Here is a 40,724-nt window from a genome sequence, read left to right on the forward strand (position 1 = left end):
ACCCTCTCAGGTCGGCTACGCATCGTCGCCTTGGTGAGCCGTTACCTCACCAACTAGCTAATGCGCCGCGGGCCCATCCTGTAGCGGCAGCTTGCGCCGCCTTTCAACGAAACGTCATGCGACATTTCGTGTTATCCGGTATTAGCACCGATTTCTCGGTGTTATCCCCGTCTACAGGGCAGGTTGCCCACGTGTTACTCACCCGTCCGCCGCTAACGATTCAAAAGCAAGCTTTTGAATCGTCCGCTCGACTTGCATGTATTAGGCACGCCGCCAGCGTTCGTCCTGAGCCAGGATCAAACTCTCCATAGAAAGTTTATCTCTAGCTTTTACGCTGCTGTTTTGTTCAGTTTTCAAGGAACATCAAGCACAAAATATATCATACAAGAGCCCTTTGTTATTGTCAACACTTTTTCTCATGTTTTTTATAAAAAATAAAATGACAACAGCGATGACTGCTGTCATTTTATAATTTCTTCGATAAATACATCTTTTTCTTCTTTTAGTGAAACAATTTGATTTGTCCCACTTATTTTAATCATCGGATGAGACGGTGAATCTTGCTCGAAAAAGACAATTTCCCCGACCTGCTCGTTTGATAATTTCACTTTTGCTCCAATCGAAAGGGTCATTAAAAGCGATGCTAACGCTTGAACAACGGAAAGATCAAACTTCCCAAAACAATCTTTATGAATTTGTTCGAACACTTTAAAAAGAGATTGCTTGTTACGGTAAGGACGTTCAGAAATCATCGCATGGTATACATCAGCAACAGCAACAATTTTACTGTAAGGGTGTATTTTCTCTTCTTTCACATTAAGCAAATACCCGCTTCCATCATTTCTCTCATGATGTTGCAAAATTGCAAGCTTTACCCCTTCTTGTAGCGCTGTAACTTTTTGAACCATTTTATACCCATAAACAGTATGTTGACGCATATCTTTATATTCGGCTGGGGTGAGGGCTGTACTTTTAGTCAGTATTTTCGGATCAACCTTTGCCATGCCACAATCGCTTAGTAAACCAGCGATGGCTACTTGACAATAGTCACCTTTTGTATATTGTAACTTTTTAGCCAATACACCTGAGAAAAGGCCGACCGTTACCGCATGATGAAATAGATATTCTGACTTTGTACAGTAATGGTGAAGAAAGAGCAATTCTTTTTCCGCTTCTAGTACTTTTTCGAATAAAGGCATAAACATTTTCCGGACTTTTCCGATATCAATAGGTAATCCTGACTGCCAACTTTGAAACATCTGTTTGTATTGCTGAACAGCTTCCAAATATAGCTTCAATACGTCTTTATTCTCTGTTGCTTTTGGTTTTGGTACATCCTCTTGAATAATTTCACTCGGACGAAATGTACTCCCGTCGACAAGGACGGATTGCACACGCACTTGGGTAACAAGAAATTTTTGTAATACGGTTAACATTTTTTTGTTCAACACCGTATTTTTCGGAATGATCACACGATTTGACTTTCCAATGACATCTTCCGCTAAAATGCATCCCTCTTGCAATTGGGGTGTTTTTACTAACAACACATCTCCCCACCACCTTTGTAGAACCGTAGAGGGGAACCCCCTCTACTCTTCTTGCAATAGTTCTTTTTCTTCTTCTTTCGGCACTTTGGCTACTGTTGCCACGTACTCTTGCTCATTGTCTTCATCTAGACGAATAAGTTTCACACCTTGTGTATTCCGTCCCATAACAGAAATATCTCCAACTGCTATGCGAATCATTACACCACTTGCAGTCATTAACATGAGATCTTCTTCGCCTGTGACTGTTTTCACGGCCACGACATCACCATTCTTTTCAGTAATATTGCACGTTTTTATTCCTTTTCCTCCCCGGCCTTGAATGCGATATTCGGAAGCTGGAGTTCGTTTTCCGTACCCTTTTTTCGTTACAATTAAAATTTCCTCATTACCGTTTAAACTTTCCATTCCAACAACTTCGTCACCCGGACATAGCGTAATCGCCTTCACACCTGCAGCTGTTCGTCCCATCGAGCGAACATCCGTTTCAGGAAAACGGATCAACATTCCATTTTTCGTTCCGACGATGATATGTTTATGGCCGTCTGTAAGTTTTACGGATATTAACTCATCACCTTCATGCAAATGAATTGCAATTAAACCGTGGTTCCGGATGTTAGCAAATGAAGATAACGGTGATCGTTTAGCAATACCCTGCTTTGTTGTGAAAAATAAAAACGCATCTTCATGAAATTGTTCGATAGCAATAACTGTATTAATGACTTCATCTTTTTCAATGTTTAATAAGTTAACGATTGGAAGACCTTTTGCTGTACGACTAAATTCTGGGATTTCATATCCTTTTGCCTTATATACTTTTCCTTTGTTTGTAAAAAATAAAACGATATCATGTGTAGATGTAATGACTAGGTGTTCAACGAAATCGTCCTCGTTCGTATTCATTCCTTGAATACCTCGCCCACCTCGTCTCTGGCTCCGATATGTTGAGACAGGGAGTCTCTTAATGTATCCTCGATGAGTTAGCGTAACAACAATATTTTCACGAGTAATTAAATCTTCGTCATCAATCGTTTCTAAACTACCACTTACAATTTCCGTGCGACGATGATCATTGAACTTTTCTTTAATTTCAAGCAACTCATCACGAATAATTTGTAACACTTTTTGTTCATCAGCTAAAATAGCCTTTAAACGTGCGATAAGTCCTAATAACTCAGCATACTCTTGCTCGATTTTTTCACGCTCTAATCCAGTTAAACGTTGCAGGCGCATATCTAAAATAGCTTGCGCTTGTTTCTCACTTAACTGAAACCTCGTCATTAACCCTTCTTTTGCTACGTCTACTGTGGCAGATTGACGAATAAGCTCAATCACTTCATCTAAATGATCGAGGGCAATACGTAATCCTTCTAAAATGTGCGCGCGAGCTTCTGCTTTGTTTAATTCAAACTGCGTGCGACGACGGATGACAACTTTTTGATGATTTAAGTAATGTTGTAAACATTGCTTTAAATTCAACACTTTCGGCTGCCCATCGACGAGCGCAAGCATGTTAATACCAAAGCTCGTTTGTAAAGCGGTTTGTTTATATAAATTGTTAAGTACGACATGAGCGCTCACATCTCTTCTCACTTCAATGACGATACGCATGCCGTTTCGATCCGATTCATCACGCAAATCTGTAATGCCATCAATTTTCTTTTCGCGTACAAGCTCAGCAATTTTTTCAATCAACTTAGCTTTATTTACTTGATAAGGCAATTCACGGACAATAATCATTTCTTTTCCGTTTTCTTTTTGTTCAATCTCCGCTTTTGCACGTAACGTAATTGAACCTCGACCTGTTTCATACGCTTTCCGAATGCCGCTTCTTCCAATAATTTGAGCACCTGTCGGAAAATCTGGACCCGGCAAGTACTCCATCAGTTCAGCAACAGTCATGTCCGGGTCTTTCATAAGCTCTAATAAAGCGTCAATAACCTCCCCAAGTTGGTGAGGTGGAATGTTTGTCGCCATTCCAACTGCAATGCCCGAAGACCCATTTACAAGTAAATTTGGAAAGCGAGCTGGCAAAACGATTGGTTCACGTTCTGAACCGTCGTAGTTATCTTGATAGTCGATCGTCTCCTTGTTAATATCACGCAACAACTCCATCGAAATCTTCGACATTCTCGCCTCTGTATAACGCATAGCTGCTGCGGCATCCCCATCGATCGACCCGAAGTTTCCATGGCCATCAACGAGCATATATCGATAGTTAAAATCTTGAGCCATCCGCACCATCGTATCGTATACTGCTGCATCACCGTGCGGATGATACTTTCCGATAACTTCACCAACAATGCGTGCTGACTTTTTATAAGGCTTGTCTGCCGTCATCCCTAAATCGTGCATCGCATATAAAATGCGACGATGTACCGGCTTGAGCCCATCACGCACATCTGGAAGTGCGCGCGATACGATGACGCTCATAGCATAGTCAAGAAACGATGCACGCATTTCTTGACTAATGCTTATTTCTTTTACCCGTTCAGACATATAGCAACAAACCTCCCTTACTTAACAAATAAAGAAAACAGGGGAGGGTGAATAAACACTCTCCAACATGTTTAAATGTCAAGATTTTTTACGTATTTTGCATTTTCCTCAATAAACTGTCTACGTGGTTCAACTTTATCTCCCATTAAGATTTCAAACGTCTCATCCGCTTCCATCGCATCTTGCAAACTTACTTTTAGCAATGTTCGCGTCTCAGGGTTCATCGTTGTTTCCCAAAGTTGTTCTGGATTCATTTCACCAAGACCTTTGTAACGTTGAATGATCGGTTTTGGCTGCTCAGGCAAACGGGCGAGTATTTCTTCAAGTTGTCGATCGCTATACGCATACTCAATTCGTTTTCCTTGTTGAATTTTATATAACGGTGGCTGAGCAATATACACGTAACCGTGTTCGATTACATCTCGCATATAGCGGTAGAAAAATGTAAGCAACAATGTTCGAATGTGAGCACCATCCACATCCGCATCCGTCATAATAATAATTTTATGGTAACGGGCTTTTGTAATATCAAAATCTTCCCCAATTCCCGTACCGAGAGCTGTAATAATTGCACGTACTTCATTGTTTGATAAAATTTTATCCAATCTCGACTTTTCAACGTTAATAATTTTACCTCGTAGCGGTAAAATCGCTTGAAAATGACGATCACGTCCTTGTTTAGCAGAACCACCCGCTGAATCTCCCTCGACGACATACAACTCGCATATTGATGGATCTTTCGAAGAACAATCCGCTAATTTCCCAGGCAAACTCGATACTTCAAGGGCATTTTTTCTTCTCGTTAGCTCTCTTGCGCGCTTAGCTGCTAGACGTGCGCGCGAAGCTAAAATTCCTTTTTCAACGATTTTTTTTGCAACAGACGGGTTTTCTAGCAAAAACTTCTCGAATTGTTCAGCAAAAATAGACTCTGTCGCTGTACGAGCATCGCTATTTCCAAGCTTCGTCTTCGTTTGTCCTTCAAACTGAGGTGACGGATGTTTCACTGAAATGATTGCAGTAAGCCCTTCACGTACATCTTCCCCCGTCAAATTCGCATCTTGCTCTTTGAACATATTATTTTTCCGACCATAATCATTAATAATTCGCGTTAAAGCGGTCTTAAAACCAAGTTCATGAGTACCGCCTTCATGCGTATGAATGTTGTTCGCAAAGGAGTAAATATTACTTGTATATCCGTCATTATATTGTAAAGCGATTTCCACCTGGATACCGTCTTTTTCACCCTCAATGTAAATCGGCTCCTCGTGGAGCGTCTCTTTTGTTCGATTTAAATGTTTGACATATGAGGAGATTCCACCCTCGTAGTAATATTCATTAGCACGCTTCTCTTCACGACGATCCTCGAGCGTAATGCGGATACCTTTGTTTAAAAAGGCGAGCTCTCTCAATCGATGTGCGAGCGTATCGTAATCATATTCAGTTGTTTCTTTAAAAATCTCCGGGTCTGGTTTAAAGTGGATTATCGTCCCGGTTCGATCTGTCTCTCCTACCACTTGCAAATCCGAACAAGGCACTCCCCGCTTATATTTTTGATAGTGAATTTTCCCGTCGCGATGTACATACACTTCTAATTCTTCTGACAAAGCGTTGACGACAGATGCACCGACCCCGTGCAAACCACCGGATACTTTATAACCGCCCCCGCCGAACTTTCCACCAGCATGCAGCACGGTCATAATGACTTCAACAGCTGGTTTTCCCATCTTTTCGTGAATACCAACTGGAATCCCGCGCCCGTTATCAATTACTGTAATACTGTTATCTTCTTCAACAATGACGTTAATTTCTGTGCAAAATCCAGCTAATGCTTCATCGATACTGTTATCAACAATTTCCCACACGAGATGGTGCAGTCCTTTTGCCCCGGTTGATCCGATATACATTCCAGGTCTCTTTCGTACCGCTTCCAATCCTTCGAGAACTTGAATTTGACTTTCATCATAAACGGTTTGCTCTCTTTGTTCCATCGTCATTATTGATCACCTACGCTTTCCTTTTCGAACAATATGTTCGAGTTTTATGAACGACTAGCGTTTTATCATTTGCCCTGATATGACTTCATACACATCCGCATCTTGAATAACGCGGTGCTCAATTCCATCGATGCTCGTTGTTGTGACAAATGTTTGAACTTTCCCTTGTATAGCATCTAGCAAATGCGTTTGGCGGAAATCATCGAGCTCCGATAGTACATCATCGAGCAAAAGAATTGGATACTCACCGATCTCCGAAAAAATTAAATCAATTTCAGCTAACTTTAATGAAAGAGCTGCCGTTCGTTGTTGACCTTGTGAACCAAACGTCTGCACATCTTTTTCGTTGATTGTAAACGATAAATCATCCCGATGTGGTCCGATAAGTGTTGTGCCTCGTTCTATTTCTTTTGTTTTTATTTTTGTGAATTTGTCGTTATACGCTTCTACTATTCTCGACAATTGTTGTTTATCTAATACATCAATGGACGGACGATAATGAATGGCTAACTGTTCGTTCCCTCGACTAATTTCGGCATGAATCGGTTTTGCCCATGTTTGTAGTAATTCGATAAATTCATATCTTTTCAGAGTAATTTTAGCAGCGAGCTGAACAAGCTGTTCTGTAAGCACATCGAGGAATGTTTCGTCCGTCTGCTTTTTTGACTGAAGTAGCTTTAAATATTGATTTCTTTGTTGTAACACTTTTTGATATTGTGCAAGCTCGTGCATATACATAGGCGATACTTGACCGATTTCCATGTCGATAAAGCGCCTTCGAATTTGTGGGCTTCCTTTTACAAGATTTAAATCTTCCGGAGCAAACATAACAACATTCATATGTCCAACATAACTGCTCAACTTTGCTTGTTCAATATAATTTAGTCTCGCCTTTTTCCCTTTTTTTGATAGTATCAACTGTAAAAAAGTTGAACCGTTTTTCTTTCCTACTCTACCTTCTATTTTAGCATAATCTTCGTCCCAACGAATTAAATCTTTATCGTTCGTCGTCCGATGCGATTTCGCCATCGCTAACACATAAATAGACTCCATAACGTTTGTTTTTCCTTGGGCATTCTCCCCCAAAATGACATTTACTTTATTTTTAAATTGCCAATCACCTTGCTCATAGTTTCGGTAATTTCTTAAAGTTAACTGTTCTAAAAACAAAGGTGCCCCCACCTTTATGAACGAATCGTAAATGTACCGATTGTTTCAATATCAACAACGTCCCCGACTTTCAACTTGCGACCGCGACGTTGTTCCCGTTCACCGTTAACAAATACATCGTTTGTTTGTAAAAACCATTTCGCCATGCCACCTGTTGAAATGACATTCGCTAATTTCAAAAATTGTCCAAGCGTAATTGTTTCTGTTGCAATTTTTATTTCTTTCATTCATCATCCGCTCACTTTCCATAAAAAGTGTCCATTCCTTCATTGTACTAAAAAATAGGGATTAAGAAAAGGAAAGCTGCTAGTCTGTCTAGCAGCTTTAGTATGTGCGCACAGGCAAAATTAACTGAAGCATCGAATCATCATGGAGCGGGCGAATCAAAAATGGTCGCATCGCACCAGTAAAACTAATTTTAATCTCTGTTTCTTCTAACGCTTTTAATGAGTCCATCATATATTTAGCACTGAAAGAGATTTTTAGATCTTCACCTTCTAGTTGTTCACATTGTACTTCCTCTACCACTTTTCCGATTTCCGGTGAGTTCGAAGAAATTTCAACGACTTTTCCAGGTAACGTTGCTAAACGGACGACATTGTTTCTTCCTTCACGCGCTAGTAGCGACGCCCGGTCGATCGCTTGTAAAAACTCTTTTGTTTTTACAATCATATCCGTTTGGCTGTCTGTAGGAATAAGCCGCGATGTGTCCGGATAGTTTCCGTCTAGTAACCGTGAGAAAAATAGTAAATGTTTCGTTTTGAATAATACTTGATTTTCAGTTACAACGATGTGAACAAGTTCATTTGTTTCCTCGAGAATTTTATTTAATTCATTTAAGCTTTTTCCAGGAATAACGATGTTGTAATGTGCTTCGGTCTCGGTTTCCACTTTCGCTTTTCGCATAGCTAGCCGGTGACTATCTGTTGCAATACACGTTAACTCATTGTTTTCGATCCGCCAGTTTACACCTGTTAAGATTGGTCGTGTTTCTGAGGTGGACACAGCAAAGACCGTTTGACGAATGACATGTTTCAACAAATCAGCTGGTATTTTAAACATATTTTCCTCTTGAATTTGCGGCAAGCGTGGATATTCTTCTGGATCTAATCCATTCAAATGAAACTCTGTTTTTCCTGAACGAATTGTTGTAACAAATTGATCTTTTACTTCAATTTCTACTGCTTCTTTTGGTAATTTGCGAACAATCTCGCTAAAAAAACGGGCTTGTAATACGACACTTCCTTGTTTAATGACATCGACAATCATTCGATCTTCTTCCTCTGCAGGGATAAATGACTCAATAGAAATGTCTGAATCACTTCCTGTCAATGTGACACCATGTTGGGAAGCAACAACTTTAATTCCAGTTAAAATAGGAATTGTTGTTCGAGATGATACGGCTTTCATAACATCTTGTACACTTCTCACTAAATGATCGCGATCGATAATAACTTTCACAAGGAAAACCTCCCTAAAATTTATTTATTATTTTTTTAAAAAACTATTAATCGTAGTACTAGGCGCTGTGATTATGTGGATAAGTGAATAAAACAAAGGAAGCACAGGCTATCCACATGTGGACAGTCTGTGCACAAATGAAACAAAGTTATTCACATTATTTCAGTTTCTCCATAATTTCCTTCAACTGTTTTTGTAGTTGAACGTCTGTTTGAATGAGAGATGAGATTTTTTCATGTGCATGAATGACAGTTGTATGGTCGCGTCCACCAAATTCTTCACCAATTTTCGGAAGTGAACAGTCCGTCAGTTCACGTGAAAGATACATCGCAATTTGGCGCGGAAAAGCAACAGATTTTGTTCGTTTTTTTGCCTTAAAATCCTCAAGTTTCACGTTAAAATGTTCGCCAACGACACGCTGAATGTCTTGAATGGTAATCACTTTTGGCTTAGAACTTGGAATAATGTCTTTTAACGCCTCTGCTGCTAAGTCAGCGTTAATTTCTTTGTTGATTAAGGAAGAGTAAGCAACAACGCGAATGAGCGCTCCTTCTAATTCACGAATGTTTGAATCAATTTGATTAGCAATATACAACATCACCTCGTTCGGTATATCGAATCCTTCCGCTTTTGCTTTCTTGCGCAAAATAGCAATTCTCGTTTCCAAGTCGGGAGGAGTGATGTCTGTAATCAAGCCCCATTCAAAACGAGAACGAAGGCGATCTTCTAACGTCGGAATTTCTTTTGGAGGTCGGTCGCTTGATATGACAATTTGCTTACTTTCTTCATGTAGTGTATTGAACGTATGGAAAAATTCTTCTTGCGTTTGTTCTTTTCCAGCTAGAAATTGAATATCATCTATTAACAGCACGTCCACGTTGCGATATTTGTTGCGAAAATCATCTGGTCGGTTATCGCGAATGGCGTTAATAAATTCGTTTGTGAACTTTTCAGAAGATAAATATACAACTTTCGCTGACGGATTATGTTCAAGAACGTAATGACCGATCGCATGCATGAGGTGCGTCTTGCCTAGGCCTACACCACCGTAAATGAAAAGGGGGTTGTATGCTTTGGCCGGAGCTTCCGCTACTGCTAGAGAGGCAGCATGGGCAAAGCGGTTTCCGGATCCAATGACAAATGTATCAAACGTATATTTTGGATTGAGCATACTTTGTGGGAATTCTGTTTGTTCATCATCGTGTTTTCGCGGTTTACTTGTTGGTTTTACATCAAATTCTTCCGATGTTTGATCGTTAGGAATCGTGCATTTGATTTTTAATTCTTCCCCGATAATATCATAGAGCGTTTGTTCAATAAGCCGAGTGTAGCGCGATTCGAGCCAGTCCTTCGTGAATTCGTTTGGAACGGTAATAATAAGTATGTCGCCTTTTAGCGAATGAGCCGTTGTCGATTTCAGCCATGTCTCGAAACTAGGCTTGCTAATTTTTTTCTCAATTTCTGCTAACGCTTTATTCCATAAATCTGAAATGTTTTCCACGCCGCTCTCCCTCCTTCTCCGCGCGGGTGTATAACTTTTGTACAATGTTGTCTATAAAAAAACTTTTTTCGACAGTTTTCACCGATTGTGGACAAATATTTACACATAATGTGGACGAAACTGTCCACACATTATCCACATTTTGTGGATAATGAAAAATGATTATTGAACTATCCAGAGTAAAAACAAAAATATAATAGCAAATAAATTCTTATGTTGCAATGGTTTTGAAAAATTATCCACAAAACAAAAAAGATGTGAAAATTTTTTATCCACAAAGTTATAAGATGTGAAAAACTTGTCGATAAATGTTGTGGATACAAAAAAACGACAAAAATTTTATCCACAGTAATAATCACAGGATCGTCAAAAAAAGATACTCCCGGAGTAGTTGACATTTCTCTTAATTTCTCACTATAATTAGAAAGACTGTCTTTTAACAGTTATTCCTCAGGGAGGTGTCATATATGAAAAGAACGTATCAACCAAACAATCGGAAACGTAGCAAAGTACACGGTTTCCGCGCGCGTATGAGCACAAAGAACGGCCGTAAAGTTCTTGCTCGCCGTCGTCGTAAAGGAAGAAAAGTATTATCTGCATAGGCCACTGAACGATCAGTGGTCTTTTTTCTAACGGGAGTTACGATCGAGGTGTTATTGGAGCACATGAAAAAAAAATATCGCATTAAAAAAAATGACGAATTTCAAGAAGTGTTTAAAAAAGGTAAATCGGTAGCGAACCGACAGTTTGTCATATACGTTCTAGATAGGCCTGAACAATCGTATTTCCGCATCGGCTTATCCGTTAGCAAAAAAATTGGGAAAGCGGTCGTGCGAAATCGGGTGAAGCGCTATATTCGCCAAGTATTTCAGGAAGAACGTGATCGAATTCAAGTTGGAAAAGATTATGTGATCATCGCGCGAGTGCCGGTAGCTACAATGGAGTATGAAGAGGTGAGAAAAAGCTTATTGCACGTCTTGAGACGGGCGAACGCTTTTTATTAAACGTTGAGTTGATTATATGTTAAAATGTTGTGAGGAATGCATTTACAGAGTAGGGAGGAAGAACGAGTGAAAAAAAGGCAAGTCGCATGGCTATTTTTACTTCTTGCTGTTGTGTTAGCAGGATGTACAGAAATCAATCAGCCAATTACTGCAGAAAGCAAAGGGTTTTGGAACGAGTATATCGTTTACCCACTATCTTGGTTAATTACATATACATCTGAAATGTTTGGCTCTAATTATGGACTAGGTATTATCATCGTTACAATTCTCATTCGCTTAGCTATTTTGCCGCTAATGATTCAACAAACGAAGAGTTCAAAAGCAATGCAAGCGTTACAGCCTGAGCTACAGAAACTTCGAGAAAAATATAGCTCTAAGGATGCACAAACGCAGCAAAAACTTCAACAAGAGACAATGTTGCTTTTCCAAAAGCATGGCGTCAATCCGCTAGCCGGTTGTCTTCCAATACTCATTCAGATGCCGATTTTAATCGGTTTTTACCATGCAATTGTGCGTACAGAGGAAATTGCACGTCATAACTTTTTATGGTTTGATTTAGGTGAGAAAGATCCGTTTTTTATTTTACCGCTTGTGGCGGGAATAACGACGTTTATTCAGCAAAAAATGATGATGGCCGGCATCGAGCAACAAAATCCACAGATGGTTATGCTCCTTTGGTTAATGCCAATCATGGTCGTTATATTTGCGATTAACTTCCCAGCAGCACTTTCACTTTATTGGGTAGTCGGTAACTTATTTATGATTGCACAAACGTACTTTATTAAAGGGCCGGAATTAAAAGCAACGAATCAAGCTGGGGGAACGGGAAAGTGAAACGAATAACGATGGGTGGCCAAACGGTAGAAGAGGCAGTGGAAAAGGTGTTAGCGCAATTACATGTGCCGAAAGAAGCGGTCGATATTGTCGTTTTGCAACAGGAAAAAAGACCGTTTCTTGGTTTGTTCGGCGGAAAAGAAGCAATTGTTGAAGTGACGATCAGCAACCCATTTTATTGTGTTGAATCGTTTTTAAAGCAAGTGATCGAACAGATGAACGTGCGTGTTCATCTGTCGTGCCACAGTGAAAAAGATCGCTTAGTTGTTTTGCTGTCAGGTCCAGATGTTGCACGAGTCATCGGAAAGCACGGTCAGACGTTGAATGCATTGCAATTGTTGGCGCAAGGCGTTTTAAATCGTTGTGCCGATCGTTCGCTTTATGTTGTCGTTGATGCCGAAGGTTATCGAAAACGGAGAGAAGAAACGCTCGTTCGTTTAGCGAAAAGCATGGCGAAAAAAGTAGTGCAAACTGGAAAAGATATGTCGTTAGAGCCGATGAGTGCATGGGAACGAAAAGTCATTCATGCGGCGTTGAGCGACGATGAAAAAGTACAAACGTTTTCGGCTGGAACGGAGCCGCATCGCCACGTCGTTATTTCATTAAAACGGTAAACATTCTCTAGGGGAAGTCGTTCCTAGAGAATTTTTTTTGTAAATTCAAACAAGGTGTGTATGTTGTTATTCACATGTGGATAAGTTAAAATTTATTTGATTAACATTGTGAGTAACATATGTGTGACATAGATGTGGATGATTTTTTTTATGGAAGAAGGTGAGTAACATGGAGTTTGATACAATTGCAGCAATCTCAACCCCGATGGGTGAAGGGGCAATTGCAATTGTCCGCCTAAGCGGGGATAAGGCGATACAAATTGTCGATCAACTGTTTGTCGGAGTTGCCGGGAAGAGGCTTAAAGACGTCCCATCTCATACAATTCATTATGGGCATATCGTTCATCCGGAGACGAAAGAAACAGTTGAAGAAGTGATGGTAACCGTTATGAGAGCGCCAAAAACGTTCACACGCGAGGATGTCGTTGAAATTAATTGCCATGGCGGTCTTATTTCTGTTAACCGCGTGCTTCAACTCGTGTTAGAGTACGGCGCTCGTTTAGCAGAACCGGGTGAATTTACGAAGAGAGCTTTTTTAAACGGTCGCATTGATTTATCACAAGCGGAAGCGGTGATGGACTTAATCCGTGCTAAAACGGATCGTGCGATGGCCGTTGCATTGAACCAAATGGAAGGAAGGTTATCAAAACTTATTCGTCGTCTACGTCAAACGATTTTAGAGACGTTGGCACACGTTGAAGTGAATATTGACTATCCAGAGTATGATGATGTCGAAGAAATGACGCATCGTTTGTTGCTTGAGAAAGCGACAGAAGTGAAAAATGAAATTGGACGATTGTTGCAGACAGCACAACAAGGAAAAGTGTTACGAGATGGATTAGCGACCGTCATTGTCGGACGTCCAAATGTCGGAAAATCATCGCTATTAAACAGCTTGGCCCACGAAAATCGAGCGATCGTCACCGATATTCCCGGTACGACGCGTGATGTGATCGAGGAGTATGTCAATGTCCGGGGTGTACCACTCCGCTTGTTAGATACGGCAGGCATTCGCGAAACAGAGGATATCGTTGAGCGCATTGGGGTCGAGCGATCACGGAAAGTGTTAAAAGAAGCCGATTTGATTTTACTTGTGCTCAACTATAGTGAACCGTTGACGCTAGAAGATGAACAGCTATTTGAAGCAGTAAAAGGGATGGATGTCATCGTTATTGTCAATAAGACGGACTTGCCTAAACGAATAGATATGGAGCGGGTAAAACAATTGGCGCAAGGGGCACCAATTATTACGACATCGTTGCTAGAAGAAAGAGGAATCGATCAACTTGAAGAGGCGATTGCCTCATTGTTTTTCAGTGGGGATGTCGAAGCACGTGATTTAACATATGTATCAAATTCGCGCCATATTGCGTTGCTAACGCAAGCGAAAAAGTCGATAGAAGAAGCGATTCACGGCATCGAGTCGGGCATGCCGATCGACATCGTACAAATTGATTTAACAAGAGCGTGGGAGTTACTAGGAGAAATTGTTGGCGATACGGTACACGAAAGCTTAATTGATCAGTTGTTTGCACAATTTTGTTTAGGAAAATAAGGAGGGAACTTCATGATGCATTACGAGGCAGGGTCTTATGATGTCATCGTCGTCGGTGCTGGTCATGCTGGGTGTGAGGCTGCGCTTGCTGCTGCGCGCATGGGGGCAAACACTTTAGTCATTACACTTAACCTTGATATGATCGCTTTTATGCCATGTAATCCATCCATTGGCGGTCCTGCAAAAGGAATTGTCGTACGCGAAATCGACGCCCTTGGTGGCGAAATGGGCAAAAATATCGACAAAACGCATATTCAAATGAGAATGTTAAATACAGGAAAAGGACCGGCGGTGCGGGCGCTGCGTGCACAAGCAGATAAATTTTTATATCAACAGGAAATGAAAAAAACGTTAGAAAACCAAGAGAATTTAACATTATTACAAGGAAAGGTAGAAAAATTAATCGTCGAAGATGGTGTATGTAAGGGAGTAATAACACATACAGGTGCTCACTATTACGCAAAGGCTGTTGTTATTACGACAGGAACATTTTTGCGCGGTGAAATCATTATTGGGGATATTAAATATTCAAGCGGTCCAAACAATCAACAACCATCAGTTAAGCTCTCAGAACATTTAGAGGAGCTTGGTTTTGAGCTCGTTCGTTTTAAAACAGGGACGCCGCCGCGAGTCAACAGCCATACGATTGACTATAGCAAAACAGAAATTCAGCCAGGGGACGACGTGCCGCGCGCGTTTTCATATGAAACGAAACAATACATCACTGATCAGCTTCCTTGTTGGCTCACTTACACGACTGAGGAAACGCACCGAATTATCGATGAAAATTTGCACTTGTCACCGATGTATTCAGGAATGATTAAAGGGACAGGTCCACGCTATTGTCCATCGATCGAAGATAAAATCGTTCGTTTTCATGATAAGCCGCGTCACCAAATTTTCCTTGAGCCTGAAGGGAGACACACACAAGAAGTGTACGTGCAAGGGTTATCCACAAGTTTGCCGGAACATATTCAACGTCGAATGTTAGCGACTATTCCGGGGTTAGAGAAAGCACAGCTGATGCGAGCTGGCTATGCGATCGAATATGATGCGATTGTCCCAACGCAATTATGGCCAACGTTAGAAACAAAAGTCGTTCAGCGACTATACACAGCGGGACAAATTAACGGGACATCAGGATATGAAGAGGCGGCTGGCCAAGGATTAATTGCTGGTATTAATGCTGCATGTAAAGCGCTTGGCAAAGAGGAATTAATTTTAAGTCGTTCAGAAGCGTATATCGGTGTTTTAATCGATGATCTTGTCACGAAAGGAACGAATGAACCGTACCGCTTGTTAACATCCCGTGCTGAATATCGTCTTTTACTCAGACATGACAATGCTGATTTACGTTTAACGGAAATTGGATATAAGCTCGGTTTAATCTCACAAGAGCGATATGAAAAGTTTTTAGCGAAAAAAGAAGCGATCGAAGCGGAGAAGAAGCGGTTAAAATCGTACATTATTAAACCGACGCCGCAAGTGCAAGAAATGATTCGGCGTGTCGGGGGGAGCGAGTTAAAAGATGGCATTCGCGCTGCCGACTTGTTAAAGCGTCCAGAAATGACATATGAACATATTCAAATGCTTGTGCCAACGGAGCAGCCGATTGATCCAGAAGTGGCAGAACAAGTGGAAATCCAAATTAAGTACGAAGGATATATTGAAAAATCGCTACAACAAGTGGAAAAGTTGAAGAAAATGGAGAATAAAAAAATTCCAGAAGATATTGATTACGATGCGATTACAGGATTGGCGACAGAGGCGCGACAAAAGTTAAAACAAGTCCGTCCGCTTTCTATTGCACAAGCATCGCGAATTTCAGGGGTCAACCCAGCTGATATTTCAATTTTATTAGTGTATTTAGAGCAGGGAAAAATCGCACGCGTGTCAAATGAATAAAGAGGGATGAACAATGGATGTAAATGTATTTAAACAAATGCTAGAGGAGAAAGGCATCTCGCTTTCTCCTCAACAACTCGCTCAATTCGAAACATATTATGAACTGCTTGTTGAATGGAATGAGAAAATGAACTTAACGGCCATTACAGACAAAGAGGGCGTATACTTAAAGCATTTTTTTGACTCGATTACACCTGCTTTTTATTACGATTTTTCACAGCCGTTATCGATTTGCGATGTCGGGGCGGGGGCAGGATTTCCGAGCATACCGTTAAAAATTTGTTTTCCTCACCTACATGTATCAATTGTTGATTCTTTACAAAAACGAATCACGTTTCTTAATCATTTAGCAGGGCAACTTGGACTTGAGGGAGTTGCTTTTTACCACGACCGAGCTGAAACGTTTGGACAAAAAAGTGTCCGCGAGTCGTTTGATGTTGTGATGGCTCGTGCTGTCGCGCGATTGTCTGTGTTAAGCGAGCTTTGCTTGCCGCTTGCAAAGGTAGGTGGGGTGTTTATTGCGATGAAAGGTGCATCAGCAAAAGAGGAGCTTGAACAAGGAAATACAGCGATTCGCGTGCTTGGTGGGGAAGTGGCGAAAGTGGAACAATTTGTATTACCGATTGAGGAAAGTGAACGAGCGATCATTTTTATTGAAAAAAGAAGAAAAACACCGAAGAAATATCCACGTAAACCAGGGGTACCGAACAAACTTCCAATTGAATGAATGTGTTGAGTTCTCAAAGGTGGTGTCAGGGGGAAATGAAGCATCCTTTTTCGCGCTTTTTTAGCTTTGGTGAGAAAGAGCAAGAGGAGATCGTCGTACCGAATGAAGAAATTAAGCGCATAGCTATTTCACAAATTGTTCCAAATCGGTTTCAGCCGCGGACTATTTTTGTTGAAGATAAAATTGACGAGCTTGCTCAAACCATTCGAACGCACGGGATGATCCAACCAATTGTCGTTCGGGAATGTGAAGATGGAAAGTTTGAAATTATTGCTGGCGAACGGAGATGGCGAGCCGCGCAAAAGCTCGGTTGGACCGACATACCTGCCATTATTAAAAACTTAAATGATACAGAAACGGCTTCTGTTGCCTTAATTGAAAACTTGCAACGGGAAGAGTTGACTCCAATTGAAGAAGCGATTGCTTATGCTCGTTTGCTTGAATTGCATAATTTAACACAGGAGGCGTTAGCCCAAAGGCTCGGAAAAGGACAATCGACCATTGCTAACAAGCTTCGCCTATTAAAACTACCTCAAGAAGTACAAGATGCATTGTTGCAACGTCAAATTACAGAGCGTCATGCTCGTGCGTTAATTGTGTTAAAAGATTACGATAAGCAGCTAAAGTTGCTTGAAGAAATTATTCAAAAGCAACTAAACGTCAAACAAACGGAAGATCGAGTGGCTAAAATGCTAGAAGAAAATGATAAACGCCCAAAATCAAAGCGAAAATCATTAAGTAAAGATATGCGCATTGCCGTCAATACGATTCGTCAGTCGTTAACGATGGTTGCTGATAGTGGAGTTGCCATCGATTCAGAAGAAGAGGAATTTGAAGACTATTATCAAATTACAATCCGCATTCCGAAAAAGCAAAAATAACACCTCATCAAAAACGACGATGAGGTTTTCTTTTTGTATATAAAAATATTGAAAAATTCGTGATACAATAAAGGTATTATAGGTAAAGGATGGGGAGCATTGTGGGGAAAATTATCGCTATTGCCAATCAAAAAGGCGGTGTCGGCAAAACGACAACAGCAGTAAACTTATCCGCTTGTTTAGCTCATATGGGGAAGAAAACGTTGCTTGTTGACATTGATCCGCAAGGAAATGCGACGAGTGGTATCGGTGTGGAAAAACATGAAATTGAACAATGTGCATATGACTTATTAGTTGAGGAAGTAGATGTACGTCAAGTGATTCGTCCGACAAATATCGAGCGTCTGCATATTATCCCTGCTACCATTCAACTCGCCGGTGCGGAGATTGAGCTCGTCCCGATCGTTTCAAGGGAAGTTCGTTTACAAAAGGCATTAAGTCCAGTCAAGGATATATATGATTTTATTATTATCGACTGCCCGCCTTCCCTAGGATTGTTAACGATCAATGCTTTAACTTCAGCTGATACGGTATTAATTCCCGTCCAGTGTGAATATTACGCATTGGAAGGGCTTAGTCAATTGTTAAATACGATTCGCCTTGTGCAAAAACATTTGAATTCGAATTTACGCATCGAAGGTGTGTTGCTTACCATGTTTGATGCCCGTACAAACCTAGGCATTCAAGTCATTCAAGAAGTGAAAAAGTATTTTCGTGAGAAAGTATATGAAACAATTATTCCGCGCAACGTTCGACTAAGTGAGGCACCAAGCCATGGAAAGCCAATTATTTTGTACGACGCAAAATCGCGAGGGGCAGAAGTGTATGCGGACTTTGCGAAAGAGGTGATTGCAAATGGCTAAAGGGCTCGGGAAAGGCATTCACGCTCTTTTTACTAACTTAGAAGCGGAAAAAGGGGAGACGGTGCAAGATATTGACATTCAACAGCTTCGTCCTAACCCATATCAGCCGCGTAAAACGTTCAATGAACAGGCGTTAGAAGAACTAAAACAGTCCATTGTGGAACATGGAATTGTTCAACCTCTCATCGTTCGCCAGACGATTAAAGGATATGAGATTGTTGTAGGTGAACGGCGATTTCGTGCGGCGCAATTGGCTGGGATGAAAACTGTTCCGGCAGTTGTGCGCGAGCTTTCGGATGAACAAATGATGGAGATTGCACTACTTGAGAACTTACAACGTGAAGATTTAAATCCAATTGAAGAAGCGACAGCATACCAATTATTAATTACACGATGCAAATTAACACAAGAAGAGCTCGCTAAACGTTTAGGGAAGAGTCGACCACATATTGCGAATCATCTGCGCCTTCTATCGCTTCCAAGTGACGTTCAGCAAATGATTGAAGAGGGCACGTTATCCATGGGACATGGTCGCGCATTATTGGCATTAAAAAACAAACAGAAGCTCTCAACTGTGATTCAACGTGTGATTCGTGAATCACTTAATGTTCGACAACTTGAGGCACTTATTCAACAGCTAAATGAAAATGTTCCACGTGAAACATTAGGGAAAAACGAGGAGAAAAGTGTATTTTTGGCACAAAGTGAAGCATTATTACGGGAACGTTTAGGAACAGCTGTATCCATTAAAAAAAATCGAAAAAAAGGGAAAATCGAAATCGAGTTTTTTTCTGAGGAAGATTTAACACGTATTTTACAATTGTTGAACGCATATGACGAATATATGGATGAATGAGGGATGTGAAACATTTTGGTTTTGCTCGGTACGCTTGTTAACGGAATATGTATTATCATCGGTGCACTATTAGGAGCTTCTTTTCGCAACATCCCTGAACGTGTAAAATCAACAGTGATGAACGGCATTGGCCTTTCGGTCGTCGTTCTCGGGGTGAAAATGGGATTAGAGAGCGATCAATTTTTAATTGTTATTATTAGTTTAGTTGTTGGCGGAGCGCTAGGAGAGATGTGGGATATTGAGGAGAAGCTTGAAAGGTTAGGAAAATGGGTAGAAAGGCGAATGTGATATGGGGCGGAAGGGATGATTTCAAGAGGGTTTGTTAGTGCAACCCTTCTGTTTGTTGTTGGCTCAATGGCCATTGTCGGTGCGTTACATAGCGGGTTAAGAGGGGATCATCTTGTACTATATACAAAATCAATTTTAGACGGCTTTGCAAGCATTATCTTAACCGCTACGTTTGGCATCGGCGTTCTTTTTTCGGCCATTCCTGTCGTCATTTATCAAGGCTCCATCGCTTTGATGGCTACACAAATTGATCGTTTTATTCCGGCAAGCGCTCTGGAAGCGTTCATTGCTGAATCAACCGCTACAGGCGGAATTTTAATTATTGCAATTGGATTAAATATGTTACGTCTGACATCTGTTCGCGTCGCAAACTTATTGCCAAGCATTTTAGTGAACGCGTTCATTGTCGCTTTCGTGTATACATTATTCTAACAGTTTGTATTTTAACTCATTTATTTGTAAAGAAGCTAATCGTTGTTGTTTTTTTCGCTGCATTCCAGCTTCGTAAATGCCTGTTGCAATAGTTTCTGCCATATTCATTACTAAGTGAAGTCGAGTATTTTGTAGTACGAGAAATTCCATAAACCCGCTCACATTGACAATCCCAGTAATATGGGCGTCACCGACGGAAGGGAGATTTTTATTGACAGCCGCCCCTGGTTTTAATGACCCTTTTTCAACTGTGACCATCCCGATATTTTTTACACGGCCAAGGCAAGCATCGACAGCGATGATAAATGAATGTTTATGTTGTTGTTGAATGTCTTTTATTTTTTCTTCTAGATTAACGGCATGGATCGGATCTTTTAACGTTCCGTACACATAAAACGGCAACGCTCCTTTTTGTTCCAGCATTGTACCGACAAGTGGTCCGAGCGAATCGCCAGTTGAACGATCTGTACCGATACACATGATGATAATTGGTGTATGTGTAGAAGCTGGTAGTAAGCGTAAAATGGATGATGAAAGTTGAACTGCCGCGTTTGGCTCATCGTAAAAAAATTTATTTTGCATATGTCCGTTCCCTCCTTCGATTCAATGACGTGGTAACAGTATACGGAAAAATGTGAATATATATACATTGAGTGTCGTAGAAAGTTCATGTGCTACAAATGTAAGCAAAATACTGTTACAATAACTTATGCGTGAGTAAAGAAGCTTGTATAGGTTATTTCGCTACGATGGAGGTGGACGAATGGAACAAATGAAAAAAATATATGATCGTGTTGTTGCACAAATATTAGAAGGTGACTGGCTCGTTACAGTCGGTGTCAATTTATTTAAAATTGTCACGATTGTTTTTTTTGCATCTATTTTGTTAAAAGTTATAAAATTAACGATTGCAAAGTTTTTTGCTGTCCGACAAAAAGCACCGATCCGCTTGTCTGAGCGAAGAGAAGCGACGTTAATGCGTTTGCTGAACAATATTGCTACGTATAGCATTTACTTTATTACGTTTATGATGGTTTTAGACGCTGTTGGCGTTAATATTCGTGCGATTTTAGCAGGTGCCGGGATCGTTGGGCTTGCTGTCGGATTTGGGGCGCAAAACCTTGTTCGCGATATTATTACCGGATTTTTTATTATTCTTGAAGATCAGTTTGCGGTTGGAGATTATGTGCGCATCGGGACATTTGAAGGACATGTAGAAGAAATCGGTTTGCGCACGACGAAGCTGAAAAGCTTTACGGGTGAAGTGCACATTTTGCCAAATGGAACGATTACACAAGTGACAAACTTTTCTTTAAACAATAGTATTGCTGTTGTTGATGTGAGCATTGCCTATGAAGGAGATTTAGAAAGGGCGGAAGCTGTTATTCGTGAAGTGCTAGAAGAAATGCCAAGCAAATATGAAGACATTGTGAGTACGCCAGAACTGTTAGGCATTCAAAACTTAGGACCGTCTGAAGTTGTCATGCGCATTACGTGTGAAACGAAGCCGATGCGCCATTGGCATATTGCCCGCGCCTTGCGAAAAGAAATTAAGCTTCGTTTGGACGAGTGTGGAATTGAATTTCCGTTTCCTCGCTTAGTTCTTTATAATCGCGAACAGCAGGCAGAGCGTGCTTAAACAACGGAAAGGAGTGTGCTATATTGAATAAAGAGTATGGCATGCACGATATTGTTGAAATGAAAAAGGCGCATCCTTGCGGTACAAATCGTTGGAAAATCATTCGAATGGGCATGGATATTCGCATCAAATGCGAAGGATGTGGTCATAGCGTTTTGTTACCGCGGAAAGAATTTGAGAAGAAAATGAAAAAAGTGCTTGTCAAACATGAGGAATAGATGAAGAGAGGAGCATAACGATGGGTTTAACAGCAGGAATTGTCGGTCTTCCGAACGTTGGAAAATCAACGTTGTTTAATGCGATTACAAAAGCAGGTGCGGAGTCTGCTAACTATCCGTTTTGTACGATCGAGCCAAACGTTGGGATTGTTGAAGTGCCGGATGAGCGTCTAAAAACATTGACGGAATTATTTAATCCAAAACGTACGGTTCCAACTGTATTTGAGTTTACAGATATCGCGGGAATCGTGAAAGGCGCAAGCAAAGGTGAGGGACTAGGGAATAAGTTTTTATCCCACATTCGTCAAGTGGATGCTATTTGCCAAGTTGTTCGTTGTTTCGCTGATGAAAATATTACTCACGTTGCTGGAAAAGTAGACCCGATTGCTGATATTGAAACAATTAATTTAGAGCTCGTTTTCGCTGATTTAGAAACAGTAGATAAGCGAATAGACCGTGTTGGAAAAATGGCGAAGCAAAAAGATAAGGAAGCGGTATTTGAATATGATATTTTAATGAAACTGAAAGAAACATTTGAAGCGGGGAAACCGGCGAGAACGCTCTCATTTACTGAGGAAGAAATGAAAGTCGTGAAGCAACTCCATTTACTAACAATTAAACCGATGTTGTACGTTGCTAACGTTGGGGAAGAAGATTTAGCTGATCCAAACAACAATGAATATGTCCAACAAGTAAAAGCATTTGCAAAAGAAGACAACGCAGAAGTCATTGTTGTGTGCGCAAAAGTCGAGGCAGAGATGGCAGAATTAGACGATGAGGAAAAAGAGATGTTTTTACAAGAGCTCGGCATCGAGCAATCCGGCTTAGACCAGCTTATTCGTGCCTCATATAGCTTGCTTGGACTAGCAACGTACTTTACAGCGGGCGAGCAAGAGGTGCGTGCATGGACGTTTCGTAAAGGAATGAAAGCACCACAATGTGCTGGAATTATTCATTCTGATTTCGAAAGAGGATTTATTCGAGCTGAAACGGTATCTTATGAAGATTTAGTTGCGGCAGGGTCTATGGCTGCAGCACGTGAAGCAGGAAAAGTACGGCTAGAAGGAAAAGATTACGAAGTGCAAGATGGGGACATTATTCATTTTCGTTTCAATGTCTAATGTTGCACATAAAAGACGTTCATGATATAATCAGCAAATGTGAGTAATGATATATTGCTCCTTGCTCTGTAGAGAGCCGTGTAGACCAAAAGGAGGTGACTGTGTCGTGATGAGAAAATACGAAATTATGTACATTATCCGTCCAAACATGGAAGAAGAAGCGAGAAAAGCAGTTGTTGAGCGTTTTAATAACGTGTTAACTGAAAATGGCGCAGAAATTACGAACGTGAAAGAATGGGGTAAGCGTCGTCTCGCTTATGAAATTGAAAAGTTCCGTGACGGTTACTACATGATTTTAAACGTTGTTGCGAAGCCAGCAGCGGTTCAAGAATTTGACCGTTTAGCGCGCATCAGCGAAGATATCATTCGTCATATCGTCGTGAAGGAAGAAGAATAATTTCCTCATGAATAGGAGTGGTTCTGATGATTAATCGCGTAATTCTCGTCGGAAGACTGACGAAAGATCCAGAATTACGCTATACTCCAAATGGAGTTGCTGTTGCCACGTTTACGCTAGCGGTGAATCGAACGTATACGAACCAACAAGGTGAACGTGAAGCCGATTTTATCAACTGTATCGTTTGGCGCCGACAAGCTGAAAATGTGGCGAACTATTTGAAAAAAGGTAGTTTAGCTGGCGTAGAGGGTCGAATTCAAACGAGATCATATGAAAACCAAGAAGGAAAGCGAGTATATGTGACAGAGGTTGTCGCCGATAGCGTGCAGTTTTTGGAGCCGCGAGGTGGCGGTGAACAGCGTGGCATGGCATCAGGCAGCTATGGCGAGCCGTTTCCATTTGGATCAAATCAGAACCCGAACCAAGGACGTAGCAGCGGATTTAGTCGTATTGATGATGATCCATTTGCGAACGATGGACGACCAATCGACATATCGGACGATGATTTGCCGTTTTAATATAAATCATTTTAGAAGGGAGGATATACGATGGCAGGACGTAAAGGTGGACGTACAAAACGTCGTAAAGTTTGCTACTTTACAGCAAACGGAATTACGCACATCGACTACAAAGATGTAGACACGTTAAAGAAATTCATTTCTGAGCGTGGTAAAATTTTACCTCGCCGCGTAACAGGTACGAGTGCGAAATATCAACGTAAATTAACAATTGCGATCAAGCGTGCTCGTCAAATGGCTTTATTACCATACGTTGCGGGCGAGTAAAAAAGAGAAAGCAGTAAGGGGGACGAAGCCTTACTGCTTTTTGCTTTCGAGGAGGGAAAAACAGTGAAAAACGCGCGCGTATTAACAGAGGGAGCGGTACAACTTGCTATTTTTACCGTGCTTCTTTTGCTTAGTTTATATATGCCAGTGTTTGGAATGGTCACTACGTTTTTTTTAGCTGTTCCATTTCTTTTGTTTACTATGCGTCATACATATAAAAATGGTTTATTTTTACTTGCTGCATCATTTATTCCATCCATTTGGTTCGGTTCACTATTTTCTGTACCGATGACGCTAATGTTTGCAACGAGTGGAGTGGTGATGGGGCACGTTTGGCGAAAAAAGGGTGGAACATATGCGGTTTTGCTCGCTGGAACGCTTTCTTTCTTACTTAGTATGATCATCATTTATGCCGCATCTGTTTTGTTCTTCGACATTCATATTGGCAAGCAAATTGAAGAGATGATGCAACAATCGTTTCAAAGTGCACAGGCGGTGTTAGAACAGTTTGGCCAACCAGTGAATGAGCAGTTTGAAAAAACGATGAAACAAACGATGGACGTTGTCCTCGATTTATTGCCGACTGCGTTTATCTTTGCTGCCGCATTTTTCGCTTGGATGACTCAACGAGCTGCTTTGCCAATTTTAAAGCGATTAAACGTACCCATCGGCGATTGGCAGCCGTTTCGTGAGCTCGTTTTACCAAAAAGCCTATTATGGTACTATTTAGCTGTGATGGTTTTGCTCTTTTTCCCAATTGAGCACGGATCGTTTCTTTATGTTGCGCTTCTCAACTTGTTTCAAATTTTGCAACTGCTTATGACAATTCAAGGATTTTCATTCATTTTTTATTGGATGCATCATAAAAAGATGGGGCGTAAAGGAGCTATTGTGATTGTCGTTTTATCTCTATTTTTCCCTTTTTTACTTCACCTCGTACGAATATTGGGTATAATTGATTTAGGATTTGATTTGCGAAAGAGGCTGAATGATTAATGAAACAAGGAGCTGACGTTCATGTTCAGTTTGTATGAAAAGCAGAGGCATCGCTATCCCTTGTACGTTTTAATTAGTATTACGCTCGTATTACTTATTATTGTCACATATTTCCAATGGATCATTGGGATAGTTGCTGCTGTGCTCCTTGGACCAACGTTATTTCATGTGTTCCGATCGTATAAAGTTGCCCAAGAAGAAATTGAAGATTACATTTCCACCCTTTCGTATCGTATTAAAAAGGTTGGAGAGGAAGCGTTAATGGGCATGCCGATTGGCATTATGCTTATTAACGAGGAATTAGAAATTGAATGGACAAACACGTTTTTATGCTCTTGTTTTGGAGTCGATACGTTAGTTGGGCAATCGTTATATGATGTCGCAGAACAGCTCGTCCCTCTTATGAAAAAAGAGGCAACGGAAGAAGCAATTACGTTACACGATCGAACGTTTAAAGTGATCATTCGCCCCGAAGAGCGCTTACTTTACTTTTTCGATATTACCGAGCAGGCTCAATTGGAGAGAAGATATGAACAAGAAAAGATTGTACTAGGTGTCATCTTTCTTGATAATTATGACGATGTGACGCAAGGAATGGACGATCAAACGAAAAGTCAGCTGAATAGTCAAGTGATGTCAATTTTAAATAGGTGGGCAAGTGAATACGGCTTATTTTTAAAACGCACGTCATCTGATCGTTTTGTCGCCGTGTTAAATGAACATATTTTACAACAGCTTGAGAAAAACAAATTTTCTATTTTGGATGAGGTGCGTGAACAAACAGCTAAAAATCATGTACCACTCACGTTAAGTATCGGGATTGGAACAAATTCGCCGTCCTTGCCAGAGCTAGGCGCATTGGCACAATCTAGTTTAGATTTAGCGCTTGGGCGTGGCGGTGATCAAGTAGCTATTAAACAACCGAACGGAAAAGTGAAATTTTATGGCGGGAAAACGAGTCCAATGGAAAAACGTACGAGAGTTCGGGCGCGCGTCATTTCACACGCGTTAAAAGAGCTTATTTTAGAAAGCGAACAAGTATTTATTATGGGACATAAGTATCCTGACATGGATGCGATTGGAGCTGCGATGGGCATTTTAAAAGTCGCTCAAATGAACGAAAAAGAAGGGTTTATTATTATTGATACGAACCGAATTGATTCCGGTGTACAAAGACTGCTTGATGAGGTGAAAGAGCAATCGGAGCTTTGGTCGCGCTTTATTTCTCCTGAACAAGCATTAGACTTGGCGACAGACGATACGCTACTCGTTGTCGTTGATACACATAAACCTTCACTTGTTATTGAAGAGCGGCTATTGCTTCGTTTAGATCGGGTTGTCGTTATTGATCATCACCGTCGTGGTGAGGAGTTCATTAAAGATCCAATACTCGTTTACATGGAACCATATGCTTCATCAACGTCAGAGTTAGTAACGGAATTGTTAGAATATCAACCAAAACGTTCGAAGCTGTCGATGCTTGAAGCAACCGCTTTATTAGCAGGTATTGTTGTCGATACGAAAAGTTTTACGTTGCGCACAGGATCGCGAACGTTCGATGCCGCTTCATATTTGCGGGCTCAAGGGGCTGATACGACGCTCGTTCAAAAGTTGTTAAAAGAAAATATTGAGCATTACATGAAGCGCGCTAAAATTATTGGGAACGCTGTCATTGATGAGTATGGTTTTGCTATTGCGAAAGGAAACGCCAATGAAGCATATGATCCTGTTTTAATTGCTCAAGCGGCAGACACGCTATTATCTTTACACGGTGTTGTCGCTTCGTTTGTCATTTCAAAACGAAACGATCAAACTATAGGGATTAGTGCGCGTTCATTGGGAGATGTGAATGTTCAAATCATTATGGAGAAGCTTGATGGCGGAGGCCACTTAACGAACGCTGCAACTCAGCTTACTAACGTAACGATTGATGAAGCTGAGAAGCGATTGAGAGCAGCGATTCAAGAATATATTGAAGGGGGTAAACAATCATGAAAGTGATCTTTTTAAAAGATGTGAAAGGAAAAGGAAAAAAAGGTGAAGTTAAAAATGTTGCTGACGGTTACGCACAAAACTTTTTATTTAAGCAAGGGCTTGCTATCGAAGCAACACCAGCTAATTTAAAAGCGTTAGAAGCTCAAAAAAATAAACAAAAGAAAGAAGCAGAAGAAGAACTAGCTCGCGCTAAACAACTAAAGGAAAAAATGGATACGTTAACAGTTGAATTGTTTGCGAAAGCTGGTGAGGGTGGACGATTATTCGGTTCAATTACAAGTAAACAAATTGCTGAGGCTCTTCAGCAACAACATCATATTAAAATCGATAAGCGCAAAATTGAACTTGACGATGCGATTCGGGCGCTTGGATATACAAATGTACCAGTGAAACTTCATCCGGAAGTAACTGCAACATTAAAAGTGCATGTGCAAGAACAAAAGTGATGAAATGTGATTTTATGCCGGATTTTTTCCGTGCATATAATCACATTTTTCTTATGAGAAAGGATGGTGAGTAACATGGACGACGTATTTGCTGATCGACTTCCCCCACAAAACATTGAAGCTGAACAAGCTGTACTCGGGGCGATTTTATTAGAGCCATCCGCGCTCACAAGCGCTTCAGAAATATTAATCCCCGAAGATTTTTATCGGGCGGCTCATCAAAAAATTTTCCGGACGATGTTGCAATTATCCGATCGCGGTGAGCCGGTTGATTTAGTGACAGTCACATCAGAGCTAGCAGATGCAAATGCGCTTGAGGAAGTAGGCGGTGTTTCATATTTAACAGAGCTTGCGAATGCTGTTCCAACAGCGGCAAACGTGCAATATTATGCGAAAATTGTTGAAGAGAAATCTATTTTGCGCCGTTTAATTCGCACGGCTACATCGATTGCCCAAGACGGCTATACGCGTGAAGATGAAGTAGAGGATGTATTAAATGAGGCTGAACGAAAAATTTTAGAGGTCTCCCAACGAAAAAATACGACGGGATTTCAAAACATAAAAGATGTACTTGTTCAAGCATATGATAACATTGAAATGCTCCATAACCGAAAAGGCGAAATTACCGGTATTCCAACCGGCTTTATTGAGCTTGATCGTATGACAGCAGGATTTCAACGGAGCGACTTTATTATTGTCGCTGCTCGCCCGTCTGTCGGAAAAACGGCATTTGCATTAAATATTGCCCAAAATGTAGCGACGCGTACAGGGGAAAACGTGGCCATTTTCAGCTTGGAAATGGGGGCTCAACAACTCGTTATGCGTATGCTTTGTGCGGAGGGCAACATTAACGCCCAAAATTTACGGACGGGCAAATTGACACCGGAAGATTGGGGAAAGTTGACGATGGCAATGGGAAGCCTTTCGAATGCAGGTATTTTTATTGATGACACCCCGAACATTCGCGTCAGTGAAATTCGCGCCAAATGCCGTCGTTTAAAGCAAGAGCAGGGGCTTGGTATGGTACTCATCGACTATTTGCAACTTATTCAAGGAAGTGGACGAAATCGTGAAAATCGCCAACAGGAAGTATCGGAAATTTCCCGCTCGCTAAAAGCGCTAGCACGTGAATTAGACGTTCCTGTCATTGCTTTATCTCAGCTTTCTCGTAGTGTAGAGCAGCGTCAAGATAAGCGACCGATGATGTCGGATTTGCGTGAATCGGGAAGTATTGAACAAGATGCTGATATTGTCGCCTTTTTATACCGCGATGATTATTACGACAAAGAATCGGAGAATAAAAATATTATCGAAATTATTATCGCAAAACAACGGAACGGCCCTGTTGGCACGGTGCAGCTTGCTTTTGTGAAAGAATACAACAAGTTTGTCAACTTAGAGCGCCGCTTCGATGATACAAATGTTCCACCTGTTGCTTAATTTATACGAATAAAAAATGTTTATATTGATATAAATGTTCGGTTTTTTATTGATTTTTGGCAGTTGATTTGGTACACTTACTTTGTTTGGAATTGATGAAGCGGAGGTGCTCGCTATGTCTTCAGTTGTTGTTGTCGGAACACAATGGGGCGATGAGGGAAAAGGAAAAATTACGGATTTTTTGTCACAACATGCGGAAGTTATTGCACGATATCAAGGTGGAAATAACGCCGGACATACAATTGTATTTAACGGTGAAAAGTATAAATTACATTTAATTCCTTCAGGTATTTTTTATAAAGATAAAATTTGCGTCATTGGAAACGGAATGGTTGTTGACCCGAAAGCTCTCGTGCAAGAATTAGCTTATTTACATGAGCGCGGAGTGAGTACGGAAAATTTACGCATTAGCAATCGTGCACACGTCATTTTGCCTTATCATTTGAAACTTGATGAAGTGGAAGAAGAACGAAAAGGGGCTAACAAAATTGGAACGACGAAAAAAGGAATTGGCCCGGCTTACATGGATAAGGCAGCACGTGTTGGCATTCGCATTGCAGATTTACTTGATCGTGAAGTATTTGCGGAAAAATTAGCACGCAATTTAGCAGAGAAAAATATTCTTTTTGAAAAAGTATACGGTGTCGAAGGATTTAAATTAGAGCATATTCTCGATGAGTACTATGAGTATGGACAACAAATCGCAAAATATGTTTGCGATACATCTGTCGTATTAAACGATGCACTTGATGAAGGGCGCCGTGTTCTATTTGAAGGTGCACAAGGGGTTATGCTCGATATTGACCAAGGAACATATCCGTTTGTTACGTCATCAAACCCGGTTGCTGGTGGAGTGACAATTGGCGCTGGTGTTGGTCCGACAAAAATAAAACACGTTGTTGGTGTCGCGAAAGCATATACAACCCGTGTAGGTGATGGTCCATTTCCAACGGAGTTGAACAATGAAATTGGTGATCGCATTCGTGAAGTAGGTCGTGAGTATGGGACAACGACAGGGCGCCCGCGCCGCGTCGGTTGGTTCGATAGCGTTGTTGTTCGGCATGCGCGTCGAGTAAGTGGTATTACAGATTTATCATTAAATTCGATCGACGTATTAACAGGTATTGAAACATTGAAAATTTGCGTTGCTTATCGCTACAAAGGGCAGATCATCGAAGAGTTTCCGGCCAGCTTAAAAGTATTAGCAGAATGTGAACCTGTGTACGAAGAACTGCCAGGATGGACAGAGGATATTACTGGCGTCGAAAGCTTAGATGAACTACCAGCTAACGCGCGCCATTATGTTGAGCGCATCTCGCAATTAACGGGCATTCCGCTCTCCATTTTCTCTGTCGGCCCGGATCGTTCTCAAACGAATGTTGTTCGCAATGTGTATGCATAACTACAAAAAACGTCGATGGACAATTCATCGACGTTTTTTATTAAAAACTATTGCTTTATGGCTATTTTTATAATAGAATAATTTATGTCTTTTGAGATGCGGTTCCGTGGTGTAGGGGTTAACATGCCTGCCTGTCACGCAGGAGATCGCGGGTTCGAATCCCGTCGGAACCGCCATTTTTTATTTTCATAGGCGTACCGCTCGACTAGCATCTTGAGTAAACAAACGGAGAGCGGGACGAAGGACGTGTTGTTTCAAACTCATTAATAAAGGTAAGTGAATTACTTAAACGGCTCGGTAGCTCAGTCGGTAGAGCAAAGGACTGAAAATCCTTGTGTCGGCGGTTCGATTCCGTCCCGAGCCACTTGGAAGCATAGATACATATATGTGTCTATGCTTTTTTATTTTATAATGATGACATGATACACTATAAGTAAATATTCCTTTTTGGGGAGTGAATACAGATGGAAAAAAAAATTTTAGTTGTGGACGATGAAAAACCAATTGCTGATATTTTGCAATTTAATTTAAAAAAAGAAGGATATGACGTACATTGTGCATACGATGGTGTCGAAGCGTTGCAAAAAGTAGAAGATGTACAACCAGACTTAATTTTATTGGATATTATGCTACCACAAAAAGATGGAATGGAAGTATGTAGGGAAATTCGAAAAAAATACGATATGCCCATTATTATGTTGACAGCAAAAGATTCTGAAATCGATAAAGTGCTCGGGTTGGAGCTTGGTGCTGATGATTATGTAACGAAGCCATTCAGCACACGTGAGCTATTGGCGCGCGTGAAGGCGAATTTACGACGTCATCAACAAAAACAAGAACAAGATCCAAAAGAAATGAGCGAAATCAAAATTGGTTCGCTTACCATTCATCCGGACGCCTATACTGTATCCAAACGGGGAGAACAAATTGAATTAACTCATCGCGAATTTGAACTGCTCCATTATTTGGCGAAACATATCGGTCAAGTCATGACGAGAGAACATTTATTGCAAACAGTATGGGGGTACGATTATTTTGGTGATGTGCGCACCGTTGATGTAACTGTCAGACGTTTGCGTGAAAAAATTGAAGACAACCCTTCGCATCCAACGTGGATTGTTACAAGACGCGGGGTAGGGTATTATTTACGAAATCCGGAACAGGAGTAACAGCATGAAAAAAGTAAGTATATTTCAATCGATTCACGTCAAATTTGCCCTAATTTATATTTTGCTTATTTTAATTGCTATGCAAATTATTGGGGCTTATTTTGTTCGCCAACTGGAAGCTCAGCTTGTTGAAAACTTCAAAAACTCATTAAATGAACGGGTTATTTTACTTGCCTATAACATTGAACAAGAAATGAATAAAGAACGAGATAAAAAAAGTCCTACACTCGAAGAGGAAATTCGTTCGATTTTACAAGATTTCGTCTCACAAGATATTTCTGAAGTACGGGTCATTGATAATAAAAGTAAAGTATTAGGTACATCGAATCCATATAATCAAAATATCGTTGGAAAACGAACAACAGATTTGCTTATTAAACGAACGATAGTGGCAGGGGAAATGGCGGAAAAAATGCTTGTTGATCCGAAAACAGGACATCGGATGTACATTTCCTCTACACCTATTAAAGTGAAAAACGAAATTAAAGGCGCAATTTATGTCATCGCCTCGATGGAAAATGTTTTCGCACAAATGAGGCAAATTAACAACATTTTAGCGACAGGAACAGGGATTGCTTTAGTCATTACGGCATTGCTGGGCATTTTGCTAGCGCAGACAATTACACGTCCTATTTCAGATATGCATAAACAGGCGTTAGCGATGGCGAAAGGTAACTTTTCACGAAAAGTAAAAGTGTACGGATATGATGAAATTGGACAGCTTGCTCTCAGTTTTAATAACTTAACGAAAAAGTTACAAGAAGCGCAAGCAACAACAGAAGGCGAACGACGTAAATTAGAGTCAGTTTTGACGCATATGACGGACGGTGTCATTGCGACTGATCGGAAAGGGAGAATTATTTTAATTAACGATGCAGCGCTAAACATTTTGAATGTTTCACGTGAAACAGTCATTTCTGCTCCGATTGTGACGGTATTAGGTTTGGATGAACAATATACGTTTGAAACGTTGATTGAAGAACGGGAAACGTTAATTTTAGACTTTAGCACAGAAGAAGAAATGTATATTTTGCGAGCTTCTTTGTCTGTCATTCAAAAAGAAAAAGGGTTTGTAAATGGACTCATTGTTGTGCTACATGATATTACGGAGCACGAAAAAATTGATCGCGACCGTAGGGAATTTGTTGCAAATGTTTCGCATGAATTGCGCACGCCATTAACAACGATGCGCAGTTATTTAGAGGCGCTTGCTGATGGAGCTTGGCGCGATGAAGAAATTGCTCCACGATTTATTGAAGTTGCTCAAAACGAGACAGAACGAATGATTCGCCTTGTGAATGACTTATTGCAACTTTCTAAGCTCGACAGCAAAGACTATAAATTGAAAAAAACACGTGTTGATTTTATTCCTTACTTTCATAAGGTGATTGATCGGTTTGAATTAACGAAAAAAGAGAACGTTTCGTTTGTTCGAGACTTTCCAAATGAGAAAATAATTGTGTATATGGATGAAGATAAAATTACCCAAGTGCTTGACAATATTATTTCGAATGCACTCAAATACTCGCCTCAAGGTGGAACAATTACGTTTCGCGTTGAAAAACTAGAAGGCATCATTCAAGTGAGCGTGAAAGATGAAGGAGTAGGTATTCCGAAAGCAGACTTATCAAAAATTTTCGAGCGCTTTTATCGTGTTGATAAGGCACGTTCACGTAAACTCGGTGGAACAGGATTAGGTCTGGCTATCGCAAAAGAGGTTGTCTTGGCACACGGTGGGCGTATTTGGGCAGAAAGTCGAGAACGAAAAGGGACAACCATTTACTTTACTTTGCCGATTGAACAACAGAAAAAAGGATGAAAACGATGAAATACGAAACGATCAAGTCAATTGTATTGACGATTCTTGTATGTACGAGCGTTTTTTTTACTTGGAGTTTATGGACGTATCAACCGAAATACGACTTCATTGAAAACGCAAAATACATTCAAAACGTCCCTGTCAGTAACGTAGCTGTTGATTATGGAACAGTTATTCAGCCTCGTTATATTTTCATTCATAAAAATGGGAACCATTACGGGATTACCCATCACCCAGATATTTATAAGTTTATGAAAGAGTTGAAAACATGGACATTTGACCATTTTGAGGATATATCCGGGACTATAAAAAAAGAAAAGTTCCTTTCTTTTGTACATGGAAAAGGACAAATAGAGATTATTTACCCCGATGATATCCCAATTGAAATGTATCGAACTATTTTTCAGATAGAAGATCGGGATATTGAAAAAGTTCGCTTCGACCGTATCATCATCCCGATTGATGAGAGTAAGCAGGAGATCAATGTTTATTTTATATGTGCAAATGAAAGACGAGTATACAAAGCAGTCGCCCAAAGCGCATCAATTGAACATATAAAGCAAACATATTACACACAAGCAGAGCGCTATACATCGTTTTTGTCGTATGACATTAACGAAACGAAATTTTTATTTTTACCTGCTCGTCCGCTCGTGTTAAACCGATTGCAGTATTATATGGATGAATTAAGTACAGAGCGCTTTAAAGATGCATTATTTACAGATCCGAGCTTTGTCAAAAAAGATGTGTTAGCTTTTGGTGAGGAATATACAGATGGTTCTCGTTTAATGGATGTTGATCTATCAAAAAAACTATTGTTGTATGTCAATCCAGCTGCTCGTGGCGAGATAAAGACATCAGACCCAAATGTTTTACAAAAGAGTATTGATTTTGTGAACGATCACGGTGGTTGGACAGATACGTACTATTTTGATCGGTTAGATGAAAACGACAGAAAAGTAACGTTTCGTTTGTTCGCGAACGGTTATCCTGTATTTAATCGTTATGGAATGGCAGAAATCATTCAAATATGGGGGGAAAATGAGATCATTAGTTATCAGCGGCCTCTGTTTACATTAGCCATTCCTGATCGCGTTAGTTTGCCCATTACTCTTCCGTCTGGCTATGAAGTTATCGATCAGCTGAAGAAGCAAAAAAATATTCAGCATGAACTCATCGATGATATTGTCATCGGCTACGAACTCATTCGTGATACAGAACGGGAAAATATCGTTATGTTAGAGCCAGCTTGGTACTGTTTATATAATGGCACGTGGAGAAAAGTTGTAATGACGACAGATGAACGAAGAGGGGATATCATTGGATTGGAGTAAAACGAAAACTATTTTTATTATTACATTCCTCATTCTCGATATATTTTTAGGTTATCAATTTATTCAGAAAAAAAATAGCAGCCAGCTCGATGTCATTTTAGAAGCGACGATTGAGGAGCAACTTGAAGCGGATGGCATTACATATGTCGATTTACCAAAAGAAATAACAAAGGCGACATATGTGAGCGGAAAAAGTAAAACATTTACGGAAGAAGAGGTAAGGAAATTACCTAATCAACAAGTTGAGGCAGCAAATGAAACGTTGCTACAAGCCCATTTTATTAAACCCATTCCCCTACAAGACCCGAAAGATGGCTATCGGTTAACGGAATTTTTAAAGCAAAATATAATTGCTGGCGATCAATATACGTTTTGGAAGTACGATGAAGATTTACAAGCACTTATCTATTTTCAACAATATGAGGGGAAGACGATTTATAAAAATGTAAGTAGCATGCTAATTATTTACGTGAACGACAAAAATGAAATGGTCGGTTATGAACAAACATTGCTCATCGACTTAGAAAAGGATGAGAAAAAGCAAGAGATTTTACCGGCCATTAAAGCGTTAGAGACGCTGTACAAACGCAACTACTTAAAGCCTGGAGATCGAGTGACGAAAATCGACCTTGGCTACTATGCGCTCGTTCAATTTACTGCTTCACAAGTATTAACGCCGACGTGGCATGTTGTTGTGAACGGAAAAACAGACTATTATGTAAATGCATTTGAAGGACAAGTCATTAGTGACGAAAATAAAGTGTTGGAGTGAATGAAATGAGGTTTAGCGTTCTAGCAAGTGGCAGTACTGGAAACGCTTTTTACGTGGAGACGGAGCGCGAGCGATTGCTCGTTGATGCAGGATTAAGCGGCAAACAGTTAGAACAATTGTTTGCTCATATTCATCGCAATATTCAAGATGTAACCGGTGTTTTAGTGACACATGAACATAGCGATCATATTAAAGGACTAGGAGTCATTGCTCGCAAATATCGCCTCCCGATTTACGCGAATGAAAAAACGTGGGAAGCAATGGACGGATTGGTTGGCGACATTCCTGTCGAACAAAAATTTATTTTTCCTACTGGTACAGTTCGTACGTTTGGTGATATGGATGTGGAGTCGTTTGGCGTGTCGCACGATGCGGCCGAGCCGATGTTTTACGTGTTTCATTATGGCGGAAAGAAACTAGTGTTGATTACAGATACAGGATATGTGAGCGATCGGATGAAAGGTGTCATTCGCCATGCCGATGTATTTGTGTTTGAAAGTAATCACGACGTGGATATGTTACGGATGGGGAAATATCCGTGGCATATTAAACGTCGCATTTTAAGCGATGTAGGACACGTTTCAAATGAAGATGCTGGCTTTGCCTTAGCGGATGTCATTGGTGATCAAACAAAGCGCATTTATTTGGCTCACTTAAGCCAAGATAACAATATGAAAGAATTAGCGCGCATGACAGTTGCTCAGACGCTTGAAAGAAAAGGGGTGATCGTGGGAGAATCATTTCAACTTTATGATACGGATCCGGCTCGTCCAACGGAGCTTATTTCTGTATAAAATTCACCGTTTTTTCACCAATATATTGTATGTATATCATTAGATTAGATAGTTAGGAAAAAAGAGTATTATAATGAAAAAGGGAGCAACATGTTATAAAGAAAGGACGGGTGAAAGATGGGTTATTATGATGATCATTATGAACATATTCGTCAAAAACAAAAAGGAAATCGTGGAGGCGCTTTTTTAGCAGGGATAGTCGGGGCCATTTTAGGCGGTATGCTTGTCGTTGTCGCTATCCCTTCACTAGTGAAATGGGATGTCTTGCCTTATGAGCTCGAACAAACGGAAGAAAAACAAGTGAATGTAACAGAGCAACCAAAAGTAGATAAAAGTGTAGCTGTCGATGTTGTGACTCAAGTAACAAAAGCGGTGAATAAAGTATCGGATGCTGTTGTTGGCATTGTCAATATTCAAGAGGCGAGCTTTTGGTCGGAAGGTGGAGAAGCGGGAACTGGTTCGGGAGTCATTTATAAAAAAGAAGGAAACAAAGCATATATTGTTACCAACCATCACGTCGTTGAAGGAGCAAGTCGTGTGGAAGTGAGCTTAAGCGACGGAACAAAAGTGCCAGCACGTTTGCTTGGCAGCGATGTATGGACGGATTTAGCTGTATTGGAGATTGATGCAAAACACGTAACCAGCATAGCTGAATTTGGTAATTCAGATGTCGTGAAGGTTGGTGAGCCAGTTATTGCGGTTGGAAACCCACTTGGTTTACAATTTGCGGGTTCTGTGACGCAAGGAATTATTTCTGGGGTAAATCGTACGATTCCGATCGACATTGATCGCGACGGTATTCCAGATTGGCATGCCGAAGTACTACAAACAGATGCTGCGATTAACCCGGGTAACAGCGGAGGGGCGCTTGTTAACATTGAAGGTCAAGTGATCGGAATTAACTCCATGAAAATTGCCCAAGAAGCGGTTGAAGGGATCGGATTATCGATTCCAATCAATTACGCCAAGCCAGTTATCGCTGACTTAGAAAAATTCGGACAAGTTCGTCGTCCGTACATGGGAGTGGAACTTCGCTCATTAAGTGACATCCCGGCATACCATTGGCAACAGACGCTTCACTTGCCAGCTAACGTGAAAGAAGGCGTCGCTATTTTGCAAGTTGTACCAGGATCACCAGCAGCGCAAGCTGGATTGCGTGAATTCGATGTGATCGTGGAGTTAGATGACGAAAAGATTGATGATGTTATTGCTTTAAGAAAACATTTATACAATCGCAAGCAAATCGGCGATACGATGAAAGTCACATTTTATCGCGACGGTAAAAAACAAACGGTCACGCTAAAACTAGCAAAACAATCGTTATAAAGAAACGGCAGGGAGATCCCTGTCGTTTCACTCTTCAATAAGGAGGGGTGAATGTGTGGAAATGTTGTGCACAGCATGTTGAGCTTGCGATTGATATGTATGTGGATGAAAAACAACGAGCACCAGAAATATTAACAATTTCTGTGGATAAAAAAGAGGAAATATGTGACTTTTGTGAACAAAAAGCAATATATGTAGTAGGGAACTAATGTTTTTACACAATATGTGGATTATGTTTGTGGATATGTGGATAAGTATTGTGGATATCATGTTTGTAAAGTGGGGATCACTTGTGAATATATACATCATTGCTGTGGGTAAGTTGAAAGAAAAATATTTAAAGCAAGGGATAGAAGAGTATGTGAAGCGACTATCATCGTACGCGAAAATAGACATCATTGAAGTAGCTGACGAGAAAGCGCCGGAACAGCTGAGTGAGCAACAAATGCAGCTCGTGAAAAGAAAGGAAGGTGAGCGCATTTTAACAAAAATAACAGAAGACATGTATGTGATTGCCTTAGCGATTGAAGGAAAAATGATGTCTTCGGAACAATTTGCCCAAACGCTCGATCGATTGGCGACATACGGAAACAGTAAAATTGCCTTTGTAATCGGCGGTTCGCTCGGCTTAGGCGATGACGTCATGAAACGGGCAAACGAATCGCTTTCATTTTCCAAAATGACGTTCCCACATCAGCTTATGCGCCTCATTTTAACGGAGCAAATTTATCGCGCCTTCCGCATTAATCGCGGAGAACCGTATCACAAATAGTGGTAAAGCAGAAAGTTGAAATGCTAATAAGTGAAAACGTATTGAGGAAATTAAGTTAAATAAAATTCTTGACAATAAGTTGTAATTATTATAACCTATAAGAGCAATTATTTTTTGTATGAAAAATGATTAACATTTCTTATTTGTGTGCATATATAATAATGGGACGTAAGAGCCCGATTAATTTATGGACGTAGGAGCCATGTGAAAGAAGTACCTTCTAAAGGTACTTCTTTCTCTATTTATTATAATTAAAAATGTATTATAATGAAAAACGCTTTTTTAAGCCGTAATGTACAGAAAACCATTGTGAAAAGTTAGGGTCATTACTTGCATCTTCTCTATAACCCCAAGAATAGCGGTACGTTGTTTTTTCTCCATTTCTTTTGTATACCCAAGAGTTACCTATAACCCCCAATTTATACAAATGGCGCAATGTTTCATTTAAATTATTAATTTTAGGATAATGTTCTCCGTTTTGTTTGAAATATTCTTCAATTTGTTGAAGTGTAAAGTTAAGTTTCTTAATATCATTTATTAATCTTAGCCCATCTAAAATCATTTCTTTGTTTTCACTAATACTAATTTCGTTTTCTAATTCATTGTAAAACCAATTAGAATATTCTTGAGCACATTCCTTAAAATATTTTGGTTTAAAAGAGGTTGCTTCTGGATAATTGTCAATTATTAAATTTAAATATCTTATGATATCTCTTGGTCTACCAAAACTATAATCTAGCAAGTAATCAATAACTTCTTTATTGTTTATTTTTTTAGGGAACAATAATTTATATAAAGTATCTTTATCCATTGAAGAATAATTTTCAACAGATTTTTGTATTTTGTTAAGAATCATTTCCATTAAAGGGTGATCCGAAGGCGATTTATAATTTTTAACAATCCAATATAAGTTTACACGGCTCTCTGTGATTAGTTTGTTTGAATTGCTGGAGTACTGATGAATTTGATCAATTATATCACTTCTAAGTAATACAATTATTTTTGTGCTAGATTTTTGTATGTCTTTAAACAATAAGTTCAATTGTTTTATTGTTTCAAGCATTGATATTAATACTCGGTAGTAAAAACGATGCTCATTGATTCTTTCTTCTAATTCATCTAAATCATCATAAATTAAAATCACTTCTTTTTTACTTTTTAGGCAACTTAATACCAATCTTTCTAGTCGAGGTAATAACTCAAAGTACTCTTTATGAATATAATTTGTATTTGTTTGAGTATTATCTTCTTTCATTACAGAGAAATTTGGAGATAATTTACTTTTTGATTTAACACCTGCGTTTGCACTACTTTTACTAGATATACTCTTGTTAAAATCTTTTATTTTAAAAATATCTTCAGGGTATCGATTTTTAATAAATTTCATTAGTTTTCTTTCAGGTGTAAAAGGAATTTTCTTTTTCCATGTATCTTCATCTAGTAATACATTACTGATTTGTAATAAAAATGTCCATTTCCAAAAAATTGAAAGTTCCTCTTCCTGTAATTCACGGAATTGCATATCTATTAACTTCTGTAATTTAAAATCATTTTTTGTGAATATCTTACAATAGTGATTCTTCTTTTCAGTAATCTTTTTATAAATATATTTTGCTAAAATGGTTTTTCCAGTGCCTTTTCGCCCAGATATTATAAATTTTTCCGGTTGCATAATATTATCAAATTTGCTGTTTTTTGTATAAAATAGTTGCTCAAAATCTTCACGTTGAGACTCTGTTTCACCATCTATATTTCCTATGAACAATTTTTTTAAAGGGACTTTACTTACCAACAAATATACCTCCCAAAAAAATATCGACTGGAATATTATAACATGATGATTAAGTACCTGAATCCGTGACAAAACATCTTTACAATGGTCGCAAACCGTTGATACGATAAGGGAAAACGACGTTGACGATTCTTCATCAAGTAGGTGAATGTGATGAAAGATTTCCCGATTCGGTTTGTATTGACAGATGAAGCGATTACTCCAAGTGCTGGGCTTGCTCTCGTGGGCTACTTACTCCATCGAACGAAACTGGATAAACGGGTAAACGCACTTCGGCTTCCAACGGTTCGTCGAGAAGTGCACATTTCCCATAGCGATGTCATTCGCTCGATGATTGGCTTGCTTGCCACAGGAAAAACGGATTTTGATCATATCGAAG

38 protein-coding genes, 2 tRNA genes, 1 rRNA gene and 2 pseudogenes are annotated in these 40,724 nt (G+C 40.0%); 33 read left to right on the forward strand and 10 right to left on the reverse strand.

All coding sequences use genetic code 11. The features are described 5' to 3' along the window. From BM213_RS07695 to dnaA, 8 genes are all read right to left on the reverse strand, one after another. Positions 1 to 312, reverse strand: a 16S ribosomal RNA gene (locus BM213_RS07695); the annotation flags it as partial. A 149-nt stretch (positions 313 to 461) separates the two neighbouring features. Then, on the reverse strand, positions 462 to 1,547 hold the full coding sequence (locus BM213_RS07700; protein ID WP_091702649.1) for an HD-GYP domain-containing protein: 1,086 nt from the start codon (positions 1,545 to 1,547) through the stop codon (positions 462 to 464). Positions 1,548 to 1,589: 42 nt separating this feature from the next. Beyond that, positions 1,590 to 4,043: a DNA gyrase subunit A gene (gene gyrA, locus BM213_RS07705; protein ID WP_091702652.1), complete on the reverse strand. Its 2,454-nt coding sequence runs from the start codon at positions 4,041 to 4,043 to the stop codon at positions 1,590 to 1,592. A 71-nt stretch (positions 4,044 to 4,114) separates the two neighbouring features. Next, on the reverse strand, positions 4,115 to 6,031 hold the full coding sequence (gene gyrB, locus BM213_RS07710) for a DNA topoisomerase (ATP-hydrolyzing) subunit B (protein WP_425265921.1): 1,917 nt from the start codon (positions 6,029 to 6,031) through the stop codon (positions 4,115 to 4,117). A 60-nt stretch (positions 6,032 to 6,091) separates the two neighbouring features. Continuing rightward, positions 6,092 to 7,207 (reverse strand): DNA replication/repair protein RecF, encoded by a 1,116-nt coding sequence (gene recF / locus BM213_RS07715; protein WP_091702658.1) that lies wholly within the window; start codon positions 7,205 to 7,207, stop codon positions 6,092 to 6,094. Between the two features lie 14 nt (positions 7,208 to 7,221). Then, entirely contained in the window at positions 7,222 to 7,434 is a 213-nt protein-coding gene (gene yaaA, locus BM213_RS07720) for a S4 domain-containing protein YaaA (RefSeq protein ID WP_003397596.1), read from the reverse strand. Between the two features lie 97 nt (positions 7,435 to 7,531). Beyond that, positions 7,532 to 8,668, reverse strand: a complete 1,137-nt coding sequence (dnaN, locus tag BM213_RS07725; RefSeq protein WP_091702661.1) for a DNA polymerase III subunit beta — start codon at positions 8,666 to 8,668, stop codon at positions 7,532 to 7,534. 157 nt (positions 8,669 to 8,825) lie between these two features. Beyond that, positions 8,826 to 10,169 (reverse strand): chromosomal replication initiator protein DnaA, encoded by a 1,344-nt coding sequence (gene dnaA, locus BM213_RS07730; protein ID WP_091702665.1) that lies wholly within the window; start codon positions 10,167 to 10,169, stop codon positions 8,826 to 8,828. 467 nt (positions 10,170 to 10,636) lie between these two features. Between dnaA and rpmH the strand changes: the two genes are divergently transcribed. From rpmH to BM213_RS07785, 11 genes and pseudogenes are all read left to right on the forward strand, one after another. After that, entirely contained in the window at positions 10,637 to 10,771 is a 135-nt protein-coding gene (rpmH, locus tag BM213_RS07735; protein ID WP_043906386.1) for a 50S ribosomal protein L34, read from the forward strand. A 63-nt stretch (positions 10,772 to 10,834) separates the two neighbouring features. Then, the gene (rnpA, locus tag BM213_RS07740; RefSeq protein WP_091702726.1) at positions 10,835 to 11,173 is read left to right on the forward strand and encodes a ribonuclease P protein component; all 339 of its coding nucleotides are present in this window, start codon (positions 10,835 to 10,837) and stop codon (positions 11,171 to 11,173) included. Positions 11,174 to 11,239: 66 nt separating this feature from the next. Continuing rightward, positions 11,240 to 12,007, forward strand: coding sequence for a YidC family membrane integrase SpoIIIJ (gene spoIIIJ, locus BM213_RS07745; protein ID WP_208601886.1), 768 nt, complete (start codon positions 11,240 to 11,242; stop codon positions 12,005 to 12,007). Then, positions 12,004 to 12,621 (forward strand): RNA-binding cell elongation regulator Jag/EloR, encoded by a 618-nt coding sequence (jag, locus tag BM213_RS07750; protein WP_091702671.1) that lies wholly within the window; start codon positions 12,004 to 12,006, stop codon positions 12,619 to 12,621. Before spoIIIJ ends, jag begins: the two co-directional genes overlap by 4 nt. A gap of 169 nt (positions 12,622 to 12,790) precedes the next feature. Next, positions 12,791 to 14,176 carry a tRNA uridine-5-carboxymethylaminomethyl(34) synthesis GTPase MnmE gene (mnmE, locus tag BM213_RS07755; protein WP_091702674.1) on the forward strand — a complete coding sequence of 462 codons (1,386 nt, stop codon included), beginning with the start codon at positions 12,791 to 12,793 and terminating at the stop codon, positions 14,174 to 14,176. A gap of 15 nt (positions 14,177 to 14,191) precedes the next feature. Beyond that, positions 14,192 to 16,081: a tRNA uridine-5-carboxymethylaminomethyl(34) synthesis enzyme MnmG gene (mnmG, locus tag BM213_RS07760; protein WP_091702729.1), complete on the forward strand. Its 1,890-nt coding sequence runs from the start codon at positions 14,192 to 14,194 to the stop codon at positions 16,079 to 16,081. Between the two features lie 13 nt (positions 16,082 to 16,094). Continuing rightward, complete coding sequence (gene rsmG, locus BM213_RS07765) at positions 16,095 to 16,808, forward strand: 16S rRNA (guanine(527)-N(7))-methyltransferase RsmG (protein WP_003397583.1); 714 nt, start codon at positions 16,095 to 16,097, stop codon at positions 16,806 to 16,808. 35 nt (positions 16,809 to 16,843) lie between these two features. Then, on the forward strand, positions 16,844 to 17,689 hold the full coding sequence (gene noc, locus BM213_RS07770) for a nucleoid occlusion protein (protein WP_091702677.1): 846 nt from the start codon (positions 16,844 to 16,846) through the stop codon (positions 17,687 to 17,689). A gap of 101 nt (positions 17,690 to 17,790) precedes the next feature. Beyond that, positions 17,791 to 18,552 (forward strand): ParA family protein, encoded by a 762-nt coding sequence (locus BM213_RS07775; protein ID WP_091702680.1) that lies wholly within the window; start codon positions 17,791 to 17,793, stop codon positions 18,550 to 18,552. Continuing rightward, positions 18,545 to 19,408: a ParB/RepB/Spo0J family partition protein gene (locus BM213_RS07780; RefSeq protein ID WP_091702683.1), complete on the forward strand. Its 864-nt coding sequence runs from the start codon at positions 18,545 to 18,547 to the stop codon at positions 19,406 to 19,408. Before BM213_RS07775 ends, BM213_RS07780 begins: the two co-directional genes overlap by 8 nt. Before the next feature lie 15 nt (positions 19,409 to 19,423). Beyond that, positions 19,424 to 20,128: pseudogene (locus tag BM213_RS07785) on the forward strand (DUF554 domain-containing protein). Here BM213_RS07785 and yyaC read toward each other — a convergent pair. Continuing rightward, a complete protein-coding gene (gene yyaC / locus BM213_RS07790; RefSeq protein WP_091702685.1) occupies positions 20,120 to 20,710 on the reverse strand; it encodes a spore protease YyaC in 591 nt (196 codons plus the stop codon). The pseudogene BM213_RS07785 and the gene yyaC overlap by 9 nt on opposite strands. 181 nt (positions 20,711 to 20,891) lie before the next feature. On the opposite strand from yyaC, the gene BM213_RS07795 reads away from it, so the two are divergent. The 21 genes from BM213_RS07795 (at position 20,892) to rlmH (ending at position 38,553) form a co-directional block, all read left to right on the forward strand. Further along, on the forward strand, positions 20,892 to 21,767 hold the full coding sequence (locus BM213_RS07795) for a mechanosensitive ion channel family protein (RefSeq protein WP_091702688.1): 876 nt from the start codon (positions 20,892 to 20,894) through the stop codon (positions 21,765 to 21,767). A 41-nt stretch (positions 21,768 to 21,808) separates the two neighbouring features. After that, positions 21,809 to 21,985 carry a DUF951 domain-containing protein gene (locus BM213_RS07800; protein WP_198525516.1) on the forward strand — a complete coding sequence of 59 codons (177 nt, stop codon included), beginning with the start codon at positions 21,809 to 21,811 and terminating at the stop codon, positions 21,983 to 21,985. 20 nt (positions 21,986 to 22,005) lie between these two features. Next, the gene (gene ychF / locus BM213_RS07805) at positions 22,006 to 23,106 is read left to right on the forward strand and encodes a redox-regulated ATPase YchF (RefSeq protein ID WP_091702690.1); all 1,101 of its coding nucleotides are present in this window, start codon (positions 22,006 to 22,008) and stop codon (positions 23,104 to 23,106) included. A 109-nt stretch (positions 23,107 to 23,215) separates the two neighbouring features. Then, a complete protein-coding gene (gene rpsF, locus BM213_RS07810; RefSeq protein ID WP_009361077.1) occupies positions 23,216 to 23,503 on the forward strand; it encodes a 30S ribosomal protein S6 in 288 nt (95 codons plus the stop codon). A 26-nt stretch (positions 23,504 to 23,529) separates the two neighbouring features. Further along, positions 23,530 to 24,021: a single-stranded DNA-binding protein gene (gene ssb, locus BM213_RS07815; RefSeq protein ID WP_091702693.1), complete on the forward strand. Its 492-nt coding sequence runs from the start codon at positions 23,530 to 23,532 to the stop codon at positions 24,019 to 24,021. 30 nt (positions 24,022 to 24,051) lie between these two features. Then, on the forward strand, positions 24,052 to 24,288 hold the full coding sequence (gene rpsR, locus BM213_RS07820; protein WP_003397568.1) for a 30S ribosomal protein S18: 237 nt from the start codon (positions 24,052 to 24,054) through the stop codon (positions 24,286 to 24,288). Positions 24,289 to 24,351: 63 nt separating this feature from the next. Beyond that, positions 24,352 to 25,284 (forward strand): YybS family protein, encoded by a 933-nt coding sequence (locus BM213_RS07825; protein ID WP_091702695.1) that lies wholly within the window; start codon positions 24,352 to 24,354, stop codon positions 25,282 to 25,284. Between the two features lie 21 nt (positions 25,285 to 25,305). Continuing rightward, the gene (locus BM213_RS07830; protein WP_091702698.1) at positions 25,306 to 27,279 is read left to right on the forward strand and encodes a DHH family phosphoesterase; all 1,974 of its coding nucleotides are present in this window, start codon (positions 25,306 to 25,308) and stop codon (positions 27,277 to 27,279) included. Next, positions 27,276 to 27,725 carry a 50S ribosomal protein L9 gene (gene rplI, locus BM213_RS07835; protein WP_003397565.1) on the forward strand — a complete coding sequence of 150 codons (450 nt, stop codon included), beginning with the start codon at positions 27,276 to 27,278 and terminating at the stop codon, positions 27,723 to 27,725. The genes BM213_RS07830 and rplI overlap by 4 nt, the downstream gene beginning before the upstream one ends. Positions 27,726 to 27,800: 75 nt before the next feature. Next, complete coding sequence (dnaB, locus tag BM213_RS07840; protein WP_091702701.1) at positions 27,801 to 29,165, forward strand: replicative DNA helicase; 1,365 nt, start codon at positions 27,801 to 27,803, stop codon at positions 29,163 to 29,165. Positions 29,166 to 29,280: 115 nt separating this feature from the next. Beyond that, complete coding sequence (locus BM213_RS07845; protein ID WP_091702703.1) at positions 29,281 to 30,567, forward strand: adenylosuccinate synthase; 1,287 nt, start codon at positions 29,281 to 29,283, stop codon at positions 30,565 to 30,567. A gap of 100 nt (positions 30,568 to 30,667) precedes the next feature. Continuing rightward, positions 30,668 to 30,743, forward strand: a tRNA-Asp gene (locus BM213_RS07850). A gap of 115 nt (positions 30,744 to 30,858) precedes the next feature. Continuing rightward, positions 30,859 to 30,931: transfer RNA gene (locus BM213_RS07855), tRNA-Phe, on the forward strand. Positions 30,932 to 31,031: 100 nt separating this feature from the next. Further along, positions 31,032 to 31,736 (forward strand): response regulator YycF, encoded by a 705-nt coding sequence (yycF, locus tag BM213_RS07860; protein ID WP_091702706.1) that lies wholly within the window; start codon positions 31,032 to 31,034, stop codon positions 31,734 to 31,736. 4 nt (positions 31,737 to 31,740) lie between these two features. After that, positions 31,741 to 33,555, forward strand: a complete 1,815-nt coding sequence (walK, locus tag BM213_RS07865; RefSeq protein ID WP_091702710.1) for a cell wall metabolism sensor histidine kinase WalK — start codon at positions 31,741 to 31,743, stop codon at positions 33,553 to 33,555. 5 nt (positions 33,556 to 33,560) lie between these two features. Beyond that, a complete protein-coding gene (locus BM213_RS07870) occupies positions 33,561 to 34,889 on the forward strand; it encodes a YycH family regulatory protein (protein WP_091702712.1) in 1,329 nt (442 codons plus the stop codon). After that, positions 34,876 to 35,661 (forward strand): two-component system regulatory protein YycI, encoded by a 786-nt coding sequence (locus BM213_RS07875; RefSeq protein ID WP_091702715.1) that lies wholly within the window; start codon positions 34,876 to 34,878, stop codon positions 35,659 to 35,661. Before BM213_RS07870 ends, BM213_RS07875 begins: the two co-directional genes overlap by 14 nt. Before the next feature lie 5 nt (positions 35,662 to 35,666). Then, positions 35,667 to 36,455 (forward strand): MBL fold metallo-hydrolase, encoded by a 789-nt coding sequence (locus BM213_RS07880; RefSeq protein ID WP_091702718.1) that lies wholly within the window; start codon positions 35,667 to 35,669, stop codon positions 36,453 to 36,455. A gap of 117 nt (positions 36,456 to 36,572) precedes the next feature. Continuing rightward, entirely contained in the window at positions 36,573 to 37,781 is a 1,209-nt protein-coding gene (locus BM213_RS07885; protein WP_091702720.1) for a S1C family serine protease, read from the forward strand. A 53-nt stretch (positions 37,782 to 37,834) separates the two neighbouring features. Further along, positions 37,835 to 37,990, forward strand: coding sequence for a CxxH/CxxC protein (locus BM213_RS07890; protein WP_003397553.1), 156 nt, complete (start codon positions 37,835 to 37,837; stop codon positions 37,988 to 37,990). A gap of 83 nt (positions 37,991 to 38,073) precedes the next feature. Further along, the gene (gene rlmH, locus BM213_RS07895) at positions 38,074 to 38,553 is read left to right on the forward strand and encodes a 23S rRNA (pseudouridine(1915)-N(3))-methyltransferase RlmH (protein ID WP_208601887.1); all 480 of its coding nucleotides are present in this window, start codon (positions 38,074 to 38,076) and stop codon (positions 38,551 to 38,553) included. 262 nt (positions 38,554 to 38,815) lie between these two features. Here the strand turns inward: rlmH and BM213_RS07900 are convergent, their stop codons facing one another. Continuing rightward, complete coding sequence (locus BM213_RS07900) at positions 38,816 to 40,345, reverse strand: P-loop ATPase, Sll1717 family (protein ID WP_039938459.1); 1,530 nt, start codon at positions 40,343 to 40,345, stop codon at positions 38,816 to 38,818. Between the two features lie 153 nt (positions 40,346 to 40,498). Between BM213_RS07900 and BM213_RS07905 the strand changes: the two are divergent. Next, positions 40,499 to 40,724 (forward strand): annotated as a pseudogene (locus BM213_RS07905) (IS1380 family transposase); the annotation flags it as partial.

The organism is Anoxybacillus pushchinoensis (assembly GCF_900111795.1).
GTDB classification, from domain to species: Bacteria; Bacillota; Bacilli; order Bacillales; family Anoxybacillaceae; genus Anoxybacillus; species Anoxybacillus pushchinoensis.

Excerpts from the sequence above, each read along its gene's own strand:
- gyrA (WP_091702652.1), bottom strand. The coding sequence starts at position 4,043 with ATGTCTGAACGGGTAAAAGAAATAAGCATTAGTCAAGAAATGCGTGCA.
- gyrB (WP_425265921.1), bottom strand. The coding sequence starts at position 6,031 with ATGGAACAAAGAGAGCAAACCGTTTATGATGAAAGTCAAATTCAAGTT.
- yaaA (WP_003397596.1), bottom strand. The coding sequence starts at position 7,434 with ATGAAAGAAATAAAAATTGCAACAGAAACAATTACGCTTGGACAATTT.
- rpmH (WP_043906386.1), top strand. The coding sequence starts at position 10,637 with ATGAAAAGAACGTATCAACCAAACAATCGGAAACGTAGCAAAGTACAC.
- rnpA (WP_091702726.1), top strand. The coding sequence starts at position 10,835 with ATGAAAAAAAAATATCGCATTAAAAAAAATGACGAATTTCAAGAAGTG.
- mnmE (WP_091702674.1), top strand. The coding sequence starts at position 12,791 with ATGGAGTTTGATACAATTGCAGCAATCTCAACCCCGATGGGTGAAGGG.
- mnmG (WP_091702729.1), top strand. The coding sequence starts at position 14,192 with ATGCATTACGAGGCAGGGTCTTATGATGTCATCGTCGTCGGTGCTGGT.
- rsmG (WP_003397583.1), top strand. The coding sequence starts at position 16,095 with ATGGATGTAAATGTATTTAAACAAATGCTAGAGGAGAAAGGCATCTCG.
- noc (WP_091702677.1), top strand. The coding sequence starts at position 16,844 with ATGAAGCATCCTTTTTCGCGCTTTTTTAGCTTTGGTGAGAAAGAGCAA.
- BM213_RS07780 (WP_091702683.1), top strand. The coding sequence starts at position 18,545 with ATGGCTAAAGGGCTCGGGAAAGGCATTCACGCTCTTTTTACTAACTTA.
- yyaC (WP_091702685.1), bottom strand. The coding sequence starts at position 20,710 with ATGCAAAATAAATTTTTTTACGATGAGCCAAACGCGGCAGTTCAACTT.
- BM213_RS07795 (WP_091702688.1), top strand. The coding sequence starts at position 20,892 with ATGGAACAAATGAAAAAAATATATGATCGTGTTGTTGCACAAATATTA.
- BM213_RS07800 (WP_198525516.1), top strand. The coding sequence starts at position 21,809 with ATGCACGATATTGTTGAAATGAAAAAGGCGCATCCTTGCGGTACAAAT.
- ychF (WP_091702690.1), top strand. The coding sequence starts at position 22,006 with ATGGGTTTAACAGCAGGAATTGTCGGTCTTCCGAACGTTGGAAAATCA.
- rpsF (WP_009361077.1), top strand. The coding sequence starts at position 23,216 with ATGAGAAAATACGAAATTATGTACATTATCCGTCCAAACATGGAAGAA.
- ssb (WP_091702693.1), top strand. The coding sequence starts at position 23,530 with ATGATTAATCGCGTAATTCTCGTCGGAAGACTGACGAAAGATCCAGAA.
- rpsR (WP_003397568.1), top strand. The coding sequence starts at position 24,052 with ATGGCAGGACGTAAAGGTGGACGTACAAAACGTCGTAAAGTTTGCTAC.
- BM213_RS07830 (WP_091702698.1), top strand. The coding sequence starts at position 25,306 with ATGTTCAGTTTGTATGAAAAGCAGAGGCATCGCTATCCCTTGTACGTT.
- rplI (WP_003397565.1), top strand. The coding sequence starts at position 27,276 with ATGAAAGTGATCTTTTTAAAAGATGTGAAAGGAAAAGGAAAAAAAGGT.
- dnaB (WP_091702701.1), top strand. The coding sequence starts at position 27,801 with ATGGACGACGTATTTGCTGATCGACTTCCCCCACAAAACATTGAAGCT.
- BM213_RS07845 (WP_091702703.1), top strand. The coding sequence starts at position 29,281 with ATGTCTTCAGTTGTTGTTGTCGGAACACAATGGGGCGATGAGGGAAAA.
- yycF (WP_091702706.1), top strand. The coding sequence starts at position 31,032 with ATGGAAAAAAAAATTTTAGTTGTGGACGATGAAAAACCAATTGCTGAT.
- walK (WP_091702710.1), top strand. The coding sequence starts at position 31,741 with ATGAAAAAAGTAAGTATATTTCAATCGATTCACGTCAAATTTGCCCTA.
- BM213_RS07870 (WP_091702712.1), top strand. The coding sequence starts at position 33,561 with ATGAAATACGAAACGATCAAGTCAATTGTATTGACGATTCTTGTATGT.
- BM213_RS07880 (WP_091702718.1), top strand. The coding sequence starts at position 35,667 with ATGAGGTTTAGCGTTCTAGCAAGTGGCAGTACTGGAAACGCTTTTTAC.
- BM213_RS07885 (WP_091702720.1), top strand. The coding sequence starts at position 36,573 with ATGGGTTATTATGATGATCATTATGAACATATTCGTCAAAAACAAAAA.